The 46,336-nt window shown below is 37.1% G+C and carries 51 protein-coding genes, 3 pseudogenes and 1 riboswitch (1 of these 55 running past the window's edge); of the genes and pseudogenes, 37 read left to right on the top strand and 17 right to left on the bottom strand.

The annotated features are described in order from the left end of the window. From J2Y03_RS16850 to J2Y03_RS16840, 3 genes are all read left to right on the top strand, one after another. Positions 1-238, top strand: a 238-nt coding sequence (locus J2Y03_RS16850; protein WP_310195953.1) for a hypothetical protein, incomplete at its 5' end; no start/stop codon positions are given. 21 nt (positions 239-259) lie between these two features. After that, positions 260-517, top strand: a complete 258-nt coding sequence (locus J2Y03_RS16845) for a hypothetical protein (protein WP_310195951.1) — start codon at positions 260-262, stop codon at positions 515-517. Between the two features lie 287 nt (positions 518-804). Continuing rightward, on the top strand, positions 805-2,160 hold the full coding sequence (locus tag J2Y03_RS16840; protein WP_310195949.1) for an arsenic transporter: 1,356 nt from the start codon (positions 805-807) through the stop codon (positions 2,158-2,160). A 41-nt stretch (positions 2,161-2,201) separates the two neighbouring features. On the opposite strand, the gene J2Y03_RS16835 is transcribed toward J2Y03_RS16840, so the two are convergent. Continuing rightward, the gene (locus tag J2Y03_RS16835; RefSeq protein WP_310195947.1) at positions 2,202-2,789 is read right to left on the bottom strand and encodes a VanZ family protein; all 588 of its coding nucleotides are present in this window, start codon (positions 2,787-2,789) and stop codon (positions 2,202-2,204) included. Between the two features lie 402 nt (positions 2,790-3,191). Here J2Y03_RS16835 and J2Y03_RS16830 point away from each other — a divergent pair, with 402 nt between their 5' ends. The 13 genes and pseudogenes from J2Y03_RS16830 to J2Y03_RS16770 all read left to right on the top strand — a co-directional run bounded on the left by J2Y03_RS16830 (position 3,192) and on the right by J2Y03_RS16770 (position 13,903). Further along, positions 3,192-3,875 carry a helix-turn-helix transcriptional regulator gene (locus J2Y03_RS16830; RefSeq protein ID WP_310195945.1) on the top strand — a complete coding sequence of 228 codons (684 nt, stop codon included), beginning with the start codon at positions 3,192-3,194 and terminating at the stop codon, positions 3,873-3,875. A 24-nt stretch (positions 3,876-3,899) separates the two neighbouring features. After that, on the top strand, positions 3,900-4,538 hold the full coding sequence (folE, locus tag J2Y03_RS16825; protein ID WP_310195943.1) for a GTP cyclohydrolase I FolE: 639 nt from the start codon (positions 3,900-3,902) through the stop codon (positions 4,536-4,538). A 14-nt stretch (positions 4,539-4,552) separates the two neighbouring features. Continuing rightward, positions 4,553-4,753 (top strand): annotated as a pseudogene (locus tag J2Y03_RS29140) (CDGSH iron-sulfur domain-containing protein). Between the two features lie 214 nt (positions 4,754-4,967). Continuing rightward, on the top strand, positions 4,968-5,717 hold the full coding sequence (locus J2Y03_RS16815) for a hypothetical protein (protein ID WP_310195941.1): 750 nt from the start codon (positions 4,968-4,970) through the stop codon (positions 5,715-5,717). Positions 5,718-5,892: 175 nt separating this feature from the next. Then, entirely contained in the window at positions 5,893-6,612 is a 720-nt protein-coding gene (locus J2Y03_RS16810) for a YebC/PmpR family DNA-binding transcriptional regulator (protein WP_310195939.1), read from the top strand. A 72-nt stretch (positions 6,613-6,684) separates the two neighbouring features. Next, positions 6,685-7,320 (top strand): pentapeptide repeat-containing protein, encoded by a 636-nt coding sequence (locus J2Y03_RS16805; protein ID WP_310195938.1) that lies wholly within the window; start codon positions 6,685-6,687, stop codon positions 7,318-7,320. A 142-nt stretch (positions 7,321-7,462) separates the two neighbouring features. Beyond that, complete coding sequence (locus J2Y03_RS16800) at positions 7,463-8,218, top strand: GTP cyclohydrolase II (protein WP_310195936.1); 756 nt, start codon at positions 7,463-7,465, stop codon at positions 8,216-8,218. Then, positions 8,211-9,311 (top strand): bifunctional diaminohydroxyphosphoribosylaminopyrimidine deaminase/5-amino-6-(5-phosphoribosylamino)uracil reductase RibD, encoded by a 1,101-nt coding sequence (gene ribD / locus J2Y03_RS16795; protein ID WP_310195934.1) that lies wholly within the window; start codon positions 8,211-8,213, stop codon positions 9,309-9,311. The genes J2Y03_RS16800 and ribD overlap by 8 nt, the downstream gene beginning before the upstream one ends. 1 nt (position 9,312) lies before the next feature. Next, positions 9,313-9,885 (top strand): 5' nucleotidase, NT5C type, encoded by a 573-nt coding sequence (locus J2Y03_RS16790; protein ID WP_310195932.1) that lies wholly within the window; start codon positions 9,313-9,315, stop codon positions 9,883-9,885. Positions 9,886-10,127: 242 nt separating this feature from the next. Next, a complete protein-coding gene (locus tag J2Y03_RS16785; protein ID WP_310195930.1) occupies positions 10,128-11,606 on the top strand; it encodes a SulP family inorganic anion transporter in 1,479 nt (492 codons plus the stop codon). Positions 11,607-11,898: 292 nt separating this feature from the next. Beyond that, on the top strand, positions 11,899-13,068 hold the full coding sequence (locus J2Y03_RS16780; RefSeq protein WP_310195928.1) for a glucose-1-phosphate adenylyltransferase: 1,170 nt from the start codon (positions 11,899-11,901) through the stop codon (positions 13,066-13,068). Positions 13,069-13,202: 134 nt separating this feature from the next. Further along, on the top strand, positions 13,203-13,631 hold the full coding sequence (locus J2Y03_RS16775; protein ID WP_310195926.1) for a MarR family winged helix-turn-helix transcriptional regulator: 429 nt from the start codon (positions 13,203-13,205) through the stop codon (positions 13,629-13,631). A 140-nt stretch (positions 13,632-13,771) separates the two neighbouring features. Further along, a complete protein-coding gene (locus tag J2Y03_RS16770; RefSeq protein ID WP_310195924.1) occupies positions 13,772-13,903 on the top strand; it encodes a hypothetical protein in 132 nt (43 codons plus the stop codon). Between the two features lie 144 nt (positions 13,904-14,047). On the opposite strand, the pseudogene J2Y03_RS16765 reads toward J2Y03_RS16770, so the two are convergent. The 9 genes and pseudogenes from J2Y03_RS16765 to J2Y03_RS16725 all read right to left on the bottom strand — a co-directional run. After that, positions 14,048-14,374 (bottom strand): annotated as a pseudogene (locus J2Y03_RS16765) (redoxin domain-containing protein); the annotation flags it as partial. Between the two features lie 15 nt (positions 14,375-14,389). Further along, the gene (locus J2Y03_RS16760) at positions 14,390-14,557 is read right to left on the bottom strand and encodes a hypothetical protein (protein WP_310195922.1); all 168 of its coding nucleotides are present in this window, start codon (positions 14,555-14,557) and stop codon (positions 14,390-14,392) included. 144 nt (positions 14,558-14,701) lie between these two features. After that, positions 14,702-15,046 carry a cytochrome c551 gene (gene cccB / locus J2Y03_RS16755; protein WP_310195920.1) on the bottom strand — a complete coding sequence of 115 codons (345 nt, stop codon included), beginning with the start codon at positions 15,044-15,046 and terminating at the stop codon, positions 14,702-14,704. Between the two features lie 129 nt (positions 15,047-15,175). Continuing rightward, the gene (locus J2Y03_RS16750) at positions 15,176-15,580 is read right to left on the bottom strand and encodes a VOC family protein (RefSeq protein ID WP_310195917.1); all 405 of its coding nucleotides are present in this window, start codon (positions 15,578-15,580) and stop codon (positions 15,176-15,178) included. A 127-nt stretch (positions 15,581-15,707) separates the two neighbouring features. Beyond that, entirely contained in the window at positions 15,708-16,040 is a 333-nt protein-coding gene (locus J2Y03_RS16745) for a hypothetical protein (RefSeq protein ID WP_310195915.1), read from the bottom strand. A gap of 65 nt (positions 16,041-16,105) precedes the next feature. Further along, positions 16,106-17,272 (bottom strand): MFS transporter, encoded by a 1,167-nt coding sequence (locus J2Y03_RS16740; RefSeq protein ID WP_396954217.1) that lies wholly within the window; start codon positions 17,270-17,272, stop codon positions 16,106-16,108. Between the two features lie 271 nt (positions 17,273-17,543). Continuing rightward, positions 17,544-19,181, bottom strand: coding sequence for a PhnE/PtxC family ABC transporter permease (locus J2Y03_RS16735; RefSeq protein WP_310195911.1), 1,638 nt, complete (start codon positions 19,179-19,181; stop codon positions 17,544-17,546). Position 19,182: 1 nt separating this feature from the next. Continuing rightward, the gene (locus J2Y03_RS16730; protein WP_310195910.1) at positions 19,183-19,935 is read right to left on the bottom strand and encodes a phosphonate ABC transporter ATP-binding protein; all 753 of its coding nucleotides are present in this window, start codon (positions 19,933-19,935) and stop codon (positions 19,183-19,185) included. A gap of 13 nt (positions 19,936-19,948) precedes the next feature. Beyond that, positions 19,949-20,857 (bottom strand): putative selenate ABC transporter substrate-binding protein, encoded by a 909-nt coding sequence (locus tag J2Y03_RS16725; protein ID WP_310195908.1) that lies wholly within the window; start codon positions 20,855-20,857, stop codon positions 19,949-19,951. Positions 20,858-21,407: 550 nt separating this feature from the next. On the opposite strand from J2Y03_RS16725, the gene J2Y03_RS16720 reads away from it, so the two are divergent. The 5 genes from J2Y03_RS16720 (at position 21,408) to J2Y03_RS16700 (ending at position 26,450) form a co-directional block, all read left to right on the top strand. After that, entirely contained in the window at positions 21,408-21,923 is a 516-nt protein-coding gene (locus tag J2Y03_RS16720) for a methylated-DNA--[protein]-cysteine S-methyltransferase (RefSeq protein ID WP_310195906.1), read from the top strand. A 462-nt stretch (positions 21,924-22,385) separates the two neighbouring features. Beyond that, complete coding sequence (locus tag J2Y03_RS16715; protein WP_132086564.1) at positions 22,386-22,577, top strand: spore germination protein; 192 nt, start codon at positions 22,386-22,388, stop codon at positions 22,575-22,577. Positions 22,578-22,680: 103 nt separating this feature from the next. After that, a complete protein-coding gene (locus J2Y03_RS16710) occupies positions 22,681-24,192 on the top strand; it encodes a spore germination protein (RefSeq protein ID WP_132086566.1) in 1,512 nt (503 codons plus the stop codon). Positions 24,193-24,213: 21 nt separating this feature from the next. Further along, on the top strand, positions 24,214-25,326 hold the full coding sequence (locus J2Y03_RS16705; RefSeq protein ID WP_310195902.1) for a GerAB/ArcD/ProY family transporter: 1,113 nt from the start codon (positions 24,214-24,216) through the stop codon (positions 25,324-25,326). After that, the gene (locus tag J2Y03_RS16700) at positions 25,323-26,450 is read left to right on the top strand and encodes a Ger(x)C family spore germination protein (protein WP_132086568.1); all 1,128 of its coding nucleotides are present in this window, start codon (positions 25,323-25,325) and stop codon (positions 26,448-26,450) included. The genes J2Y03_RS16705 and J2Y03_RS16700 overlap by 4 nt, the downstream gene beginning before the upstream one ends. A 44-nt stretch (positions 26,451-26,494) precedes the next feature. On the opposite strand, the gene J2Y03_RS16695 is transcribed toward J2Y03_RS16700, so the two are convergent. Further along, on the bottom strand, positions 26,495-27,790 hold the full coding sequence (locus J2Y03_RS16695) for a nucleobase:cation symporter-2 family protein (RefSeq protein WP_132086570.1): 1,296 nt from the start codon (positions 27,788-27,790) through the stop codon (positions 26,495-26,497). After that, on the bottom strand, positions 27,790-28,383 hold the full coding sequence (locus J2Y03_RS16690; protein ID WP_310195899.1) for a xanthine phosphoribosyltransferase: 594 nt from the start codon (positions 28,381-28,383) through the stop codon (positions 27,790-27,792). Before J2Y03_RS16690 ends, J2Y03_RS16695 begins: the two co-directional genes overlap by 1 nt. Before the next feature lie 118 nt (positions 28,384-28,501). Then, positions 28,502-28,603: riboswitch (purine riboswitch) on the bottom strand. Positions 28,604-28,817: 214 nt separating this feature from the next. On the opposite strand from J2Y03_RS16690, the gene J2Y03_RS16685 reads away from it, so the two are divergent. The 3 genes from J2Y03_RS16685 to J2Y03_RS16675 all read left to right on the top strand — a co-directional run bounded on the left by J2Y03_RS16685 (position 28,818) and on the right by J2Y03_RS16675 (position 32,353). Beyond that, positions 28,818-29,816: an NAD(P)H-dependent flavin oxidoreductase gene (locus J2Y03_RS16685; protein WP_310195897.1), complete on the top strand. Its 999-nt coding sequence runs from the start codon at positions 28,818-28,820 to the stop codon at positions 29,814-29,816. A gap of 318 nt (positions 29,817-30,134) precedes the next feature. After that, positions 30,135-31,325 (top strand): glycine C-acetyltransferase, encoded by a 1,191-nt coding sequence (locus J2Y03_RS16680; protein WP_310195895.1) that lies wholly within the window; start codon positions 30,135-30,137, stop codon positions 31,323-31,325. A 59-nt stretch (positions 31,326-31,384) separates the two neighbouring features. Beyond that, entirely contained in the window at positions 31,385-32,353 is a 969-nt protein-coding gene (locus J2Y03_RS16675; protein WP_310195894.1) for an L-threonine 3-dehydrogenase, read from the top strand. Positions 32,354-32,646: 293 nt separating this feature from the next. Here the strand turns inward: J2Y03_RS16675 and selD are convergent, their stop codons facing one another. Further along, on the bottom strand, positions 32,647-33,699 hold the full coding sequence (gene selD, locus J2Y03_RS16670) for a selenide, water dikinase SelD (protein ID WP_310195893.1): 1,053 nt from the start codon (positions 33,697-33,699) through the stop codon (positions 32,647-32,649). A gap of 205 nt (positions 33,700-33,904) precedes the next feature. Here selD and J2Y03_RS16665 point away from each other — a divergent pair. Further along, a pseudogene (locus J2Y03_RS16665) lies at positions 33,905-34,090 on the top strand (Rdx family protein); the annotation flags it as partial. 85 nt (positions 34,091-34,175) lie between these two features. On the opposite strand, the gene J2Y03_RS16660 reads toward J2Y03_RS16665, so the two are convergent. Next, a complete protein-coding gene (locus J2Y03_RS16660; protein ID WP_310195892.1) occupies positions 34,176-34,568 on the bottom strand; it encodes an Hsp20/alpha crystallin family protein in 393 nt (130 codons plus the stop codon). A 96-nt stretch (positions 34,569-34,664) separates the two neighbouring features. On the opposite strand from J2Y03_RS16660, the gene selA reads away from it, so the two are divergent. After that, positions 34,665-36,071, top strand: a complete 1,407-nt coding sequence (selA, locus tag J2Y03_RS16655; RefSeq protein ID WP_310195890.1) for an L-seryl-tRNA(Sec) selenium transferase — start codon at positions 34,665-34,667, stop codon at positions 36,069-36,071. A gap of 73 nt (positions 36,072-36,144) precedes the next feature. Here the strand turns inward: selA and J2Y03_RS16650 are convergent, their stop codons facing one another. Further along, positions 36,145-36,285: a small acid-soluble spore protein P gene (locus tag J2Y03_RS16650; RefSeq protein WP_165903014.1), complete on the bottom strand. Its 141-nt coding sequence runs from the start codon at positions 36,283-36,285 to the stop codon at positions 36,145-36,147. Positions 36,286-36,403: 118 nt separating this feature from the next. Here J2Y03_RS16650 and J2Y03_RS16645 point away from each other — a divergent pair, with 118 nt between their 5' ends. Further along, on the top strand, positions 36,404-36,682 hold the full coding sequence (locus J2Y03_RS16645; protein WP_132086588.1) for a hypothetical protein: 279 nt from the start codon (positions 36,404-36,406) through the stop codon (positions 36,680-36,682). Between the two features lie 46 nt (positions 36,683-36,728). On the opposite strand, the gene sspO is transcribed toward J2Y03_RS16645, so the two are convergent. After that, positions 36,729-36,878, bottom strand: a complete 150-nt coding sequence (sspO, locus tag J2Y03_RS16640; protein ID WP_132086590.1) for a small acid-soluble spore protein O — start codon at positions 36,876-36,878, stop codon at positions 36,729-36,731. A 353-nt stretch (positions 36,879-37,231) separates the two neighbouring features. Here sspO and acnA point away from each other — a divergent pair, with 353 nt between their 5' ends. From acnA to J2Y03_RS16590, 10 genes are all read left to right on the top strand, one after another. Beyond that, positions 37,232-39,943 (top strand): aconitate hydratase AcnA, encoded by a 2,712-nt coding sequence (gene acnA, locus J2Y03_RS16635; RefSeq protein WP_310195887.1) that lies wholly within the window; start codon positions 37,232-37,234, stop codon positions 39,941-39,943. A 100-nt stretch (positions 39,944-40,043) separates the two neighbouring features. After that, positions 40,044-40,409, top strand: coding sequence for a DnaJ family domain-containing protein (locus J2Y03_RS16630; protein WP_310195885.1), 366 nt, complete (start codon positions 40,044-40,046; stop codon positions 40,407-40,409). A gap of 156 nt (positions 40,410-40,565) precedes the next feature. Next, positions 40,566-41,099, top strand: coding sequence for a redoxin domain-containing protein (locus tag J2Y03_RS16625; protein WP_132086596.1), 534 nt, complete (start codon positions 40,566-40,568; stop codon positions 41,097-41,099). 154 nt (positions 41,100-41,253) lie between these two features. Further along, a complete protein-coding gene (locus J2Y03_RS16620; RefSeq protein WP_034672833.1) occupies positions 41,254-41,385 on the top strand; it encodes an FbpB family small basic protein in 132 nt (43 codons plus the stop codon). A 67-nt stretch (positions 41,386-41,452) separates the two neighbouring features. Then, entirely contained in the window at positions 41,453-41,599 is a 147-nt protein-coding gene (locus J2Y03_RS16615) for an acid-soluble spore protein N (protein WP_132086598.1), read from the top strand. A 139-nt stretch (positions 41,600-41,738) separates the two neighbouring features. Further along, positions 41,739-41,954 carry a small acid-soluble spore protein Tlp gene (tlp, locus tag J2Y03_RS16610; RefSeq protein WP_307301208.1) on the top strand — a complete coding sequence of 72 codons (216 nt, stop codon included), beginning with the start codon at positions 41,739-41,741 and terminating at the stop codon, positions 41,952-41,954. A 110-nt stretch (positions 41,955-42,064) separates the two neighbouring features. Then, a complete protein-coding gene (locus tag J2Y03_RS16605) occupies positions 42,065-44,404 on the top strand; it encodes an AAA family ATPase (RefSeq protein ID WP_310195881.1) in 2,340 nt (779 codons plus the stop codon). A gap of 29 nt (positions 44,405-44,433) precedes the next feature. After that, the gene (locus J2Y03_RS16600) at positions 44,434-44,862 is read left to right on the top strand and encodes an acyl-CoA thioesterase (RefSeq protein ID WP_310195879.1); all 429 of its coding nucleotides are present in this window, start codon (positions 44,434-44,436) and stop codon (positions 44,860-44,862) included. A 27-nt stretch (positions 44,863-44,889) separates the two neighbouring features. Continuing rightward, entirely contained in the window at positions 44,890-45,180 is a 291-nt protein-coding gene (locus J2Y03_RS16595; protein ID WP_310195876.1) for a hypothetical protein, read from the top strand. Between the two features lie 21 nt (positions 45,181-45,201). Then, positions 45,202-46,110 (top strand): Gfo/Idh/MocA family protein, encoded by a 909-nt coding sequence (locus J2Y03_RS16590; RefSeq protein ID WP_310195874.1) that lies wholly within the window; start codon positions 45,202-45,204, stop codon positions 46,108-46,110. 49 nt (positions 46,111-46,159) lie between these two features. On the opposite strand, the gene J2Y03_RS16585 is transcribed toward J2Y03_RS16590, so the two are convergent. Continuing rightward, positions 46,160-46,336, bottom strand: the 3' portion of a protein-coding gene (locus J2Y03_RS16585) for a HesB/YadR/YfhF family protein (protein WP_310195872.1). Its footprint extends 117 nt past the window's final position; only the last 177 of its 294 coding nucleotides appear in the window; the start codon falls outside the window, past its right edge; the stop codon is at positions 46,160-46,162.

The following is a 46,336-nucleotide window of genomic DNA, read 5'->3' as shown; positions in this document are numbered from 1 at the left end:
CGTGGCTCTGGCGGTAGTAAAGGGTCCAAAGGCAGCAGAGGCTCGAGAGGTTCGAAGGGTCCAAAAGGTAGACACAGTTCTGGCGGAAGCAAAGGATCCAAAGGCAGTCACGGTTCTCGCGGAAGTAAAGGAACCAAAGGTAGTCGCGGTTCTCGCGGAAGTAAAGGATCCAAAGGCAGTCGCGGCTCCGGTGGAAGCAGAGGATCCAAAGGTAGTCACGGCTCTAGCGGCAGCATAGGATCCTTTGGCGGATATGGTTATGGTAAAAAGGGCAGTCACGGTTCCGGCGGCAGCAAAGGGTCAAAAGGCAGTAAAGGTTCTGGTGGAAGCAAAGGATCCAAAGGCAGTAAAGGATCCAAAGGCGCTAAAGGTCCAAAAGGAGGTAAAGGTTCTCGTCGTAGCAAAGGATCCAAAGGCAGTAAAGGATCTGGCGGAAGCAAAGGCTCGAAAGGTGGTAAAGCTTCAAAAGGTAAAAGAGGGAGTAAAGGATCCAAAGGTAAAAATTAATGAATCCTAAACCGGTACTTTTTAGAGTACCGGTTTTTTTCTTGAGACTACGTAAAGTACGATAGTAGCCTAAGAATTTTACTATAGGCATTCGTTTACCTGCAAAATAATGTGCGTAAATCTATACATGATTTTAAAAAACTTTCTAGTTACTCGCTGATTTACATAAATTCAAGATATTCGTTTAGTTCAAGCCCCTAAGTACCTACGTATGATAAAACAAAGGACAAGAGAAGACAGGAAAAAGAAGAATATTAGAATGAAATTTTAGTTTTTGAAAGGAGAGAAATAACATATATGTATCATCCATCGACGGTGATCATAACCATATTCGCTTTTATCCTAACCATGGTGATGATATTTATCCGTCCGAAAAACATGAATGAAGCAATTCCTGCAACAATCGGAGCCGTACTTGTATTTTTAAGTGGAAGTGTGTCATTAGTGGATTTACTTGATATTAGTTCTAAAGTAACCGGAGCTGCCGTCACTATAATAGCAACAATCGTCATGGCCATTATTCTTGAAAGCTTTGGATTTTTTAAATGGACAGCCGCATTGATGCTAAAAGTATCAAAGGGTTCGGGAATAAGATTGTTTTGGTATACATTACTGCTTTGCTTTTTAATGACTCTTTTCTTTAACAATGATGGGAGCATATTAATTACCACTCCAATCTTAATTTTAATACTTAAACATTTAGGACTAAAGAAACGTCAAATGATACCTTATTTATTAAGTGGTGCTTTAATTGCAACAGCCTCAAGCGCACCTATAGGTGTAAGTAATATTGTTAATTTAATAGCTTTAAAAATTATTGGGATGGATCTTTACCTTCACACTGCTATGATGTTTGTCCCAGGAACTCTAGGATTGTTATTCCTATCCTACTTATTGTACCTTGTTTTTAGAAAGGAGCTTCCAAAACAGCTTCGTTACCATTCCTACTCAATTCCACTCCATCAGAATAATCGTTATCACCCGTTAAAGAAAAATTCCGAAGACATTTTTGATAAACATAAGAAGCTTATGATTCAAATGCTCATCTTTGTATTTATAATGCGAATTAGTCTCTTCGTTGCTTCCTTTATCGGAATATCTGTATCATTAGTAGCGGTTATTGGTTCAATTGGACTATTAGTTTGGAGATGGATCAAAATTGGAGTAAGTCCTAAGGACATGTTATTAAAAACACCATGGCATATCTTAATCTTCGCATTTAATATGTACATCATTATCTATGGTCTTCATAATATAGGTTTGACCAACTTCTTGGTTGAACAATTAGGTACTTTGGTTCACGGTAGTCTTTTCCATGCAAGTATTACAATGGGCGTATTAACAGGAGTATTATCGAACCTGTTTAATAACCACCCTGCTTTAATGGTCGCTACTATTACTCTTACAGAAATGGGATTACAACCGCTTACACTAAAAACAGTATACCTAGCAAATATTATCGGTAGTGACATCGGATCATTATTACTTCCAATTGGAACATTAGCAACATTAATTTGGATGCACATTCTCAGGGCAAATAAAATTACCATTACTTGGATGGAATATTTACGAGTTACCATTATCGTCATTCCTCCAACCTTAATTTTCACACTTGTCAGCTTGTATTTTTGGCTGTTACTGGTTTATGTTTAAGCAAATAGGTGGGACTCACCATTTCATTTGGTGATCCTTTTTTAATTAAAGCTAACTTTTAAGATTCTGTTAAATAATGGATAAAGTAAATAGCCAATGAAAAATCCTAAAACATTTAAAATGAGATCATCAATATCCAAGCTCCCTCTTCGTGTATAGTATTGTAATAATTCTATCAACGAAATGAATAGAATGGGGAGGTAGAATAATTGTAAAGGTGAAACTTTTTTAACCTTTAAAAATAGACCAAAAGGAATGAACAAGACTATATTAGCAGCCAAATTATAAAAAGAAATCAACCCGTTCACCTTTGCAGATAGATAAAAAGCAATGGTGGAAAAAGGAACAAGGTTTATTGCCTGATAGGTTTGGTTACCAGGTCGAAAGAAAAGTAAAATCAATAAAGCAATAGTATAGAGAATCAATAGTGTCCGAAAATACGAATAGCGAAGCTGAATGGTTTCTTTGCGTATTAATAAGGTGAAGAAAAATACTGCTACAACCATACATAAAAAAACAACACCTAAGACGACCGGATGAAGATACGAATTCAATCGAATCAACACAGGAGACAATATAAGAAAAAGAACGGCAGCTGCAATTAAGGATAGTAGAAGGAATTTTTTCATAACATGGACCTCTTTGATATTTTTTACATTATAACACTAATTCAATTCTTACTATTCCTTTCTTTAGGGGAATAGTAATCAGCCCTTTCAATCGAAAGGGCTTGTTCCATTTTCAGTATTTTTAATTAAGGCTGTTCTCAAAAAGATTGTTGTTAAAATCTTAAAGCCGATTTTAACGTGGAAAAAGTTATTTTGCGCTTTAGAATTTAGTTTGCAGGCTCTTTTTTTTATAAAAATTATCCTATTTCCTGCGAGAAATTAGCACAATCATAAAATTATATTCCAAAAAGCAACAAAGTATAAGAAAAGAGCCTTAATTAATCAATTTTTCCAATAAAAATCTTGAACTATTCATTAGCTTCCTGAATATATTTTATCAGAGGCAGTATTGGAGGGAAGAAGATGAGTGTTCGTACCAATCATTTGTCAGAACCACGCCGCAGGATTATTCGTCTTATAAAAAATAATGGTTCATCATCTATGAGCGAGCTGGCCTATGCCTTAGAAATTAGCAGCGAGGCAGTTCGGCAGCACCTCTTACAATTAGAAAAGGATGGATGGATTACTCGATTTTCGGAAAACAATGGCATTGGGCGGCCTGTACTATACTATCGATTAACCAAGGCAGGCGAACATCTTTTCGAAAAAAATTACGATCATTTAACGATTGAAATCTTGGATACGCTGCTCAATCAACTAGGCGATGATGCATTGAAAAATGTCCTTTCTTCCATGATTGAGGAAAGAATCACTCAGTGGGAACCCAAATTAAAGGGATTAAACACTGAAGAACGGTTAAGTGCTTTAAAGGACTTCTATACAAAAGACGATTCATTTATGGAAATTGAAAATAAAAATAATACTTATTCCCTCATTGAACGCAATTGTCCCTTTCATAATGTAGCAATAAAGCGACCAATCCTTTGCAGTGTTACGGTTTCTGTTCTAACTCATTTATTAGGCTGTTCTGTCAAACGAGTGAAGAAACTTCAGAACGGTGATGGCTGTTGTATTTTTCAAGTTTCTTTAAATGAACCTGTTAATGAAACCACCTCTCGTATCATCATTGAGGATGATCTGTCCTAAAAACAACAAAAGGATGATGTGAACATGACGAGTGAGCAGTATTTACTTTTGCGTGAAAAATTTCCCCACTTGTTAAACCATCAATCAGTTGAGGAAAATGGCAGCTTAGTGGAAATAGATAATTTTTCAGTAGCTATTAAACAATTAATTATACTTTGTGGAGACGATCCAAAAAGAGATGGTTTACAGGAAACTCCATTTAGGGTGCTCAAAGCCTTCCTGGAATCCACAGAGGGATACCGAGAAGACCCGAAACTACATTTAGAAAAAACATTTGATATACAGCATAAGGGTTTAATTTTGATAAAAGATATTGATTTTTATTCTTTATGTGAACATCATTTTTCACCATTTTTTGGAGTCGCACATGTTGGTTATATCCCAAAAGAAAAAATTACAGGTCTATCTAAGGTGGGACGTTTGGTTGAAGGATATGCAAAAAGATTTCAAGTGCAGGAGAGACTTACTACTCAGATCGCACAAGCCATTGAAGAAGTATTGGATCCAGAGGGAACGATTGTGCTGGTTGAAGCGAAACATATGTGTATGTGCTCAAGAGGCATTAAAAAAGCAAATACGGTTACGACAACATCCAGCATTCGAGGTATATATGAAAACAGACCCGATTTGCGTGCTGAATTTTATTCATTAATAAAGAATTAAAGGGAGTGAAGAGGATGGATAATCAAATAAAAATTTCAGATAATGGACCATTGGAAATAAGCGGTGACTTTCATTTATATGATTCAGAAGGTTATGAATATACAAAATAAGCGAAGGTTTATCTTTGTAGGTGTGGACTGTCAAGTAAAAAACCTTTTTGTGATGGGTCACATAAAAGAGAAGGATTCGAAAGCAGTCCTAGAGCATCAGAATAAAATCCAAATATACTTTTATCAGAATGACTACTATGTCATTCTTTATTTTTGCTTTCTTCATGAGCGAAGAGCCTTTTTTTTATAAAAACAGCAAAGTGCAGGTTTGTCTTTAACGTTTATTTCATTATTAAAATACTATAGTAATAAAAGGCAGGTGAGTAAAATGTATATGGTCGGCTTTTATTCGCCAAAAGCGAAATCAGGTGTTACCGAATTGTCTTTATCTATTTATTATTGGATTAAATTAAATACGGATTTATCTACTGCATTTATTTCATACGGGACATTAGAAAAAGAAGGACTTACAAATGAAGTGATCCATGAATTTTCTAAATTGACGTTAACTGAACAAAAACGAATCGTTACAAACATGAAGAAAGAGTATGATATTATCATTTATGATGCCTCAAGCCAACTCTCAGAAGGAGTTTTAAAGCTTTTACCTATTGTTGACAGGCTATTTGTGGTTGGAGAAGAGAACACTGATTTTGCTGTTAAACTCCATCAAATCATCCAATTTGATAAAATTTTTGATAAAAGTGTAAAAAACTTCATTCAGCAATTAAAAGGAAATAAGACTTTTATTATTCGTGAGAATAAGGAAGGGCGCGTAATTGGTTTCAATTATACAAAAAAAGAAACAAATGAAATTGGGCAAATGGTGTATAGAGATTATGTTACGCGATATATAGAAGAAAAATTTATAGAAAAAAATGAAAAAATCTATAAAAAGATTAAACAAATCCCAAAAGAAACCCTGTTTAGAGGCTTATACGAGCTTGGTATTGATTTTGAGAAAGCTCTTCTCTTTCATGAATATGTTCTTTTAAGAGAAGCGTTAGGCCAAAAGTATGAAGAAGCACTGGAAAATTTATTCCCGCTATTAGTAAATTCCTCGTTTACTGAAATACTAGAAAAGTTTCAAAACGAAATCAAATTTATTACAAAACTAAAATTAACTTGAAAAAGTCAGGACAGATTTCCTGACTTTTACTCATTGTATTGACGATTAATACTTAACAATTGAAACAATTACGGTATAATATTATCTGAAAGAATTTCATTTTAGAAAATGGTTGAAGAAGCAGCCTATTTCTATTACTATTTTTGTAGTCAAAAGTTGAAAGTGAGTGGACAGTATGGGCCGTAAATGGAACAATATTAAGGAAAAGAAAGCCTCAAAGGATGCGAATACAAGTCGTATTTATGCAAAATTTGGAGTAGAAATTTATGTAGCAGCAAGAAGCGGGGAACCTAACCCTGAATCCAATCAGGCTTTAAAATTTGTATTAGAACGGGCAAAAACATACAATGTACCAAGACACATTATTGACCGTGCGATAGAAAAAGCAAAAGGCGGATCAGAAGAAAGCTATTCAGAACTTCGTTATGAAGGATTTGGTCCAAATGGCTCAATGGTCATCGTTGATGCCTTGACAAATAACGTGAACCGTACCGCTTCTGAAGTTCGTGCTGCATTCGGTAAAAATGGCGGTAACATGGGCGTCAGCGGATCGGTCGCTTATATGTTTGATGCAACTGCAGTTATCGGTATCGAAGGAAAAACGGAAGATGATGTATTAGAAATCTTAATGGAAGCCGATGTAGATGTACGCGACATTCTTGAAGAAGAAGAACAGGTGATCGTTTACGCTGAACCAGATCAGTTCCATGCTGTTCAAGAAGCATTTAAGAATGCTGGCATTACTGAATTTACAGTTGCCGAGCTTACCATGCTTGCACAAAATGAAATAACACTTCTAGAAGACGCTCTAGCTAAATTCGAAAAAATGATTGATGTTTTAGAAGAATTAGATGACGTTCAACGAGTGTACCACAATGTCGAATTAGTTGAATAAGTTGACTAGAAGACCTTTGTTTTTGAACAGAGGTCTTCTCTTTTCAAGTTATAATTGAGAGAGGAGAAGTGTATGTCGCAAACAGTCAAAATTCAAAAGCCCAAAATCCCATCAAACTTAACGCCTTTGGACTTTTATCCAAATGAAGAACTGTATTTTGAAATGTGCACCATAAGCGATTACTCCATTGTGAATGAGGACTTACATAGATTACGGTTTGAACAAGTTGTTTTTAAGAATGTTATTTTTCAGGATGTATCGTTTAAAAATATTGAATTAACAGATGTCATTTTTGAAAACTGTGATTTATCCAACACAGATTTTAGTGCAGGAAGTATTCATCGAGTTGAGTTTAGTGATTCCAAAATTCTTGGTCTTAATCTTTCAGACGCTACGCTTGGAAATGTGTTATTTCATACTTGTAATGCAAATTTAATCTCGTTTGGTTATTCCAAATTAAAGCAGGTACAGTTCGATTCATGTTCTCTTCGCAATGCCGATTATTTTGAGTCCAAATTTAATAAAGTTGCCTTTAAAGAGTGTGATTTAAATGAAGCCAATTTCGAAGGAACACCTTTGAAAGGAATTGATTTAAGCAGCTGCAACTTTGAACGATTAAATGTCTCGATAAATGATTTAACAGGTTGTGAAGTTAATGAAAATCAAGCCTTAGGATTTGCACGATTATTAGGCTTGATAATAAAATAGTAGATAATCGGGAGCAGCCTCATAGAATAGCTCCTTCTAAAAGTCAAAGCTTTTGCTAAACGTTTATGCAAACTCTACCAGCTGGGCTTCAGCATGAAATAAAAACAAATATAACAAACTAATGAAAAAAGGGGATTATTTAATGAAACTAACTCTAAACTCTAAGGTACTTTCAGTATTAGAAGACAAAATTCAACTAATCAAAACAGAAAAAGGTGCTATTTACTTAGTCGGACCAATAAATCTTCCTGTGAATTTATACGGTGAAACCGTTCAATTCAAATGGTACTGCTGGTTAAATTGTGATGAGGTAACAGAGGATTATGAAAGAATCATTGAAAAATTATCATCGTCTAATTTAGCTGAGTTTCAACAATCAAGTGTTTTAGTTTATGGGGATTTTGAATTTGGGGAAGACGCAATTATTCGTATGCATTCCATTTGTCATACAGGTGATATTTTCGGAAGTAAGCGTTGTGATTGTGGGTATCAGCTAAAACAATCAATGAAAATAATACAAGAGCATGGAACAGGTGCATTATTCTATTTAGCTAACCATGAAGGAAGAGGAATTGGGTTATTCAGTAAAGCAATGGCCTATGTACTACAGGAAAACGGTTATGATACTGTCGAGGCAAATGAAGGACTTGGGTTTGTGGATGACTCTAGAAACTATGGTGACGCCATCCGAGTTCTTAAAGCAATTCGTCAAAAACCTGTAACATTGATGACGAACAATCCTAAAAAATTAAACGCCTTAAAAGAAGCTGGGTTAGAGGTTTCAGGACGACAACCTTTATGGGGAGATGTTTCTGAGTATAATGAGAAATATTTACAGACAAAAATTAATAAGTCTGGTCATCTAGAAGAAGAGGAGGGATCTTGTCCAAATGACTAATCACGAATTTTACATGGATTTAGCCATAAAAAATGCCCAGGCGATGAAAGGTCAGACTGACCCGAATCCATTGGTTGGTTCGGTTATTGTCAATGATAACCGTGTGGTTGGAATAGGTGCCCACTTGAAAGCTGGTGAACCTCATGCAGAGATTCACGCCCTTCGAATGGCTGGTGAGAAAGCAAAAGGAGGGACGATTTATGTGACACTCGAACCTTGTTCCCACCATGGCAGGACAGGACCTTGTGCAGTAGCCATTGTCGAAGCTGGGATTAAAAAAGTTGTGATTGCCACACTTGATCCCAATCCAGTCGTTTCAGGAAATGGTGTAAAAATCTTAGAAGACGCTGGAATCGAAGTGATTACTGGTGTTCGCCAAGACAAGTCACAACGGATGAATGAAGTATTTAATAAATTCATTGTTGAGAAAACACCTTTTGTCACCTTAAAGGCTGGAATTACCTTAGACGGAAAAATTGCAACCCATTCTTTTGACAGCAAATGGATTACTTCTGAAGCAGCAAGAGAAGATGTCCACCATCTTAGAAATGAAAATATGGGAATTCTGGTTGGGGTGAACACGGTCATAAAAGATAATCCCGAGCTTACAACACGGATACCGAATGGGCGTAATCCAATTCGAATCGTTTTGGACTCTACCCTAAGAATTCCTTTGGATTCTAAATTGATTACCGATAAACTCGCGGAAACATGGATTTTTACAAGTGAACGTTTTGAAAAAGACAAGCGAGACACTTTAGAAGGTCAAGGAATTAGTGTATTTCAAACTAGTGGTACAACAGTTAATCCTGCAGAAGTCTTGCAAATATTAGGTGAAAAGCTCGTTTCTTCCGTATTGATTGAAGGTGGAGGCACGGTCAACTGGTCATTTTTAGAAAATAAATTAATTGATAAAGTAGTGCTCTATGTTGCACCAAAAATCATTGGCGGTCAGCATGCACCCTCCTTCCTTGCAGGGGCTGGAATGGATAAAATGAAAGATGCTGTAGAGCTTTCTAATCTAGCTGTCCAACCCATTGGTAAAGATTATAAATTTACTGGGTATCCAATTTACACCCATGAGGAGTCATAAAATGAAATTTGGTTTCGATATTGATGACACACTCATTAATCTAAGAGAACATGCTTTTACCATTTACAATAAAAAGTTAAAGAAGAATGTATCCATCGAGGATTTTCATGCTTTAAATAGGGTTGAAATCCATGGACCTTTCGAATTAACAGATGAGCAAGGAAAAGACATGTGGAATTCATCGTTAGAAGAAATTTATTATACGAACTGTCCTCCTTTTCCAAATGCAGTCGAAACGTTACAGGAGTTAGAAAAAAAGGGTCATGAAATCTATTACATAACAGCAAGACCGAAAGAACATGGTGAACGGACGAAAAAATGGTTAAAGGAACAAGGCTTCCCTGTTAGAGATGATCGTTTTTACTACGGGATGCAGGATCATGAAAAAGTTGAAATTATCAAGGAATTACAACTTGATTATTACTTTGATGATAAAGCTGAGGTTTTAGATACACTTACTCATGATTCTTTAAAAGTGTTTGTAAGAGACCAGTCCTATAATCGACATTTACAATATCCCCGAATCCTAGACTGGACAGATTTAAAAGAAATATTAAAAAATGAGCTGGAGTAATTAAGCTGAATTTCTAATCTTGAAAAAACAGAAGGGTATGCCTTTCTGTTTTTTTGTTTTCAAAGATACTGTTGGATAAAGGAGAAAATAGGTGTAAAACAACGCAAGCACTCATTGCATGCGTTTACATGCTTTTTCACAAAATTGTAACAATCATATATACTGTATTATGTTCACAACGGCACAGACTTTCAGGAGAGCTGAAAGTCAATTAATAAATTGAGAAAAGAAAGAGGTGCACCATGAAAAGTAACACATTGAAAAATCAATGGTTTGGAAACATCAAAGGTGATGTACTATCCGGAATAGTCGTTGCAATGGCATTAATTCCAGAAGCCATTGCCTTCTCCCTAATAGCAGGTGTAGACCCTATGATCGGTTTATATGCTTCTTTTTGTATTGCAGTTGTCATTGCTTTTGTAGGTGGAAGACCGGGAATGATATCGGCGGCAACAGGTGCCACTGCTTTAGTAATGGTTACCTTAGTGGCTGATTACGGGTTACAGTACTTACTTGCTGCTACCATATTAACTGGAATCATTCAAATTGTTATGGGGGTTCTAAAATTAGGTCGTCTAATGAAATTTGTCCCCCGTTCGGTGATGATTGGATTCGTAAATGCTCTCGCCATCCTTATCTTTTCTTCCCAATTGACTCACTTTGTTGGTGAGACTATGGCAATGTATGCGATGGTAGCTGGGGCATTAGCAATCATATATATCTTTCCTCGTTTTACAAAGGCAGTTCCATCCCCATTAGTAGCAATTATCACGATCACTGTTATTGCCGTTATGACAGGAAGTGGGGTACGTACCATTGGTGATATGGGAGAATTGAGTCAGACACTGCCATTTTTCTTAATACCAGATATTCCTTTTAATTTCGAAACGTTACAGATCATTTTTCCTTACTCACTATCCATTGCGATTGTTGGTTTGGTAGAATCTTTATTAACTGCTTCAATTGTAGATGATATGACGGACACCACTAGTGATAAGAATAAAGAGGCAAGAGGGCAAGGAATTGCAAATATTGTTTCAGGATTTTTCGGCGGGATGGCAGGATGTGCCATGATTGGACAATCTGTTATTAACGTGAAATCTGGGGGTCGGGGTAGATTATCTGCTTTGGTAGCCGGTGTATTTTTAATGGTGTTAATTATCCTATTAAATGATTTCCTGGTAAAAATTCCAATGGCAGCTTTAGTTGGAGTTATGTTCATGGTTTCGATTGGAACCTTTGATTGGTCATCTATTAAAAAAATTCACAAGACACCGTTGTCAGATACCATTGTTATGATTGTGACTGTTGGTACTGTTCTTATGACACATGATTTATCTAAAGGGGTTTTGGTAGGAATTTTACTAAGTGCGATTTTCTTTGCTTCAAAGATATCTAAAGTAAAGGTAACCACATTGGCTTCAGAAAGCTCACATAAAAAAATCTATCGTGTTACAGGTCAATTATTCTTTGCATCTGTTACAGAATTTGTAGAGAGCTTTAACTACAATGAAAAAGGTAAAGAGGTAACCTTAGATTTAACACAAGCTCATTTATGGGATGATTCAGCTGTTGGTGCAATTGATAAGGTTATGATTAAATATCACCAAAATGGCATAAAGGTCCAACTAATGGGTCTCAATAAAGAGAGCAATAAATTGTTAGATAAGCTTGCTGTTCATAATAAACCAGGCGGTCTTGAAAAAGCAGCCGGTCAATAATTTAGTTAACACGCTGGTAATAGTATCAGCGTGTTGTTTTATGGAAATGCTATTCACATAATTATCATATTTTTCAATTATTACATCTTTCCTTTTCGACATAATTGGATTGCATTTGTTGCTAGTCATTTACAATTATATATATATCTATAAAGGTATTAAGGAAATACGTCGAATCAGTGTAATCAAAGTCGGTATTTATTGATGTTGTGTGCTGCACTTGGGATGTTACAATGAGGGCGAAATAAGTGTTACATATCGATAAAGCTATTTTCCAAAAGGAGGTGTACCAATGATGAAAAAACAATGTATAGCCATGTTGTTAGCAGGTGGGAAAGGGTCGCGATTAAAAGAATTAACACGAAATTTAGCCAAGCCAGCTGTACCATTTGGAGGCAAATACCGAATCATTGACTTTGCATTAAGTAATTGTAAAAACTCTAGCATTGATACCGTAGGAATCCTTACACAATATAAACAAGAGACCCTTAAAAATTATATTGAGAATGGGGAAAAGTGGGGCTTAAATCAGAAAATTGGCGGTATTGCTATCCTACATCCGAATCACAATGATGTCGGAGAAAATAGCTATGAAGGTACCGCTCATGCCGTATTCGAAAACCTTGACTACATTGAAAGTCAAAATCCAGAATATGTTCTCATTCTTTCAGGTGATCATATATATAAAATGGATTACAGTAACTTGGTAATGGAGCATAAACAATCAGGTGCGGATGCAACTATTTCTGTTATCAATGTTCCTTGGAGTGATGCAAGCCGATTTGGTATCTTGAATATTGAGCATGAATCAAAGAGAATAATTGATTTCGAGGAAAAACCAGAAACACCAAAATCTAATCTTGCCTCAATGGGAATCTATCTATTTAATTGGCCTATATTAAAAAAATACCTTGAAATAGAAGAAAATAACCCTTATTCTTCAAAGGACTTTGGTAAGGATATTATCCCAACCATGTTACGAGATAACTGCCATCTCCATGCCTATCTTTTCAGTGGGTATTGGAAAGATGTTGGAACAGTTGAGAGCTTTTGGGAAGCCAATATGGATTTATTGTCGGCTCGTACGAATCCGATATTAGTAAATGAGGAATGGAAAATATATACCTCAGGCATGCCGCAGCCACCGATGTATCTGGATGGGGAAGCTTTCTTGCACAAATCTATTATTAGTGAGGGCTGTAAAGTATTTGGAAGGGTAGAAAATTCCGTTCTCTTTAATGGGGTACGTGTTGCAAAAGGTGCTTATATCAAAGATTCCGTTATATTACCAAATACAATCATAGGTGAAAATGCCGTAATCAACCGAGCAGTTATTGGTAATGGCATTATAATAGAAGCAAATGCAAAAGTAGGGGACTCCGCACCGTTCAGTGATATTACCTTAATTGGAGATAATCAAACCATTCAAGAAGATCAACCACTAGAAAAGGTTAATAAATAAACTGATAGGAAGCGGAATCCTAGATGATTTCGCTTTTTTAAAATATAAGCTCCTTGACGTAATCCACTTAATGTATTAAAATTATCTCATATTCAAGATACTTCAATTTGAATCATATATAGGAGGTGTTTAAAATGAATGTAAAATGTACAAACTCACCATTTTTATTATTAATGCAGACTTCAAAAGCCATACAGGACCGAATAAGAGAAGAAATGACAAAAAACAATTTAAGCATTACGGAATTCTCCGTTTTAGAAGTGCTTTATTATCATGAGAAACAAACCATCCAGCAGATTGGAAGTCGTATTCTAATTTCAAGTGGCTCGATGACGTATGTTATTGATAAATTAGAAAAAAGAGGCTTGTTAATGCGAAATGATTGTCAAAATGACCGCCGGGTTATTCATATTACATTAACAGATACAGGAAAAGAGCTTATGATGGAAATTATGCCGAAACATCAGGACTTAATTGATCATATTTTTGATTCATTAACTAGTGTAGAGGTAGAGACTATCACAAACCTTTTGGAAAAAGTAAAAAATAGGGCGGAAGCTTAAATTTTTTTGTTAATTATCCTGATTTTGAGATTCTTGATATTAAAGTAATAAGTTAGTTAATATCTATGTCCTAGGGCAATCGCCAATTTGGAGGTAGAACGAATGAAACACATATTTTATAAAGGAAAAAATCCAAACGATTGGAATCAGCTGAATTTGAATCTCTATTAAAAAAGGCAAACGCGAATGTGGAACTTTACTGGGAACATAGAGGACACCAATTGAATGCAGAAGAAGTAGAACATGCCGCACAATGGTATCCTAAATTGTAATCGAAAAAGCTAATCTCTTCAGATTAGCTTGTTTTCTTTTATAGAAGATAAAATATTGTTAGTTATTTCATCACTCATAAGAATTAAAAGATATAAAAAAGTGCACAAAGCGTAAGCTTCAATGCACCATAATTTATATCAAATCTATTTTAAACTATTATATTCCTTCTTAATCTTTTCTACAGTATGTTCAAACTGTTCTCCCCAATGGTCATTTTTAGTATTAAAAATGACTTTGCCGTCTTCATCGATCATCCCATATCCTCTATAGGCTACATCAACATTTTTCATGCCCATAAAATCGATTAATTCTAGTTCTGGATCAGAAACGAAGGGCAGGCTTTGACCGAAAACTTCGTTTAATTGATTATATAATTCAAGTTGTTCATCTGGGGAATCGTTGCTAACTATGTACATTTCTACATCTAGGTCTTTTAATTCATCCAAATTTTCGTGCAACTGAACCAGTTGCTGTTGACAAAGTCCTCAGGTATAGGTCGTAATAAAGAAGAAGACTGTAGGTTTTTCTGAAGGAAAAGTTACTTCCTTTTGATCTTGGTTAAGTAATGTCATTGGTTCATTAAGTGTCTTTTGTCCGCAAGCAGGTAATATTAAAACCGCTATGAGGAATAAGACAATAAATCTTGGTTTCATGTTGTTCTCCTTTTTATTATTTTGTATAAGCATAAAATTAATAAGTTAATTGTAGTGTAAACAGTAATATCTATCAAATAATACAGCTTATGCTTGTCAAAAAATAAAAAACCAGAGTGGTTGTCCATTCTGGTTTTTCCTCGATTATTTTTTCTCGGAAAGCCAAGAAGCAACTGCATCTGCATCTTCCCCTGTAAGAATTCCTCCAGGCATGCCGCCTTTTCCATTTACAATAATTTCTTCAATTTCATCTTTAGAATATTTTGAGCCAACCTTATCAAGATCCGGGGCTCCGCCGCTAACTAAATCTCCACCATGACAAGAAGAGCAGCTTTGTTGAAATAAAGCATCTCCATCACCTGCATCTGCAGTTTGTTCCTGTTCCTTAGTAGGTGTTGTGTCTTTTTCCGTTGCTTCATCTCCGCCACCACAAGCGGTGATAAAGCCTAGAAAAGCTACACAAATGATTCCATAAAGCCATTTTTTCACATTATTCACCTCCATATATAAATAGGTTTTCAATTATTACTGCTAAATATTCCAAACCATTTACGTTTAGCCATGATTTTTACAAACATAAAAAGCTTTCCAAGTCGGAAAGCTTTTTAATTACCATTTTTACGAAACAGTAAACATCCAGGTTACTCCGAATTTATCCTTCACAGAACCATGAAGTTTAGCAAAGAAGGTAGGTTGAAGATCCATATAAATAGTTCCGCCATCTTTAAGAATGTTCCAAGCCTTAATTGCACTTTCTTCTGAGTCAGGCTCAACACAGATAACAACTTTTTCCGAATCGGAGGAAACTCGATTACTGTCTGAACCCAATAAACTTCCTGATTCTGTTAATTTTATTTCTGAATGTAATACGAGGTCTTTATCACTTTCTGAAATAGGGAACTCAGGGCTTGAGGGAATATCCCCATATTTTTGCATAGCAACAATTTCTCCATTAAAAGCTTCAAGATACAATTTAAAAGCCTCATTGCATTCTCGGTTAAACATTAAATAGGGTTTGATCATTTTCTAGTCTCCTTCATAATTAATTATTACTAATACAATTATATACGAACATAAGTTCCGTTTTCAATATAAAAATTATTTATTAAAAGATAAAAAGCTGCCAAATACTTGACAGCTTTTTTAAATTTCACTTTTTTGTGTTTTCATCCCAATATCGGACACTTTCAGTCTTACCTGTAGGTTCTCTTTTGACCACTTTACCTTCTTTATCGTAATATACTTCGTATTCCTGATAGACTTCTACATAATATCTGTCCATACTTTCAACACTGTCTAGTCTATTCTCCAAAACCGGCATTTCGGTTGGCGGTTCTACCTCAACTGGCTGTGCCACTGCTGGTTCGCTAGTCGAGTAGGAAAAGTCTTTATGGACGAATGAGTATGGTGAATCAAGATAGGCTACAAGAATAACAATGATACACAGGCATAAAAACGTCGTGAAATGAGAGAGTAGTTTCATTCATCTCGACTCCTTTAACAAGTACATCCTCGTAACCTATCTTATGCATGTCCTTTAGACATATGCTAGTTTGTTTTTAAGATTAAAGCCTTTGAACGATAAAATTGATAAAGTATCAAAGCTAGGATGGAAATGATTGCTCCTGATATATAGGGTAATCCAATCGATAGCGAGAATAACCAGCCTCCAAGCGGAGGACCGATAATTCTTCCTAATGAGTCAAAGGAAGAAAGCAACCCAGTTGCGCTACCATGTCCAGCATTTGTTGTTTTTGTAAGCAGGGAGGAGACACTTGGACGAATTACACCGTTGCCAATACCAAAGATTGATAAAAATATAGCCGCAGTTGTAAAACTATCAACAAGTAGGATTAAACCGAAACCAATCGCAGATACAACAATTCCGCCTTGAATGACTGTGCCTTCACCGTATTTCTTTGTTAGTTTTCCAACCAAACCGCCTTGTACCATCGCACCTGCAAATCCCATAATCATGAAAATATAGCCAAGCTGAGTGGCTCCTAATCCAGCCTTTTTAGCAGCAAAATAGGCAAATGTCGCTTCAAGACCAGACAGTGATAAAGATATTAACAATTGTAATAAGAACAATACTGCCGCAGGTCCTGAAAATGCTTTCCATCTCGATTGTTTTTTACTTTGGTTATTTTCTTGATTACTTTTTTGTAAGGATTCTTTTAAAAGAAAGAAAATGATAATTAATGTTATTAATGAAGTCGCACCAGCTAAATAAAAAGGCATGCTCATGCTTGTTTTTGAAAATATACCGCCAATAGCTGGTCCAAATACAAATCCCAGACCAACAGCTGCCCCTATAATCCCCATTCCTTTTCCACGGTTTTCTGGGGTTGTTATATCTGCAACATAAGCCATCGCAGTTGGCATATTAGCAGAAGATAAGATTCCGCCAATAATTCGGGCTGCAAACAACATCCAAAGCTCAGTAGACATTGCTTGAATAAAAAAGGATAATGATAATCCGGCAATACCAACCATCATGATGGGTTTACGTCCAATACGATCAGACAATTTACCCCAAAATGGTGCGAAGATGAGTTGCATCAGTGAATATACGGCCATTAATAATCCCAGTTGGGTAGGGGAGGCACCCATTTCTTCAGCATAAAAAGGAAGAACCGGAATGATAATACCAAAACCTATCATGACTAAAAACATGACTAAAAATAAAATAGGTAAAGCTCTCTTTGTTTCCAAATAACTCCAACTCCTAAATAATGTAAACACATCAAATCTCTATGTAACTTTTGATACAATTTTTGACCGCTATGCTTAGGATAATAGAAAACATGAAACTAATACAAGTATTTCAAGTTTATTTTACATAATATTTTCCACACCCCCTTTATCGTGCATATTAACTACGTTATCAACAAGATAGCAAATCTATATCGGTTGCTAGCAAAAACATAGCAGGAACGATAAAGATAAAAAAAGAGCACAAATCCTACGAAAGGACATGTACTCATTACTTCACTGCTTTCCGAGTTGTTTCTGAGGCGAAGTCGGCAATAATGACGAGGATCATGTAACACAGCAACAACAAGGTGATTTGAGTGTAGTCAAAATAGCTCATAGCGAGTTTAAAATCCATCCCTAGACCGCCAGCACCAACAAACCCTACAACGATTGTGGTTCTCATAATGACTTCCCATCTGTAGAGAATATAGGTGAGAAATCTTGGAAGGACAATTGGCAGAATCCCATAAAAAAGGATTTCGACTTTTGAAGCACCAGCCGTGGCTAAATTCCGGATTGGTCTTGGGTCCATATCCTCGACTACCTCAGCCCATAGCTTTCCAAGAATACCGAAGTTATGAAGGGCAAGGGCTAAAGCTCCAGGCAGGATGCCAGGTTTAAAGATAAAAATAATCATCATCGCCCAAACTAGTTCTGGAACCGATCTAGAAAAAATATAAGTCAGTCGAATAAAGCCATATAGAATCCAGTTATACCAACTTTTTTTCAATGTCAGACTGCCATTGGCAATGTTTCTAGCTGCAGGAATAACGGTAATAAAAGCGACAATCGTAGCAAATCCAATTGCCATAATACTCATTTCAAGTGTTTCTAACGTTAGCATTAATGCTGTAGACCAGCTCTCTGCATCAAGAAAAGCTGGGTTTTCTTGATTTATTCCAAGGAGGCCGACGAAAAACTTCTTTGCATACTCGAGATTTTTTTCAGATAATAACTCAAATAAATTTGCCTTTTCCGCCAATGTAATATACACCCAGGAACCTACAATTAAAAGAAGTGAAAATAGAACGGAAAACCAGCCAGTTCCAAAACCTTTTACTCGTTTATGATCCGTTAATCCTTTACGAACAAAGTTGCTCCAACTATCTACTAATATAACGAGAACAATTAGAAAAAAAACAAACGTCCATACAGAATCATATTTCAAGTCAGCTAGTGCCAATTGGATTTGGAAACCTAACCCCCCAAGTCCAACAAAGCTCATAATTGCAGAAGACCGAATCGCACACTCAAATCTGTACATGGTATAACTAATGAAATCAGCCCAAACTAATGGAAGGTATCCATAAACAAGCGTCTGTAGTCGAGAAGACCCAGATGATTTAAGTGCCAATATCGGTTGCTCTGGGACGTCCGTTAACATATCTGCAAATATTCGACCGAGAATCCCACCATAGGGAATCGCAAGAGCAAAAATCGCAGCAAAAGGGGATAGACCCACCGCTGCCACAAACAGCCATGCCCAGATTAATTCATGAATGGAACGAGTAAACCCTAGGATTCCCCTAAATACCACTTTCGAAATAATCCTAGAAAATTTACTGGAAGTTAACGATCCAGATGCAAGGACGCCAACAATAAAAGCATAAATAATTGCTAGAGACATCCCAGCAACAGCGTATGCGAGGGTAATCCATGTTGATTCCAAACCAACCATTAATATATCAAGGTCTAAATTCGGCTGGATCAAACCTTCAAAGATTTGCAGCATGGTTGGAATCCCGCCAGCATGATATAACTCTGCGTTCCAATGTACCGATGTAAGGCTCCAGATGAATACAAATAGCAACAGTAGCGTGAGGATGAATCGTTTATGAAGTTGAAGAGAGGGAATAAGTTTCGTCATCTTAAACCTGCTCCTTCAACTGGTATAGTTCGGTTAAAAGTTCATCCGAAACTTTTTCTGTCGGTAAATCAAAAAATATCTCCCCATTTTTGAGTGAGATGATTCTAGTAAAGTATTTTCGGGCGTATTCTACAGAATGCAAACTTGCAAGTAACGTTTGATTTTCCTCATTCACGATTTTTGTCAGCATTCCTAACACATCATCTGCCCGAGCAGGATCAAGAGAGGCGACTGGCTCATCTGCTAGAATAATTTCAGGTTTTTGAACCAATAATCTTGCCATTGCGACACGCTGCTGTTCACCGCCTGAAAGCGTCGCTGTTACTTCGAATATTTTATCTTCAAGTCCAACTCTTTCAAGTGCTCTAATAGCCACTTCTTTTTCTTGAGGGACGAGAAGTGAAAATAACGATTTAAAGATTCCCCATTCTGATAATTTACCAGCAAGTACATTATGAATAACCGCTAACGGACCAATTAAATCGAATTGTTGGCGAATGACCCCTATCTTTTTTGCAAATTGTTTGCCACGTTTATAGTTGCCAAGAGGCTGATTCTCTATCATGAGCTCTCCACTGTGAAGGGGAACAAGGCCGGCAATGGAATTCAATAAGGTTGTTTTTCCAGCACCACTCGGACCAATTAAGGCAACCAATTCTCCTTGTTTAATAGAAAAAGAAAGGGAAGATAAGGCTATCTTCCGCTCAAACTGTTTTGTTATATTTTTCGCTTCAATCATTGTTTTTGAAGACATGTAACAACACCTACTACTTTATAATCTCTAATTCCTTTGCTACTGTTTCAATCTTTTCATAGTTATCATTTTTTGTTTCAATAAACTTGTCAGTCTGGAATAAATCAGCAATCTCTGTTGATTCGCCTGGCATAGATAGAAGCGCGTCTTTTATCTTTTGTTTAGATCCTTTACCGAACACTTCTTCAACATTGCTATTGATTGTCCAGTTATAGTCATAATAATCAGGAGTAGTGTAGAAAACTTTTACTTTGTTTGTATCTACTTTGCCTTCTTTAACAGCTGCTTCCCAAACGGAAATGTTTAACGCCCCAGCTTGAAAAGAACCTGATTCGATTAACTTGTACGTTGTATCATGTGAGCCTGAGAAATTTGGCTTACCATTAAAGTCTGTATTAGGGTCAATTCCTTCTTCGGTTAAGAAATAACGTGGCATTAAATGTCCTGAAGTAGAGCTTTCACTGCCAAATGTAAAGGATTTTCCTTTTACATCAGCCAGAGTGTTAATACCTGACCCTTCTTGTGTAATAAATACTGATTTGAATTCTGCATCACGTGGGCGTTGTACAATTGATTCCGCCTCGGGTACAAGATTTCTTGCTTGAACACTTGTTAAACCGCCGAACCATGCTAAATGGATCTCTCCGCGTTGAAAACCTGTAACTAATGCTGCATAATCAACGGAAGGGACAAATTCAACCTTCATGCCAGTATCTTCGCTTAATTGCTTTGCAACAGCATCCATCCCCGTTTGAAGGAACGCTGCATTTTGATCGGGAATCGCACCAATTTTTAATACTTCTTCCGTTTTTGCTTCTTTATTTTCTTCTTTTCCTTCAGTTGCTTTATCATCAGTTTGCCCACAAGCCGCTAAAGTAAGAACGAGCAATAATAAAATTATACCTGATAACCATTTTTTCATAAAATAATCCACCTCATAAAGTTTGTAGTTTAACACTGTAGTTAATCTTTGCCTTCTTGATTATAATGAATAGATTATTTCTATTAAATTCATTTTATCTATTTAACGAATGGGAATTAATCTATATTATCGATAGTAATATAATGGGTAATTACTTTAAAACCTTTGATAATAAAGAAAACTCCCGAGGTTAATGCGGGAGTTAGTGAGTTTTTATGCGTTTTCCGTTTGTGACCATTCTTCGACATTCCAAACTTTTGTTACCCAATCCTCATAAAAGTCTGGTTCGCGGCAGCAGATAATGCAGAAGACAAAAAACAACAAATCATCACGATGAGGTTCGATGGGATTTTGCCGTTGCTAAAACTTAGATAGACTCCAACACATTTGTCTTCCCCTGTGCATTTTCCCCAAGAATCACATTTACATTTTTATTTGTAAGAAGTACTTTAAAATCCACTTTTTCATTCAAAAAGTCTTAAATCCATATCTTTAAATAGGTATACTGATAGAAAGGTGAAGATAACGAAAAAAGGATGGAGGGGTTTAGATGAAACCCACACTATATTGGACACAATTGGTTTATGAGAATTGGAGACTATATATGGCGGCAACTGCTAAAGGGCTTTGTTATGTTGGTTCACAGGGAAAATCTTTTGAAGAATTGAAAGAATGGGTTCAAAAGCGATATCCGGAAAGTCAATTGATTCAAAATGATGAGGCAATGCAGCCATATGTGTCGGAGTTTATCGAATTTTTTCAAGGAGTTCGAAGATCTTTTACCATTCCCCAAGAATTAGTGGGAACACAATTTCAGACGGAGGTATGGAATGCTCTGTGTCAAATTCCATATGGAGAAACGTGGACTTATTCTGATATTGCAAATACTATTCAAAGACCGGCTGCAGTCCGTGCCGTTGGTACTGCCATTGGGGCAAATCCCGTCCTCTTAACCGTTCCGTGTCACCGAGTTATTGGGAAGAACGGTAAACTTACTGGTTTTCGTGGTGGATTGGATATGAAATCTGAGCTTTTAAAAATAGAAAAGGAAAACATGAAACTGTAGATTTTTAAGCAGAAAGATTTGAAACATGAAAAACGGAATAGAAGTGGATGAAAAAGGCATGATATTCTTGGACATACTATTTAATGAACTAAGAAAATGAGGTGCTTATTTCATGGAACAACTCCAAGAAGTTAGATTTTGTGAAAATTGCAGCAGAGAAACCGTACATATGGTGAGAGAAGACCCATTGGAAATCGAGTATATCTGCAAAGAATGCAACGATCACCAAGAACTGTTTAAGTCGTTTTTTTAAATCTATATTAGGGACTTTAGTGCCCTTACAGGTAAATTATCAGGTTTACGGGCACTCAAGACCAATTTGAGTTACCGTCAAACCTGTTTTTTTGATGAGACGGTCACTCAAGAACAAATTTGAGCTACCCTCAAGGGATTTGGACTGGATTATGAACGCTAACCAGAGCAATACATAACATATTAGTACCATTAAGGAGGGGGTTTATTTTGGTCACAAACCATAATAATGTTTCAATTGGTACGGTTTCTGGTGGCATTGTTAATTTTGGCGGTGCTATTTACATTTCGCCCATCTCCATCACCAAAACAATTTCTGGATCTGGAGAAGATAACACAAGTCCGGATTCTGATATGGATGCTGAAAGTGAGCCACTAATGAAATTTCCTAAGCGCTGCTGAAGTTAGCACCGCTTTTTTTTGTAGAAATTGAAGTGGTATAAATAGGTTTTAATGGTAAATAATACGTAAGAAAATGTCAGTAGACAATAAAGGGTGCTGCTAAATGTTCTTCAAAAAGAAGAAATTTACAAAAGAAAAAGCAGAGAAACAAGCCAAGAACGAGAATCTGATTCCCACTTCCAGAGAATTAATGTCAGCTGAATTTAAAAAAAGACTACAGCATAGCGCAGATATCTTGGAGAACGAAGTAGGTAATTCAGGGATTACCTTATTCAGCATTGGTAACTTGATCGATAAAACCATGCTTCATCGGGATATAATTGAACCAATTATATCCCAATCGTTTGATTCCATTCAAGTGATTATGGAACATTTATCGGTCGGTGAAATTCGCAAAACAGACCATATGGATACAGTGGTCCAATCTGTTCTAGACGGCAGTGTAGTCATCTACTTAGAAGGGAATTTATTTGTTCTTTTGGCACATATTCCTGCCAGATTAGGTCGTGCCTTATCATTCGCACTAAATGAATCACAGGTTGTTGGTCCCCAAGTCGCCTTTACTGAAAGCTTAATGATAAATTTAGGTCTTATCAGAAATTATATTAAAGATTCAAATTTATCTGTAGAAAATTTGGTAGTAGGAAGCCGTTCCAATAAATCTGTTGCGATCGTATCTTTGAATGGTATTGCTTCACAGCAAATGGTAGGCATTGTAAGGAAAAGAATCCAAAACCTTAAAATCGATGCCATTCTAGATAGTTCTCAATTAGCTCAGCTAATTGAAGACAATTCACTAACAATATTTCCTCAACTGGCGTTAACAGAACGTCCAGATCGGATTTGTGATTGGCTGTTAAAGGGGAAACTGGCAATTATAGTGGATGGCAGTTCATTGGTAATTGGAAGTCCTCAATCCTTCGTGGAATTTTTTCAAACTTTGGAAGATAGTAATGTAAATTGGCAAATAGGATCATTTCTACGATTATTAAGGGTTTCCGCCTTATTTCTTTCAGTTTTCTTTACTGCGATTTATGTTGCGTGTCTAACCTTTCATTATGAAGTTATACCTCAAACTTTGTTAATCACCCTTACTGAATCTAGGGCAAGGGTCCCTTTTCCCCCCATAATTGAAGCGTTCTTATTAGAATTTGTCATAGAATTATTGCGGGAAGCGGGAGCACGATTGCCGACAAAAGTTGGACAAACGATGGGTATTGTTGGCGGTATTGTTATTGGGACCGCTGCAGTACAAGCAGGATTTACCAGTAACATTTTAATAATCATCATCGCCTTAGCTGCCCTAGGTTCATTTGTTACACCGAGTTATACCATGGGTAATGTGATTAGAATCTTACGTTTTCCTCTCATAATATTGGCTGGATTTTGGGGTTTTTATGGGATTATGTATGGATTTTGCTTTTTACTTATTCACCTTTTAAGACAATCTAGCCTTGGAAGTCCATTTCTGGCTCCATTTTATCCACCGCGTTTTGAGGATTGGAAAGACAGTCTCATTAGACTGCCATTTTCAGTCACGTACAAGAGACCTGACCAAACAAGACCTGAAGATGAATACAAATATGATTATAAAAAGGCAAAAGATCACAATTGACCTTAGGTAGTAGGTGACTTGATGAAAGTTCAATATCAACCAAAGCAGCAATATCTGTTAAATACATTTTTATTATTTTTTATTTTCCATGCGATGCAAGTTGGAATTGGGATTCAAGCGTTCGAACGGATTATTTTTTCCGAAGCAAAGCAAGATGCCTGGATTTCAGTCGTCCTTGCAGGCATTTTCAGTCATGTTGTTGTATATATTATGATCAAAACCTTACAGATAAATGGAACTTCCGATATTTATGGCATTCAGATTACTGTGTATGGAAAGTGGATTGGAAAAATACTTAATTGTTTTTTTATCTTTTATTGCCTATTGGCGTTTATGATCATATTAAAAAACTATATCGAAGTTTTACAAACCTGGATATTTCCAACTGTACCCACTTGGTTGTTTTCAGTTTCCATCTTACTATTAGTCATTTATGGTTTTACGGGAGGGATTCGGGTAATTGTAGGGGTTTGTTTTTTTAGTTTCATACTTTCTATTTGGATGTTAGGATTAATCGGTTATCCATTACGTTATTCAGAGCTTAATCATCTTCTTCCCATAATGGAAACAAATATAGTTTCCATTATTAAGGGGACACATAAAATGACACTCACCATTATAGGATTTGAGATTCTTTATGTTGTTTATCCTTTTTTGAAGGAAAAGGATAAAGTTCAAAAATTTGCTCATTTAGGAATCGCAGCTACAAACATCTTGTATTTACTCCTTATGCTGTTATCCATTATCTATTTTAGTCCTGGTCAGTTAGAAAAAACCATTTGGCCATCTCTTACCTTATTTAAAATTATCAAACTTCCTTTTATTGAGAGGATAGAGTATGTGATTATCACCTTTTGGCTGCTCATAATCCTCCCTAATTTATTGCTTTATTTGTGGGCCGCTATTCAAGGTGTTAAGCGGACGTTTGGAAAAAAGTCAAAATGGGTTTTGTTGATTTTCATTTTATTTATTTTTATTCCCAGTTTATTTTTTAATAGTCGTATAAACATCAATAGGTTAAACCATTATTTTTCAATCATTGCTTTTTATATTGTATTTTGTTATCCTTTTATACTTTATGCACTTAGTTTAATAAGGAAGAAATTAACTTCCACGATGGAGAAAATGCAATGATAAAAAAAGGATTTATTTGCTGTTATTCATTATCTTTTTTGTTACTTTGTGGTTGTGCAGAACCCAAGGTACTTGATAAAGTAGGTCTCATCACGACGATGGGGTTTGACATTGGAAAAAATGGATCATTTTTGGGAACGTTGGTCGGGTTGAAAATTGACACCAATTCCCAGAAGGATGTAGTCATCTTGGACTCTGAATCACTTTCAATAAGGGGGATTCGTTCAAACGCAGATAATCAAACCTCTAAAAGGTTAACTTCTGGGCAGCTTCGTGTCATTTTATATGGAGAAGAATTGCTTAAAAATGGAAAAATCCGAATAGCTCCAATTTTAACAAGTGACCCAGCCATTAGTGATATGACCTACATCGCAATGGTGGACGGAAGGGCTAGGGATTTGTTACATGTTAAGAGCTCTCATATTCCTGATATCGGTACTCATATTTATAGGCTCATGGACCAAAATACCAAAAGTAAAATGATGCCTTTATCAACCATTCATGAGGTTTTACATGATCATTACATAATCGGAAAAGATCCCGTCTTACCTATTTTAAGTAAACTAGATAATAATGGAGTAGTCTACAAAGGAGTGGCCATTTTCAAAGGTGGTAAATTAGTTGGAAAATTGAATACGGAACAAAGCTTTTACATAATGTTGATCAATGATAAATATAAGTCTGGAACGAAGGATATCATAATAAAAAGCGATTCTTCAAAATTAAAAGGGGGGCAAGGACTTACTAACAAAACGGTTGCCTCCCTAGATTCAATACGTAGCAGAAGTAATATAAAATTAATAAATAAAGAAAAATTGGAATATGAAATAGAAATTAAACTGAGTGGCAGAATGCTTGAAATAAATAGTCCAATTGATATTGGAAATCCAAAAAACATGAAATTGATTGAAAAGGAAATTAAAAAGAGCATGAAAAAGGATATAGAACAGCTCATTTCCTTTTGTCAATCAAAAAATTCAGATGTGTTTGGATTTGGAGATATCTATAGAAGTTCGGTTCGTCACTCAAACCTTACGGAAGAAAAATGGTATAAAATGTATAAGAATGCTAAGGTCAATGTAAAAGTAGACTTCGTTGTAATTAGAACGGGTTTGAATGACTAATAGAAATAAAAGCTATCCGGGTGGATAGCTTTTTATAATAAATATTAAGCAACACCTTGACTGCTTGCTTTTGGTCCTTGCTTAGCAACATTAAAGACAATATTTAAGAAAATAGCCGTTAAGCTTCCAGCCACAATCCCGTTATTGGTTAAGATTTTGACGCTTTCTGGCAGCTGCGCAAATAAATCAGGGACAGCGGTCACTCCAAGACCCATTCCCACAGAACAAGCAATAATTAATAGATTTTCCTGTGAAGCAAATTCAACTTTACTTAACATCTTGATACCGTACGCAATCACCATTCCAAACATCGCCACCATAGCCCCGCCTAAAACAGAAGTTGGAATAACGGTTGTTAAGGCACCAATTTTAGGAACGAATCCTAAGATGACTAACATTGTACCCATGGTATAGATAACATTTTTAGTCTTAACACCTGTCAACTGTAGAAGCCCAACGTTTTGAGAGTAGGTAGTATAAGGGAATGCATTAAATAATGCTCCTAACATAATTGCAAGACCTTCTGCTCGATATCCTTTTGTCAAATCGTTTTCTTTAAGTTTTCTGCCAGTGATATCACTTAGGGCAAAATAAACACCAGTCGATTCTACTAAACTTACAATGGCAACGAGAGTCATTGTTATAATAGGTGTCCATTCAAAGGTTGGTGTACCGAAATAAAATGGCTTTACCATATGGAACCATGAAGCATCCCCGACAGCTGCGAAATTCACCTTACCCATTAATGACGCCGCAAGTGTCCCCACTGCTAAGCCTAACAATATGGAAATAGAACGAATAAATCCTTTTGTAAAACGATAGAGTAGAATGATAAATAATAAAGTACCAAATGCTAAGCTGAGATTAGAGAGGGAGCCGAAATCTGGGCTGCCTTGTCCACCTGCGATATTGTTCATTGCCACAGGAATTAGTGTAATGCCGATAATCGTAACCACAGATCCTGTAACAACAGGAGGGAAGAATTTAATTAACTTACTAAAGAACTGAGCAATCAAAACAACAATTAATCCAGAAACGAGTATGGAACCATAAATGGCTGAAACACCATATTCTCCGCCGATTGCAATCATTGGACCCACGGCAGTAAACGTACAACCTAAGACAATTGGGAGGCCAATTCCGAAAAAGCGATTCTGCCAAACTTGCAGGATTGTCGCAATTCCGCACATTAAAATATCAATGGAAACTAAATAGGTCAATTGCTCACCCGTAAGATTTAATGCACCGCCAACGATAAGCGGAACGATAACCGCACCTGCATACATTGCTAATACATGTTGAATTCCTAAAGAGACAATTTTAAAAGGATGTTGTTTCATTAGATTAATTCCTCCATGTCTTCAGTGATAAACGTTACTTCTCCATTGGAAAGCGAGGCGATTCTTGCTAATGACTCAACCCTTAATCCTTGCTCTTTCAATATTTGTGCGCCTGGCTGGAAGGATTTTTCAATGACAATACCAATGCCTGCCACCGAGGAATTTGCTTGTTGAACCATCTCGACTAAGGCGAGAGCAGCCTGCCCATTAGCTAGGAAGTCGTCGATAATAAGTACTTTATCGTTTTCATTTAAATATTTTTTGGCAATCGCGAGCTCACTTGTTTCATTTTTTGTAAAAGAATGTACACTTGCAGTCAGTAAATCATCGGTTAACGTAACGGATTTTCTTTTCCTAGCAAAAATAACAGGAACATTCATATATAATCCAGCCATTACAGCAGGGGCAATACCAGAAGACTCGATGGTTACGATTTTGGTAATTCCTTCACCGGCAAAAAGCTGGGAAAATTCTTTGCCAAGTTCATTCATTAAATTAGGATCAATTTGGTGGTTTAAGAATGAATCAACCTTTAATACATTTTCATTTAGGACTCTGCCATCCTTTTTAATCTTTTCTTCTAATAATCTCATTGTTTATCCCCCTAGGAAAAAATAAAAAAGCCCAAATGCCAGTGCTCACATCAGTAGTTGAGTGAGGCAATGGCATTTGGGCTTAAAGACCAATAATGGAACGCTAAAAAGAACAGCGCTATTTGCATTACCCACCCATAGTCAGATTGTTAACGGCAATCCGGTAGAAACTTGCAGGCCATATCCCTGCGATTATATGAGTGAAACCATATTTAATTTCATACAAATTATAACATGGTACTAACGGAAATCAATAGCTTATTTAACAAAAGACGAACATTGAGGTTGTTTTTCGGACTATTCGTTCGTGCACTGAGAGCGCTTTATTTATTATAATCATAAGCTTCATTCTATGATTGAATAACCATTCATTTTAAGGTACTATAAAAATAGAAGTTTTATTCAGAAAATTCTAATACGAAAGAGTGACGAATATGCAAAAAACAATCCCTGAAAATTGGTGGAACCAAATGAGGCTTCCTGTAATCTCGGCACCAATGTTTTTAGTATCAGGTCCGGACTTAGTGAAAAATTGCTGCTTAAATGGTGTAATTGGATCATTCCCCGCCCCAAATGCTAGACCAATTGAGGTACTTGATCAATGGATGGGGCAGTTAAACGAAGAATTAGCAGAAGCAAGAGCAGCAGAGCCTGACCGTAAAATCGCACCGTGGGCCATGAATATGGTGGTACATAGCACCTATAGCCGTCTTCAGGAAGAACTAGAGTTAATCAAAAAACACAAACCGCAATTGGTAATTACTTCTTTAGGAAGTCCAAAACATGTGGTCGAAATAGTTCATGAGTATGGCGGCTTGGTTTTCTCAGATGTAAGCGATTTAAAATTTGCCCGTAAGGCTGCGGAAACAGGTGTTGACGGGTTGATTTTAGTAGCCAGCGGTGCCGGTGGACACGCAGGTCAAATTAACAGCTTTGCATTTGTCGATATGGTCCGCACTTTTTGGGATGGCATTATTGTTCTTGCAGGCGCAATCTCTACCGGGAAAGGGATATTAGCCGCTCAAGCTGCTGGTGCAGACCTTGCTTATATGGGAACAAGGTTTATTGTTGCCACAGAAAGTATGGCGAACGACGATTATCGGGAAATGTTAGTCACTTCAAGCCAGGAAGATGTACTCTTAACCGATGCCTTTTCTGGTGTACGGGCAAACATGCTAATTCCTAGTATTGTAAAAGCAGGACTTGATCCAGCACAGTTGGCTAAAAAAGAAAATGTTGATTTTGATGATATGGCCGGTAAATCCGATGCGAAAGCTTGGCGCGATATTTGGTCCGCAGGGCACGGTGTAGGCGCCATAGACAAAATCGAGTCTGCAGCTGATATCATAAACCGCTTAGAGGTCGAATACCAAGAGGCGTTGGAAAAAGTGAACAAAACATCTGCAAAGTTAAGTAGACTAATAGTAAAGTAACAATTTCCGGAATAGTAAAAAAGAACCTGTCCAAGTTATTGGGCAGGTTCTTTTTCCTTGGAAACCATTTTATTGACTATATGTACTCCGATCATACCGTTTTTACATCAATCGAAAAATAACCTTATTTTCATTGGATACCCTAAAAAATACGAAAAAAATTTTTTCAATAAATGTCCACATGGTATGAACATTTTCATATGAAGTATGATAAAGTATATTAAAGAAACCCATTAACATTGGGATTCATTCAACAATTCACTGTCCACCTGAGACGGACAATTGTTTTTCTAAAAGCGACAATAAGGGGGAATATATGTGTCCAGTAAGATTTTGGAGCAATTTTTAAACAATAACCTAGAGGATTTAAAAGGTAAGGGTCTATATAATGTCATCGATCCATTAGAAAGCCCAAATGGCCCTATGATTACTATAAATGGTAAACAGTTAGTTAATCTATCTTCTAATAACTATTTAGGATTAGCAACAGATGAACGTTTGAAGAAAGCTGCAGCGGAGGCACTTGAAACTTACGGTGTCGGTGCAGGAGCAGTAAGAACGATTAATGGCACACTTAAACTCCACGTAGAACTCGAAGAGAAATTAGCTGAGTTTAAACATACGGAAGCAGCTATCGCTTATCAATCAGGATTTAATTGTAATATGGCTGCCATTTCGGCTGTAATGGATAAAAATGATGCGATTTTATCCGACGAATTAAACCATGCTTCCATTATTGATGGCTGCCGCCTGTCTAAAGCAAAGATTATTCGTGTCAATCATTCTGATATGGAAGATTTACGTACGAAGGCGAAAGCAGCAAAGGAATCCGGTCAATACAATAAAATTATGGTCATTACCGATGGTGTATTCTCCATGGATGGAGATATTGCTCTATTACCAGAAATCGCAAAAATTGCTGAAGAATTTGATCTCATTACATATGTAGATGATGCTCATGGCTCCGGTGTTCTGGGTGATGGTGCTGGTACAGTTAAACATTTCGGTCTATCGGACAAAATTGATTTTCAAATTGGAACTCTTTCAAAAGCGATTGGCGTCGTGGGCGGCTATGTTGCAGGGAAGAAGAACTTAATTGATTGGTTAAAGGTTCGCAGTCGTCCATTCCTTTTTTCTACATCCTTAACACCAGCGGATGTAGCAGCAAGTAAAAGATCGATTGAAATCTTAATGGAAAGCACAGAACTTAACCAAAAGCTATGGGAAAATGGGGATTACCTAAAAAAAGGCTTGAAGGAGTTAGGCTTTAATATTGGAAACAGTGAAACACCAATCACTCCGTGTATTATTGGGGACGAAGCATTGTCGCAGCAATTTAGCAAACGTTTGAATGAAGAGGGCGTATATGCAAAAGCGATTGTGTTCCCAACCGTTCCAAAAGGAACAGGTCGTGTCCGCAATATGCCAACAGCAGCGCATTCAAAAGAAATGCTTGATCAAGCCATTGCTGCTTACGAGAAAGTTGGTAGGGAAATGGGCATTATTTGATTAGAGAAACCCTTTGATGGGCGAGGGTACCATGACACAAGTGAAGGGGACGGAGAAGAATGAGACGAATTTTAATTACAGGTGCATTAGGACAAATCGGTTCTGAGCTCACGATGAAATTGAGGGAAACGTATGGTACAGACAATGTGATTGCTACTGATATCAAAAAGAATGGCAGTGAAGCAGCACAGAGCGGACCATTTGAAATCGTTGATGTTACCGATCTCAACAAGATGGGCGAAGTAGCAAAAAAACACAAAGTAGATACGGTGATGCATTTAGCAGCGCTGCTGTCTGCTACAGCCGAAGCAAGACCTGTTCTAGCTTGGAATTTAAATATGGGTGGTTTAATGAATGCATTAGAAACAGCGAGAGAGCTTAATGCACAATTTTTCACACCTAGTTCAATTGGTGCATTTGGACCGTCCACACCAAAAGAAAGTACACCACAGGATACAATTATGCGTCCCACAACCATGTATGGAGTGAATAAAGTAGCGGGGGAGCTATTAAGCGATTACTATTATCACAAATTTGGAGTCGATACAAGGGGATTACGGTTCCCAGGATTGATTTCACATGTCGCCTTGCCTGGCGGTGGTACCACAGACTATGCGGTGGAAATTTATTACGAAGCCATCACAAATGGCAGGTATACTTCGTATATCGATAAAGGTACTTACATGGATATGATGTATATGCCGGATGCTCTCAATGCGATTATCGATCTTATGGAAGCAGACCCATGCAGACTTGTTCACCGTAACGCGTTCAATGTCACAGCAATGAGTTTTGACCCAGAAGAAATTGCAAACGAAATAAAGAAACATTTTCCAGGCTTTGAAATGACCTATCATGTTGATCCTGTCCGCCAAAAAATTGCAGACAGCTGGCCTAATTCCATTGATGCGGTCGCCGCAGAAGAAGAGTGGGGCTTTAAATTTTATTATGACTTAGCCAAAATGACCGAAGATATGATTTATAAGCTAACCAATAAATTAACATCGAACAAAACTAAGGCCAATTAGTCGCGTTCTGGAAAAAAGATGACCTAAATCCGTTTTAGGTCATCTTTTTATGAGTGATTTTAGGTAATAAAATATATGTTTTGTAAAAGCTGTATGGTTTTTTGTAAGAACTGTACGCTTTTTTGTAAAAGCTGTATGGTTTTTTGTAAGAACTGTACGGTTTTTGTAAAAGCTGTATGGTTTTTTGTAAGAACTGTACACTTTTTTGTAAAAGCTGTACGGTTTAAGCGCAAAATTTAATTCTGATTCCCAAAAAAGCCCAAAAAGATAACAGCGAGGCTCATGCCACGCTGTTATCTTTTTGCATATATTAATTTCTCTTTCTTCTCGGTTACCTTGCCGACGATAGCAGCATAGTGTTTCCCAGCTGAATGGAGGTTGTCCACATATTGAACAGCTTCTTCTTCACTGATAGAAACGAGAAGTCCACCAGAAGTGATGGCATCACACAAAACTAACTGCTCCTCAAGGGAAAGGTCATCATACGCGACATCATCCATTAACCATTTGTGATTGGATTTGGATCCACCTGGTACAACTCCATCTCTGGCTAACTCTAATGCACCTTCAAGGATTGGAACCTTAGAGTACGAGATTTCAAAGCTGACATCACTGCCGCGTGCCATCTCACTGCTATGTCCTAACAATCCGAAACCTGTTACATCCGTTACAGCGTGAGGATGATAATTTGTTAACAATTCAGCCGCTGTTTTATTTAACTCAGCCATTGTTTCTGTAACGGTTTGTTCTTGTTGTGCAGTAACAACGCTTCGTTTAATGCCCGTAGTGATAATTCCTACACCAATTGGCTTCGTTATCACCAAAACATCACCCGGTTTTGCCCCAACGTTCTTCCAAACCTTATCAGGATGAACGATTCCCGTTACAGACAGACCAAATTTAGGTTCTTGGTCATCTATAGAATGACCGCCAACAGTTAATGCTCCAGCTTCCTTTACTTTATCAGCTGCACCACGGAGAATATCTGAAAGCACCTCTGCACCGAGTTTCTTTATTGGATAGGCGACAATATTTAAGACTGTTTTCGGTTCTCCACCCATTGCATAAACATCGCTTAAAGCGTTTGCTGCTGTAATTTGTCCAAACATATATGGGTCGTCCACGATTGGCGTAAAGAAATCGACCGTTTGAATAAGTGCAATCGAGTCAGTTAACTGATAAACACCCGCATCATCTGATGTTTCGTGTCCCACTAATAATTCAGGAACTGGTTCTTGCTTAGGTAAAAGACGCAAAACTTGCGCCAGGTCCTCAGGACCAATTTTACAGCCTCAACCAGCTTTAGTTGATAAAGAGGTTAGGCGAATTTTTTCTTGCTCACTCATTTATTAGATCCACCTCCATTAAATAGTATAACTGTTTATATTATAATTCGCACATTAAAAGCAAAAGGTTTGCTTGAACAATAATAGTACGCTAAAATGTTTTTACTATACAAATGTAGGTAATTAGATTTAGCAATAATGGAGGATTCAAATGAACATTTATCAAATAACTGTTGAATTTTGCATGCAATGAAACTATGCACCAAAAGCCGCGAGTTTCGCGGAGGAGCTGTTTACACACTTTAACCGCAAGATTGGAAAAATGGAATTAATCCCTGTATCAGGTGGAGCCTTTGAAGTAACCGTTAATGGGGAAAAGATCTATTCCAAATTAGATACTGGTGTATTTCCAGACACAGAGGATATGATAGATATCATTTCGCAAAAATAAAAATAACCCTGCTATCAAAATATGATAGCAGGGTTATTTGATTTTTATAATTTAGATTTTAAAAAATTATGCCATAAGATTTACCTTAGGGCAGTGTTATATAGCAATTTTTTCCTAATCCCTTTTCAGATTTTGATATCAGAACCTCTAATATTCCATTAATATAATGAGCTGTTACTTTTTGATTTATGACTTCAAAGGGGAACTGGATAGTGCGAACTCTTTTTTGTTTATTAGAGGAAGTGGAAGGTTTTAGAGCCGTTATAACGAGCTTTTTATCTTCTATAAATACCTTAATGTCAGAGCTTTTATACTCGTTAAGTAATGCCTCAACAATCCATTCTTTATCTGTCTCGTATAGATCTATTCTAAATTGAGTCAAATCGTCTTGTGTTGTTAGCGGATCAAGGCAATAGTTTTCCAACCACTTTTCCACAAGGTCAAAATCAATTGGCTGAATATTTTTTTTAGATTTCATAACAATCCCCCTTGCTCGGTGTATTTTATTCATTCAGAATGAAAAGGTGAAATGCTATAATAGGAATGAAGTAGGATTAGTAAAGGAGTTTTTTTGGTGAAAGAATGGTTACGTTCAATTCCGGCTGTACATGAACTGCAAAATCACGAACAGTTCGAAGCTCTCCTTAGGGAGAATCATCTCGATATTACCCAATTAACAAAACAGTTAAAGGAAGCAGTCGACCAAATAAGGGGATTAATAATAAATGAAAACTGGTATGGTGCAACCCCGGGCACAAATCAGTTTATAGATGATGTTTTTCACCTATTAGGTGTAAACATTAAGAAACAATTTTCGTATACCATTGAAAAAGTAATTAATGCAACTGGAACCATCCTACATACTAATCTTGGAAGAGCTAGACTAAGTGACAATGCCATTCATCATGTGGTAGAAACTGCACAAAATTACTCAAACCTTGAATATAAGCTAAATGAAGGGGAGAGAGGTTCAAGGCATAGCCATGTAGAAACTCTTCTTAAAGAAATTACAGGTGCAGAAGCTGCGATGGTCGTGAATAATAATGCTGCCGCTGTTTATCTTGTTTTAAGAGCGCTTGCAGAAAATAAAGAAGTCATTGTTTCGAGAGGTCAGCTAGTAGAAATTGGCGGCTCCTTCCGCATTTCTTCAATCATGGAAGAAAGCGGAGCGAAATTAGTCGAAGTCGGAACTACGAATAAAACTCATTTATATGATTATGAAAATGCGCTTCATCCTGAAACGGCGATTGTCATGAAAGTACATACAAGTAATTTTAAAGTGATTGGATTTACTAAATCTGTCGAAACAGAAGAGCTCATTGGGCTGACACAACGTGCTGATAATATTATTTTTTATGAAGACCTTGGAAGCGGTGCCCTATTTGACTTTCGAAAACACGGAATCGGTGATGAACCTGTTGTGAAAGAAGTCATTGAAATGGGTGCAGATATTGTAAGCTTTAGTGGAGACAAGCTGCTAGGAGGACCTCAAGCAGGTATTATTGCTGGGAAGAAGCAAATCATTGACCGTTTAAAAAAACACCAATTAGCACGAGTAGTTAGGGTAGATAAAATGACGTTAGCAGCACTTGAAGGCACGCTGATTGACTATGCCCGAGGGGAAATGGGAGTAAAAAACATTCCGACAATCCGTGATTTATTAGTTTCTACTGATATATTAGACGAAAGAACGAAGAGATTTGTTACAAACTTGTTACAAGGTTCAAATCATTTTCAAGTAAGAACTTTCCCTGGTACAAGTCAAGTAGGTGGGGGAACGATGCCAGATGTTCAACTTCCGACTTATGTTATTTCACTTAAACATCATTCATTTACAGCAGAACAGGTCGGAAGAAAACTAAGGACAGAATTTAAACCTGCCATTGTTGGACGAATTCAAAAAGAGGAATACATCATTGATTTAAGAACCGTCACAGTGGAAGAAGAACACCTTTTACTTCAAGCCTTATTCCAATTATAAGAGCAACCCCCTCATCAGTCTAGAGGGGGTTAGAACTATTTCTTTGATCCCACGAAACAGGGGAGTTGGTTAATTACATATCATGATGTGAATTATGTTTTTGACGTGTATGGTTTCTATTTTTCACTTTTTTTGATCCACTTAAAGGCTCAGGCTGACCAGATGTCTTTGGTTGATTTCTTCTCATATCCTTGCCGTCGTTTTTGTTCACCATTTTCATCCCTCCTCCTATATGGTTAGGATGCAAAGCTGCTGATTTTTTATGCTGAATAATTTATCTTTTCCCTGAGCAATTTAACGTTATAAACGATTGAGGGGAGTGAAACAGTCAAATGCCGGAGATTGATCGATTTCCATATAATAAGGACAAACAACAAGCTTTTCAGGCTGCCCAGCAGGGGTATGAAGAAGCTCAAGGACTTGCTGCCACCATTATTAGTGACAGTGCAAGTTATGGACATCAGTTGAAGCATTTAAAGGAAGAAGTAAATGAAGCTTATCAGCAGATTGAAAATGCACTGGAAGTGGCTTCTGAGCACCAAAGAGCACAGCTAGAGCGTTTTCAACAGGATTTGCAAAGTATCGTGGAAGAAGTAAATCTTACAGAATAGAACATATTTAAAAAGCAGGGGATTACTCCTGCTTTTTAGCTGCCCGTTATTGATTCTTTTTACGTTTTTTGTTGTTCATTTTTTCTTTTATTGTTAATGGTTCGTTAGACATTTCCTCATTATATCCTGCACCCATTCCTTGCCCCTTAGCAGCATTCGCACCTGGAATTACATGATTTGACTTTCTTCTTTGCATACCAATCACCTCCTAGGAGAATTCTGTAGAATTCTCTCTGATAGTGATAATATTTCCTTTTAGAGATAAATAATGACAACAAAAAAGTTTTTTGAGATAATAAATAGGAACGCAATTCTAATCTTTATGATAATTCTGTTTACGTTCTCATAAGATTTGTCTAAATATTTTGAACATTATACATAAATATCATAAGGAAAACTTATCAATCACAATAACTTTCTTGTTATTTACTTATGTAAAAGGTTGTATTAAGATTAGAATTGTGAGAAAAGTAGGGATGAATAGGAATATTCAAACTTTTCGACTTTTCGTTAATTTTAGCTAATGATGACGAATGAGGGGGATTTACAATGGTGAAAAACGATGTATTTAACGCACGTACTTCCTTTGAAGCAAACGGTAAACGCTACCACTATTACCGCTTAAGTGCACTTGAAGAGGCAGGTATTGGCAATGTTTCTAAATTGCCATATTCCGTAAAAGTATTACTTGAATCTGTGCTTCGCCAATACGATGGCCGTGTCATCGCAAAGGAGCACGTTGAAAACTTAGCAAAATGGGGAACTGATGAGCTTAAAGAAGTGGACGTTCCATTCAAGCCATCACGTGTAATCCTACAAGACTTTACTGGTGTACCAGCAGTAGTTGACCTTGCTTCATTAAGAAAAGCAATGGCTGACCTTGGCGGGGACCCAGATAAAATTAATCCTGAAAAAACAGTTGACCTTGTAATCGACCATTCTGTACAGGTTGATGCATACGGTTCTGCTGATTCTTTACGTGTTAACATGGATTTAGAATTTGAACGTAATGCTGAACGTTACCAGTTCTTAAGCTGGGCTCAAAAATCATTCAATAACTACCGTGCAGTTCCACCTGCAACAGGTATCGTACACCAAGTTAACCTTGAGTACCTAGCTGATGTTGTACATGTAGCAGAAACTGCTGACGGTGAATTAGAAGCATATCCAGATACTTTAGTTGGAACTGACTCACATACAACTATGATCAACGGTCTTGGCGTTCTTGGATGGGGCGTTGGCGGTATCGAAGCAGAAGCAGGAATGCTTGGTCAGCCTTCATACTTCCCAGTACCTGAAGTTGTTGGAGTTAAGTTAACTGGAGTGCTGCCAAATGGCGCTACTGCAACAGACTTAGCTTTAAAAGTAACTCAAGTTCTTCGCAGCCAAGGGGTAGTTGGTAAATTTGTTGAATTCTTCGGTCCTGGAGTATCAGTTCTGCCACTAGCAGACCGTGCAACTATTGCTAACATGGCTCCTGAATACGGTGCTACTTGCGGATTCTTCCCAATCGATGATGAATCACTTGCATATATGCGTTTAACTGGCCGTGAAGAAGAGCAAATCAATGTAGTAGAACAATACTGTAAAGCAAACGGATTATTCTTTGATCCAGCTTTAGAGCCAGTTTATACAAATGTTGTTGAAATTGACCTTTCTATAATTGAAGCAAATCTTTCAGGTCCTAAGCGTCCACAAGATTTGATTCCTCTTTCAAAAATGAAAGAAGAGTTTGTAAAGGCAGTTTCTGCACCACAAGGAAATCAAGGCTTCGGCTTGCAGGCTGATGAGCTTGATAAGTCAGCTGTTGTTAACTTCCAAAATGGTGATGAAACCACAATTAAAACTGGTGCAGTAGCAATTGCATCTATTACAAGCTGTACAAATACTTCTAACCCATATGTATTAGTAGGTGCAGGTCTTGTTGCGAAAAGAGCAGTTGAACTTGGAATGGAAGTTCCTAAGTTTGTTAAAACTTCATTAGCACCCGGTTCTAAAGTTGTAACTGGATACCTTCGTGATTCCGGATTACTTCCATATTTAGAGCAAATCGGCTTCAACCTAGTTGGTTATGGCTGTACGACATGTATCGGTAACTCCGGTCCATTAAAAGAGGAAATTGAAAAAACAATCGCTGAAAACGATCTTTTAGTTACTTCTGTACTATCAGGTAACCGTAACTTTGAAGGACGTATTCATCCGCTTGTAAAAGCAAACTATCTTGCTTCACCACCACTAGTTGTTGCTTATGCTCTAGCAGGTACAGTGAACATTGATTTTGCTTCTGAAGCAGTCGGTAAAGATAAAGACGGCAATGATGTATTCTTTAAGGATATTTGGCCATCAACAGCTGAAGTAAATGACGTTGTTAAACGCACAGTTACTCCAGAACTATTCCGTAGAGAATATGCGAATGTGTTCGGGGATAACGAGCGTTGGAACGAAATTAAAACTAGCAATGAGCCATTATACACTTGGGATGAGGATTCCACTTACATTGCAAACCCGCCATTCTTTGAAGGCTTATCACCAGAACCTGGTACTGTTGAGCCATTAAATGGACTTCGTGTGGTAGGTAAGTTCGGAGATTCCGTAACAACTGACCATATCTCTCCTGCAGGAGCAATTGGTAAAAATACTCCAGCTGGAAAGTATTTATTAGAAAAAGGTGTTCAGCCTCGTGACTTTAACTCTTACGGTTCTCGCCGTGGTAACCACGAAGTTATGATGCGTGGAACATTTGCAAACATCCGTATCCGTAACCAAATCGCACCAGGTACAGAAGGCGGCGTAACAACTTACTGGCCAACTGGTGAAGTTACATCGATTTATGATGCTTGCATGAAGTACAAAGAAAACGGCACTGGACTTATTGTTCTTGCTGGTAAAGATTACGGAATGGGCTCTTCACGTGACTGGGCTGCAAAAGGTACAAACCTTTTAGGTATTAAGACTGTTCTTGCTGAAAGCTTCGAGCGTATCCACCGTTCTAACCTAGTATTAATGGGCGTTCTTCCACTTCAATTTAAAGATGGCGAAAGCGCTGAAACACTTGGTTTAACTGGTAAAGAAACAATCGATGTTCAAGTAGACGAAAACGTTAAACCACGAGACTTCCTAAAAGTTACTGCAACTGATGAAGCTGGTAACAAAAAAGAATTTGAAGTACTTGTTCGCTTCGATTCTGAAGTTGAAGTAGATTACTACCGTCATGGTGGTATCCTTCCAATGGTACTTCGTGAAAAATTACAAGAAGCATAATATTCAAACCACCATGCGCTTTGCATGGTGGTTTTTTAGAATATTATATATTTTAGAGAAAAATAAACTATTTACTTGTAGAGCGAAGGGTGCGATGTAAATGGATTTTTCAAAAATCGCTGAAGATAAAATTAAGGAAGCAATAAAAAAGAATGATCTCGAAAATCTCCCAGGAATGGGACAGCCGCTGGAATTAAAAGATGACTTTCCCGGAATGTCTGATGAATGGAAAATGGCGTATCGAGTGTTAAAAAATGCGGGATATTCACCAGAGGATGTAACAAATGAAATTTTTAGAATAGAAGAACTCTTAGAGGGTATTTCAGAGGAAGAAGATAAAAAGCGTCTGCAAGCTAAATTAACGAAAAAAAGGGTGGAACTCGAGCGATTACTTGAAAAAAGAGGAACTGCCACCAATTCTCGTTTTGGTAGTTATGCAGATAAAATTTATAACAAATTAAAATAAGTGGATTGTGTAAACGAAATGAAATAATTTGCTTTTCCACAATAATTTCTCTAAACTGTACTTGATATTGTCACACATTTGGCACATGCAACCTTTATTTCAACTAAGTTTATAGTGTAAAATCAAACTAGCATAAAGAACAAGGGGGTTCGGGGTATGGTAAAAAAAGTAATTGCGATTGTAGTGTTAATTGCGCTACTTGGAGTTGCGATTGTGCAGGCTATGGATAAAAAGTCTGAACCCGATAATCTTAGTCAAGAAGCTGCAAATATGGGTGGTTTAAAAGTCGGGGCTAAGGCACCTGATTTTGAACTTAAAACTTTAACGGGCGAGACCGTTAAATTATCCGATTTAAAAGGAAAAAAAGTAATGCTTAATTTCTGGGCAACCTGGTGTCCACCATGTAAAGCTGAAATGCCTGCAATGGAGCAATTTCATAAAGAAGCAGGCGATGAGGTAGTTATTTTAGCCGTTAACATTGACCCACATTTAGATGTCCAAGCTTTTGTGGATGAAAATAAAATTACTTTTCCTATACCATTAGACGCAGAAGATACAGTCAATGAAATGTACCAAGTCCTATCCATTCCGACAACGTATTTTATCGATACGAAGGGAAATATCGGAAACAAATATATCGGTGCAATGAATCACGATACGATGAAACAATATACGAATGAACTGAAATAAGACATTGGATTAATTCCAATGTCTTATTTCTTTACAAGGTGACGCTTTAAAGCTTTAATGCGACTTTTCTTTTTAATTTTCAAAAAGTTGTAATAATTGCAACCGTTTCCGGGCATGATAACTGTTAGAATAGGATATAAGGAAGGTGATATATATGAGAAAGCCTAGAAAACGTTCCTTTGCAGAACTTGTGTCCGAGAATAAAAGTCAACTTTTGAAAGATAGAGCTGCGATGGAAAAGATTGAAATGCGCCTAGAAGAAAAGCGTTTAGGAAAAGCTGAGTAATTCACATAGATTACCAATCATGTTCCCTCTTTAAAATGGACAAAATGTTAAGGAGGAGGGATATTACATGAGTAATCCAAAAAGAGGACAGCAGAACTTTAACCCTGATGAGCTTGGAAATAAAACATCACAGAAATACGGCGGCAATAAGGGAAAAAAATTCCAAGATACATCAGGTAAGCATGCTCAAGTCATGCAAACAAAAGGCGAATAATAAAATGGATAAAGACTCGTCAGGCAATGGCTTGCGGGTCTTTTTTATGCCTTCTGATTAGCAAAATTTTTCTGTGATATTTTTTTTGCTTCGATACAAACTATATCTGTACGATGATACCACCCGAGGAGGAATCTTAATGACCTACAATAACAAGCCGAAACCAGATGATCGAAGTGATAACGCAGAAAAGCTGCAATCTATGATTCATGATACAATTGAAAACATTGAAGCAGCAGAAGAATCACTTGCATTTACAGATAGCGAAACACAGCGCCAGCAGATTAAAGCTAAAAATGAAAGACGCCGTGAAAGCATTGAATCTTATCGTGCAGAAATTAAGGACGAAGTCTAAAACAACTATCGGGACCTGTCATACATACAGGTCCTTTTTTCTTTCAACCCTTTGAATTTCGTATCAGTGGACAGGTTGTGGTAAGATAAAGGGGAAATTTTGAAGAAGAAGTGATCCTATTGATACAACAACAAACTAATCAGCATATAAACAGTAATGAACGATTAACACAGTGGGAAACAGAACTCGATGAAAAAGGGTTTATAACCGCCGAAAATGAGCTTTTAACTGCTATTCGCCACCAAAACAATCCGATTACATTATCGAGTATGTTAACAGTGGCTGCACTTTCGCGTCTAAATCGTAAAAACCAAGATTCATTAGCTCAAGCTTGGCTAACAAAAGCACTGGAATTAAATCCTGATAATAGGAAGGCCAAGATTTATTTTATTCAATATGATTGGAAAAAGAAAAAAGATATCCTAGATATTCTATCTTTCCCCTCAATTCGGGAAACAGATAATCGCACAGCAAAGAAAAAGATTGCTGAACAATACATACAAATTTGTCAAAATTTCTTATCTGAAGCAGATGATCATCAAGAGGATTTAACCGAAAAAATGAATCTTGCTGAGGCCTTAGGAAACGAACCGCTTTTTGATCAATATAAAAAGCTCTCTGATTTGCTGACTACTACTATTGAGATAAGCGGGAACCTGCTAAAAGCTGCTGAGGAGTATGAGGAATCAATAAAGGGTGTATTCCACACTGCCACCTATTATGATGACATAAAACTACACATGACCAGCCTTGAAGAAATAAAGAAAGACTGGCAGAAGTTGTTTGAGGTCGAAGAAGAATTTGAACAGCCATCAGAAAAAGCACTAGACCAATTAAATGAAATGATTGGAATGAATGTAGTTAGAAAGCGAGTCAATGATTTTTATCAATTTTTAAAATATCAGAAGGAACGGAAAGAACTTGGATTCCAAATTAAAGACGCACTAAGTCTTAATATGGTTCTGACAGGGAATCCCGGAACAGGTAAAACAACGATTGCCCGTCTATTAGCCAAATTATATCACGAGCTCGAGGTGCTGCCCCGTCCTGAGGTGATTGAAACAGACAGATCTCAATTGGTAGGAGCCTTTGTTGGTCAAACAGAGGAAAACGTGCGAGCGGTCGTCGAGAGAGCTATCGGCGGTGTTCTGTTTATTGATGAAGCATACAGTTTAAAACGTGAAGGTCAATCGGGCAATGATTATGGTCAAACGGCGGTAGATACCCTTGTATCACTTATGACAGGAAAGGAATACGGCGGCAAATTTGCTGTTATTTTAGCAGGATATCCTGATGAAATGCGTATATTTTTAGATGCCAACCCAGGTTTAAGGAGCAGGTTTCCACAATCCAATCTCATCCATTTACCTAATTATTCAAATGAGGAATTAGTATTAATTGCTAAAAGTATCGCCTCTGAAAACGATTATATCCTTACCGAAGAAGCAGAGTTAGAGATTAACCATCGCCTAGATCAGGAACGGGTCGATGATACATTTGGCAACGCGAGATCTGTTCGCAATATTGTCTTAGATGCGATTTTTAAAAAAGGGTCTGATCATCCCACTTCAAATGAAGATATTCTCACCTACACCATCTTAGATAAAGATGACTTTGGAGTAGAAAAGACTGAAAGCCGTGAATCACCCTTTGAAAAATTGGAACGCTTAATTGGATTGACCGAACTAAAGGGTGAATTGGAGACGCTGATTTCCTTCGTGAAAATGCAACAGTTTAGAAAGGAAAAAGGACTTCCAACTGTACCGATTCAGCTCCATTCTGTTTTTACTGGAAATCCAGGCACAGGTAAAACAACAGTGGCAAAGATATACGCTGAGCTCCTGCGAGAATGCGGTATGTTAAAAAGAGGACATTTAATCGTGGCTAGTAGGGCTGATTTTGTAGCAGGATATGTGGGTCAAACGGCAGGAAAAACAAAGAAAAAGATCCGCGAAGCACTTGGGGGAGTTTTATTTATTGATGAGGCGTACTCGCTTTTAAGCCAAACTGCTGGTGATTTCGGTAAGGAAGTGGTTGATACCCTTGTGGATGAGATGACCAAACATAACGAGAATCTTGTTGTTGTCCTGGCTGGTTACCCAAAGGAGATGGACCAGCTTTTAGAAAGCAATCCTGGACTGCGCTCGCGCTTTAAGAAGTTCTTCCTATTCCCTGAATATTCTGCAGTAGAGCTGCTTGCAATTATCGAGATATATTTAGGAGGCTTCCAATATCAAATAAGTGCTGGTGCGAAAGCATTATTGAAGCAAAGTATTGAAAATAATACCTACAAAGGTAATGGAAGATTCGCAACAAATTTATCCGATGAGATGATTCAAGCGCAAGCCATGAGGTTGATGGGAAAAGCAGGGGAAGAGGATTTATTAGAAAAAGCTATTCATATTGAAAGAGAAGATGTAGAAAAAGCGCTTAAAAAAATGACGCTTTAATATCAGAGAAGGAAGGGGAATCCGTACAGATGGACAAAGAATTTATTTCGGTAAGAGAAATTCAACTATTATATGCAGATACAGACATGATGGGAGTCATTTATCATGCTAACTATTTGAAATATTTTGAGCTTGGGAGAAGCGGATTGATTGAGGACCTTGGGTACAGCTATGTAGAGATGGAGAACGCAGGATATTTTGCACCGGTATATGACATCCAAGCTACCTATAAAAAACCTTTACGTTATGGTGATAAGGGCTTTGTTAAGACATGGATTGAAAAAAATGATGGGATTAAAACCATTTATGGATATTCCATTATCAATGGTGACGAGGAAGTATGTGCAGAAGGTTCATCGACACATATCGTGGTCAAAAAGGACAACTTTAGACCAATCGCCTTCAAAAAGGCGTTCCCGGAATGGTTCTTACGGTATGAGGAAATAAAGAAGAAGTAGCATTTCAATGGCTATGGGGTGACACAAATGGCATTTGGGATTAAAAGACAGGAAGTAAAAGAGTGGAAACAAAAAATTGATAATGGTGAAATTGCATTCTTAACCCATTACTGGTTAGATGATCGCTTTCCCGGTTGTAAAACCGTCACAAAGGTTGGCTGTCATAACCTCGACAAATTGGCTGAATGGGGAAATAAATATGGATTGAAAAAAGAATGGATTCACCATCGGCGTGACGGCTATTCTCATTTTGATTTAATTGGGGACAGACAAAAAGAAATCCTACATAAAGAAGGACTGCATCATCATATTTGGTGAAAGTGAAGGAGAGATGAAACCATGTTAAAGTTAGGGATCATCGGACTAGGGGATATTGCGAAAAAAGCTTATCTGCCTGTTGTAAGTAAGTTAGCTGACGTGGAATTCCATATTTTCACTCGCAGCACTACGGTATTAACGGAAATAAGTAATCAATATCGCTTTCCACATATCCATTCTAGTCTTACTTCAATCATCGAGAGCGGGATAAAAGGAGCTTTTGTCCATTCTTCAACGGGGTCACATGAGCAAATTGTAAGAGAGCTCTTAGAGAATGGTATCCATGTCTATGTAGACAAGCCTATTACCTATCATTTAGAAACAACCAAGGAGCTTGTCGAACTTGCTGAACGTAAAGGTCTAATCTTAATGACTGGTTTTAATAGACGGTTTGCTCCATTTTATCGCGCGATGACAGAAATTGATCAGCCGAATATGATACTCTTGCAAAAAAATCGCCATGCACTGCCAAGTGATGTTCGTACATTTGTCTTTGATGATTTTATCCATGTTTTAGATACGGTACGTTTTTTATTTCAAGGTGAAATTCAAGATGTAATCGTTCAAGGAAAAGTAACGAACGGCATTCTTTACCATGTAGTTGTTCAATTTATATCTAACAGCATGACAGGCATTGCGATTATGAACAGAGACAGTGGGGCGGTGGAAGAAAAGTTAGAGGTTATGGGACCTAATGAGAAAAGAGTTGTCCTAGATCTAGATAAATTAACTATTTATCGTGAACAAAAAGAAATCGTACACCCCTTTAACAATTGGGATTCTACCTTATTTAAAAGAGGGTTTGAACAGATAATAGCTGAATTTATAAATGCCGTCCGTACTGACAGCTTTCCATCCGTTACTGCCAGAGATTCGTTACAAACACATGAAATATGTGAGAGGATAGTTCAACAGTTCGTGGGCAGGTAATTAAAGAAGCACACTTAAAGATGTTCTTTAAGTGTGCTTCTTTTAATAGTTAAGATTTTTTATATTCTAGTATTGGCTCATCATATTTTGCTAGATAATCAATGATTAAATCATGGTCATCGAAATACCATAAATCTTTTTCTTCAATATAATAGGTGATCCCATCTTCTGTTGCACTTACTCCCATGTCAACGGGTTCTTCACTAGATAAGCCAAGTGAAAACCC

The organism is Neobacillus niacini (assembly GCF_031457145.1).
Taxonomy (GTDB): Bacteria; Bacillota; Bacilli; order Bacillales; family Cytobacillaceae; genus Neobacillus; species Neobacillus niacini_J.
This window is presented reverse-complemented; position numbering and strand designations above follow the sequence as displayed.

Coding starts and splice junctions, on each gene's coding strand:
- J2Y03_RS16845 (WP_310195951.1), top strand. CDS start 260: ATGGTAAAAAGGGCAGTCACGGTTCCGGCGGCAGCAAAGGGTCAAAAG.
- J2Y03_RS16840 (WP_310195949.1), top strand. CDS start 805: ATGTATCATCCATCGACGGTGATCATAACCATATTCGCTTTTATCCTA.
- J2Y03_RS16835 (WP_310195947.1), bottom strand. CDS start 2,789: ATGAAAAAATTCCTTCTACTATCCTTAATTGCAGCTGCCGTTCTTTTT.
- J2Y03_RS16830 (WP_310195945.1), top strand. CDS start 3,192: ATGAGTGTTCGTACCAATCATTTGTCAGAACCACGCCGCAGGATTATT.
- folE (WP_310195943.1), top strand. CDS start 3,900: ATGACGAGTGAGCAGTATTTACTTTTGCGTGAAAAATTTCCCCACTTG.
- J2Y03_RS16810 (WP_310195939.1), top strand. CDS start 5,893: ATGGGCCGTAAATGGAACAATATTAAGGAAAAGAAAGCCTCAAAGGAT.
- J2Y03_RS16805 (WP_310195938.1), top strand. CDS start 6,685: ATGTCGCAAACAGTCAAAATTCAAAAGCCCAAAATCCCATCAAACTTA.
- J2Y03_RS16800 (WP_310195936.1), top strand. CDS start 7,463: ATGAAACTAACTCTAAACTCTAAGGTACTTTCAGTATTAGAAGACAAA.
- ribD (WP_310195934.1), top strand. CDS start 8,211: ATGACTAATCACGAATTTTACATGGATTTAGCCATAAAAAATGCCCAG.
- J2Y03_RS16790 (WP_310195932.1), top strand. CDS start 9,313: ATGAAATTTGGTTTCGATATTGATGACACACTCATTAATCTAAGAGAA.
- J2Y03_RS16785 (WP_310195930.1), top strand. CDS start 10,128: ATGAAAAGTAACACATTGAAAAATCAATGGTTTGGAAACATCAAAGGT.
- J2Y03_RS16780 (WP_310195928.1), top strand. CDS start 11,899: ATGATGAAAAAACAATGTATAGCCATGTTGTTAGCAGGTGGGAAAGGG.
- J2Y03_RS16775 (WP_310195926.1), top strand. CDS start 13,203: ATGAATGTAAAATGTACAAACTCACCATTTTTATTATTAATGCAGACT.
- J2Y03_RS16760 (WP_310195922.1), bottom strand. CDS start 14,557: ATGAAACCAAGATTTATTGTCTTATTCCTCATAGCGGTTTTAATATTA.
- J2Y03_RS16750 (WP_310195917.1), bottom strand. CDS start 15,580: ATGATCAAACCCTATTTAATGTTTAACCGAGAATGCAATGAGGCTTTT.
- J2Y03_RS16745 (WP_310195915.1), bottom strand. CDS start 16,040: ATGAAACTACTCTCTCATTTCACGACGTTTTTATGCCTGTGTATCATT.
- J2Y03_RS16735 (WP_310195911.1), bottom strand. CDS start 19,181: ATGACGAAACTTATTCCCTCTCTTCAACTTCATAAACGATTCATCCTC.
- J2Y03_RS16730 (WP_310195910.1), bottom strand. CDS start 19,935: ATGTCTTCAAAAACAATGATTGAAGCGAAAAATATAACAAAACAGTTT.
- J2Y03_RS16725 (WP_310195908.1), bottom strand. CDS start 20,857: ATGAAAAAATGGTTATCAGGTATAATTTTATTATTGCTCGTTCTTACT.
- J2Y03_RS16720 (WP_310195906.1), top strand. CDS start 21,408: ATGAAACCCACACTATATTGGACACAATTGGTTTATGAGAATTGGAGA.
- J2Y03_RS16710 (WP_132086566.1), top strand. CDS start 22,681: ATGTTCTTCAAAAAGAAGAAATTTACAAAAGAAAAAGCAGAGAAACAA.
- J2Y03_RS16705 (WP_310195902.1), top strand. CDS start 24,214: ATGAAAGTTCAATATCAACCAAAGCAGCAATATCTGTTAAATACATTT.
- J2Y03_RS16700 (WP_132086568.1), top strand. CDS start 25,323: ATGATAAAAAAAGGATTTATTTGCTGTTATTCATTATCTTTTTTGTTA.
- J2Y03_RS16695 (WP_132086570.1), bottom strand. CDS start 27,790: ATGAAACAACATCCTTTTAAAATTGTCTCTTTAGGAATTCAACATGTA.
- J2Y03_RS16690 (WP_310195899.1), bottom strand. CDS start 28,383: ATGAGATTATTAGAAGAAAAGATTAAAAAGGATGGCAGAGTCCTAAAT.
- J2Y03_RS16685 (WP_310195897.1), top strand. CDS start 28,818: ATGCAAAAAACAATCCCTGAAAATTGGTGGAACCAAATGAGGCTTCCT.
- J2Y03_RS16675 (WP_310195894.1), top strand. CDS start 31,385: ATGAGACGAATTTTAATTACAGGTGCATTAGGACAAATCGGTTCTGAG.
- J2Y03_RS16660 (WP_310195892.1), bottom strand. CDS start 34,568: ATGAAATCTAAAAAAAATATTCAGCCAATTGATTTTGACCTTGTGGAA.
- J2Y03_RS16650 (WP_165903014.1), bottom strand. CDS start 36,285: ATGGTGAACAAAAACGACGGCAAGGATATGAGAAGAAATCAACCAAAG.
- J2Y03_RS16645 (WP_132086588.1), top strand. CDS start 36,404: ATGCCGGAGATTGATCGATTTCCATATAATAAGGACAAACAACAAGCT.
- sspO (WP_132086590.1), bottom strand. CDS start 36,878: ATGCAAAGAAGAAAGTCAAATCATGTAATTCCAGGTGCGAATGCTGCT.
- acnA (WP_310195887.1), top strand. CDS start 37,232: ATGGTGAAAAACGATGTATTTAACGCACGTACTTCCTTTGAAGCAAAC.
- J2Y03_RS16630 (WP_310195885.1), top strand. CDS start 40,044: ATGGATTTTTCAAAAATCGCTGAAGATAAAATTAAGGAAGCAATAAAA.
- J2Y03_RS16625 (WP_132086596.1), top strand. CDS start 40,566: ATGGTAAAAAAAGTAATTGCGATTGTAGTGTTAATTGCGCTACTTGGA.
- J2Y03_RS16620 (WP_034672833.1), top strand. CDS start 41,254: ATGAGAAAGCCTAGAAAACGTTCCTTTGCAGAACTTGTGTCCGAGAAT.
- J2Y03_RS16615 (WP_132086598.1), top strand. CDS start 41,453: ATGAGTAATCCAAAAAGAGGACAGCAGAACTTTAACCCTGATGAGCTT.
- tlp (WP_307301208.1), top strand. CDS start 41,739: ATGACCTACAATAACAAGCCGAAACCAGATGATCGAAGTGATAACGCA.
- J2Y03_RS16600 (WP_310195879.1), top strand. CDS start 44,434: ATGGACAAAGAATTTATTTCGGTAAGAGAAATTCAACTATTATATGCA.
- J2Y03_RS16595 (WP_310195876.1), top strand. CDS start 44,890: ATGGCATTTGGGATTAAAAGACAGGAAGTAAAAGAGTGGAAACAAAAA.
- J2Y03_RS16590 (WP_310195874.1), top strand. CDS start 45,202: ATGTTAAAGTTAGGGATCATCGGACTAGGGGATATTGCGAAAAAAGCT.